The 56,031-nt window shown below is 66.7% G+C and carries 39 protein-coding genes; 17 read left to right on the top strand and 22 right to left on the bottom strand.

Annotated elements, in window-relative coordinates; translation table 11 throughout:
- The 5 genes from FHW79_RS17100 to FHW79_RS17080 form a co-directional block, all read right to left on the bottom strand.
- Positions 1-3,451 (bottom strand): FG-GAP-like repeat-containing protein (locus FHW79_RS17100; RefSeq protein WP_183180065.1); only part of this gene is annotated, 3,451 nt, incomplete at its 3' end.
- 615 nt (positions 3,452-4,066) lie between these two features.
- On the bottom strand, positions 4,067-5,281 hold the full coding sequence (locus tag FHW79_RS17095; RefSeq protein ID WP_183180064.1) for a PepSY-associated TM helix domain-containing protein: 1,215 nt from the start codon (positions 5,279-5,281) through the stop codon (positions 4,067-4,069).
- 10 nt (positions 5,282-5,291) lie between these two features.
- Entirely contained in the window at positions 5,292-7,748 is a 2,457-nt protein-coding gene (locus FHW79_RS17090; RefSeq protein ID WP_183180063.1) for a TonB-dependent receptor, read from the bottom strand.
- A 178-nt stretch (positions 7,749-7,926) separates the two neighbouring features.
- A complete protein-coding gene (locus tag FHW79_RS17085; protein ID WP_183180062.1) occupies positions 7,927-8,919 on the bottom strand; it encodes a FecR family protein in 993 nt (330 codons plus the stop codon).
- 134 nt (positions 8,920-9,053) lie between these two features.
- Entirely contained in the window at positions 9,054-9,572 is a 519-nt protein-coding gene (locus tag FHW79_RS17080) for a sigma-70 family RNA polymerase sigma factor (protein WP_183180061.1), read from the bottom strand.
- Between the two features lie 193 nt (positions 9,573-9,765).
- On the opposite strand from FHW79_RS17080, the gene FHW79_RS17075 reads away from it, so the two are divergent.
- The 3 genes from FHW79_RS17075 to FHW79_RS17065 all read left to right on the top strand — a co-directional run bounded on the left by FHW79_RS17075 (position 9,766) and on the right by FHW79_RS17065 (position 15,030).
- Positions 9,766-10,338, top strand: a complete 573-nt coding sequence (locus FHW79_RS17075; RefSeq protein WP_183180060.1) for a sugar O-acetyltransferase — start codon at positions 9,766-9,768, stop codon at positions 10,336-10,338.
- Positions 10,339-10,552: 214 nt separating this feature from the next.
- Entirely contained in the window at positions 10,553-13,858 is a 3,306-nt protein-coding gene (locus tag FHW79_RS17070) for a DEAD/DEAH box helicase (RefSeq protein ID WP_183180059.1), read from the top strand.
- Between the two features lie 89 nt (positions 13,859-13,947).
- Positions 13,948-15,030, top strand: coding sequence for a potassium channel family protein (locus FHW79_RS17065; RefSeq protein ID WP_183180058.1), 1,083 nt, complete (start codon positions 13,948-13,950; stop codon positions 15,028-15,030).
- A 99-nt stretch (positions 15,031-15,129) separates the two neighbouring features.
- Here FHW79_RS17065 and FHW79_RS17060 read toward each other — a convergent pair whose 3' ends face one another.
- From FHW79_RS17060 to FHW79_RS17040, 5 genes are read right to left on the bottom strand one after another with little or no spacing between them, the layout of a single operon-like run.
- Positions 15,130-16,896 (bottom strand): hypothetical protein, encoded by a 1,767-nt coding sequence (locus tag FHW79_RS17060; protein ID WP_183180057.1) that lies wholly within the window; start codon positions 16,894-16,896, stop codon positions 15,130-15,132.
- Positions 16,897-16,940: 44 nt separating this feature from the next.
- Positions 16,941-17,867, bottom strand: a complete 927-nt coding sequence (locus FHW79_RS17055) for a beta-xylosidase (protein WP_183180056.1) — start codon at positions 17,865-17,867, stop codon at positions 16,941-16,943.
- Entirely contained in the window at positions 17,864-18,679 is an 816-nt protein-coding gene (locus FHW79_RS17050) for a TIGR04290 family methyltransferase (RefSeq protein WP_183180055.1), read from the bottom strand. The genes FHW79_RS17055 and FHW79_RS17050 overlap by 4 nt, the downstream gene beginning before the upstream one ends.
- On the bottom strand, positions 18,676-19,272 hold the full coding sequence (locus tag FHW79_RS17045; RefSeq protein WP_348984187.1) for a histidine phosphatase family protein: 597 nt from the start codon (positions 19,270-19,272) through the stop codon (positions 18,676-18,678). Before FHW79_RS17045 ends, FHW79_RS17050 begins: the two co-directional genes overlap by 4 nt.
- A gap of 8 nt (positions 19,273-19,280) precedes the next feature.
- Positions 19,281-20,267: a myo-inositol-1-phosphate synthase gene (locus FHW79_RS17040; protein WP_247884472.1), complete on the bottom strand. Its 987-nt coding sequence runs from the start codon at positions 20,265-20,267 to the stop codon at positions 19,281-19,283.
- Between the two features lie 432 nt (positions 20,268-20,699).
- Here FHW79_RS17040 and FHW79_RS17035 point away from each other — a divergent pair, with 432 nt between their 5' ends.
- From FHW79_RS17035 to FHW79_RS17010, 6 genes are read left to right on the top strand one after another with little or no spacing between them, the layout of a single operon-like run.
- A complete protein-coding gene (locus tag FHW79_RS17035; protein ID WP_183180052.1) occupies positions 20,700-21,812 on the top strand; it encodes an NAD-dependent epimerase/dehydratase family protein in 1,113 nt (370 codons plus the stop codon).
- A gap of 34 nt (positions 21,813-21,846) precedes the next feature.
- Positions 21,847-23,157, top strand: coding sequence for a TIGR04295 family B12-binding domain-containing radical SAM protein (locus tag FHW79_RS17030; RefSeq protein WP_247884449.1), 1,311 nt, complete (start codon positions 21,847-21,849; stop codon positions 23,155-23,157).
- 44 nt (positions 23,158-23,201) lie between these two features.
- Positions 23,202-24,296: a glycosyltransferase family 4 protein gene (locus tag FHW79_RS17025; RefSeq protein ID WP_247884448.1), complete on the top strand. Its 1,095-nt coding sequence runs from the start codon at positions 23,202-23,204 to the stop codon at positions 24,294-24,296.
- Entirely contained in the window at positions 24,293-25,417 is a 1,125-nt protein-coding gene (locus tag FHW79_RS17020; RefSeq protein WP_183180050.1) for a glycosyltransferase, read from the top strand. The genes FHW79_RS17025 and FHW79_RS17020 overlap by 4 nt, the downstream gene beginning before the upstream one ends.
- A complete protein-coding gene (locus tag FHW79_RS17015) occupies positions 25,414-26,508 on the top strand; it encodes a glycosyltransferase (protein WP_183180049.1) in 1,095 nt (364 codons plus the stop codon). The genes FHW79_RS17020 and FHW79_RS17015 overlap by 4 nt, the downstream gene beginning before the upstream one ends.
- Positions 26,505-27,602 carry a glycosyltransferase gene (locus FHW79_RS17010; RefSeq protein WP_183180048.1) on the top strand — a complete coding sequence of 366 codons (1,098 nt, stop codon included), beginning with the start codon at positions 26,505-26,507 and terminating at the stop codon, positions 27,600-27,602. Before FHW79_RS17015 ends, FHW79_RS17010 begins: the two co-directional genes overlap by 4 nt.
- Positions 27,603-27,620: 18 nt before the next feature.
- Here FHW79_RS17010 and FHW79_RS17005 read toward each other — a convergent pair whose 3' ends face one another.
- Positions 27,621-28,223 (bottom strand): DUF1003 domain-containing protein, encoded by a 603-nt coding sequence (locus FHW79_RS17005; RefSeq protein WP_247884447.1) that lies wholly within the window; start codon positions 28,221-28,223, stop codon positions 27,621-27,623.
- Positions 28,224-29,001: 778 nt separating this feature from the next.
- On the opposite strand from FHW79_RS17005, the gene FHW79_RS17000 reads away from it, so the two are divergent.
- The gene (locus tag FHW79_RS17000; RefSeq protein WP_183180047.1) at positions 29,002-29,199 is read left to right on the top strand and encodes a type II toxin-antitoxin system ParD family antitoxin; all 198 of its coding nucleotides are present in this window, start codon (positions 29,002-29,004) and stop codon (positions 29,197-29,199) included.
- Positions 29,189-31,951 (top strand): PAS domain S-box protein, encoded by a 2,763-nt coding sequence (locus FHW79_RS16995; RefSeq protein WP_247884446.1) that lies wholly within the window; start codon positions 29,189-29,191, stop codon positions 31,949-31,951. Before FHW79_RS17000 ends, FHW79_RS16995 begins: the two co-directional genes overlap by 11 nt.
- A gap of 344 nt (positions 31,952-32,295) precedes the next feature.
- On the opposite strand, the gene FHW79_RS16990 is transcribed toward FHW79_RS16995, so the two are convergent.
- The 11 genes from FHW79_RS16990 to FHW79_RS16940 form a co-directional block, all read right to left on the bottom strand.
- Positions 32,296-34,335, bottom strand: coding sequence for an FAD-dependent oxidoreductase (locus FHW79_RS16990; RefSeq protein WP_183180046.1), 2,040 nt, complete (start codon positions 34,333-34,335; stop codon positions 32,296-32,298).
- A 102-nt stretch (positions 34,336-34,437) separates the two neighbouring features.
- On the bottom strand, positions 34,438-36,003 hold the full coding sequence (locus FHW79_RS16985; protein ID WP_183180045.1) for an FAD-dependent oxidoreductase: 1,566 nt from the start codon (positions 36,001-36,003) through the stop codon (positions 34,438-34,440).
- A 107-nt stretch (positions 36,004-36,110) separates the two neighbouring features.
- Entirely contained in the window at positions 36,111-37,019 is a 909-nt protein-coding gene (locus FHW79_RS16980; protein ID WP_183180044.1) for a LysR substrate-binding domain-containing protein, read from the bottom strand.
- A 97-nt stretch (positions 37,020-37,116) separates the two neighbouring features.
- On the bottom strand, positions 37,117-38,076 hold the full coding sequence (locus tag FHW79_RS16975) for a LysR substrate-binding domain-containing protein (RefSeq protein ID WP_183180043.1): 960 nt from the start codon (positions 38,074-38,076) through the stop codon (positions 37,117-37,119).
- A gap of 25 nt (positions 38,077-38,101) precedes the next feature.
- Positions 38,102-38,917 carry an SDR family oxidoreductase gene (locus tag FHW79_RS16970; RefSeq protein ID WP_183180042.1) on the bottom strand — a complete coding sequence of 272 codons (816 nt, stop codon included), beginning with the start codon at positions 38,915-38,917 and terminating at the stop codon, positions 38,102-38,104.
- Positions 38,918-38,949: 32 nt separating this feature from the next.
- Complete coding sequence (locus FHW79_RS16965) at positions 38,950-39,900, bottom strand: oligopeptide/dipeptide ABC transporter ATP-binding protein (protein ID WP_247884445.1); 951 nt, start codon at positions 39,898-39,900, stop codon at positions 38,950-38,952.
- The gene (locus FHW79_RS16960; protein WP_183180041.1) at positions 39,890-40,870 is read right to left on the bottom strand and encodes an ABC transporter ATP-binding protein; all 981 of its coding nucleotides are present in this window, start codon (positions 40,868-40,870) and stop codon (positions 39,890-39,892) included. The genes FHW79_RS16965 and FHW79_RS16960 overlap by 11 nt, the downstream gene beginning before the upstream one ends.
- Positions 40,870-41,709, bottom strand: a complete 840-nt coding sequence (locus FHW79_RS16955) for an ABC transporter permease (protein ID WP_183180040.1) — start codon at positions 41,707-41,709, stop codon at positions 40,870-40,872. Before FHW79_RS16955 ends, FHW79_RS16960 begins: the two co-directional genes overlap by 1 nt.
- Complete coding sequence (locus FHW79_RS16950; protein ID WP_183180039.1) at positions 41,706-42,662, bottom strand: ABC transporter permease; 957 nt, start codon at positions 42,660-42,662, stop codon at positions 41,706-41,708. Before FHW79_RS16950 ends, FHW79_RS16955 begins: the two co-directional genes overlap by 4 nt.
- Positions 42,663-42,669: 7 nt before the next feature.
- Positions 42,670-44,229, bottom strand: coding sequence for an ABC transporter substrate-binding protein (locus FHW79_RS16945; protein WP_183180038.1), 1,560 nt, complete (start codon positions 44,227-44,229; stop codon positions 42,670-42,672).
- A gap of 218 nt (positions 44,230-44,447) precedes the next feature.
- Positions 44,448-45,893, bottom strand: coding sequence for an MmgE/PrpD family protein (locus tag FHW79_RS16940; protein WP_183180037.1), 1,446 nt, complete (start codon positions 45,891-45,893; stop codon positions 44,448-44,450).
- Positions 45,894-46,591: 698 nt separating this feature from the next.
- Here FHW79_RS16940 and FHW79_RS16935 point away from each other — a divergent pair.
- Genes FHW79_RS16935 through FHW79_RS16910 form a run of 6 tightly spaced genes read left to right on the top strand, consistent with a single transcriptional unit; the run spans position 46,592 to position 55,700 of the window.
- A complete protein-coding gene (locus FHW79_RS16935; RefSeq protein WP_183180036.1) occupies positions 46,592-48,091 on the top strand; it encodes an alpha/beta hydrolase in 1,500 nt (499 codons plus the stop codon).
- A 23-nt stretch (positions 48,092-48,114) separates the two neighbouring features.
- Positions 48,115-49,398, top strand: a complete 1,284-nt coding sequence (locus FHW79_RS16930) for a patatin-like phospholipase family protein (protein ID WP_183180035.1) — start codon at positions 48,115-48,117, stop codon at positions 49,396-49,398.
- A gap of 24 nt (positions 49,399-49,422) precedes the next feature.
- Entirely contained in the window at positions 49,423-50,898 is a 1,476-nt protein-coding gene (locus FHW79_RS16925) for a GntP family permease (protein WP_183180034.1), read from the top strand.
- Positions 50,899-50,947: 49 nt separating this feature from the next.
- The gene (locus FHW79_RS16920) at positions 50,948-52,048 is read left to right on the top strand and encodes an efflux RND transporter periplasmic adaptor subunit (RefSeq protein WP_348984186.1); all 1,101 of its coding nucleotides are present in this window, start codon (positions 50,948-50,950) and stop codon (positions 52,046-52,048) included.
- Positions 52,045-55,140, top strand: a complete 3,096-nt coding sequence (locus FHW79_RS16915) for an efflux RND transporter permease subunit (protein ID WP_183180032.1) — start codon at positions 52,045-52,047, stop codon at positions 55,138-55,140. Before FHW79_RS16920 ends, FHW79_RS16915 begins: the two co-directional genes overlap by 4 nt.
- A gap of 14 nt (positions 55,141-55,154) precedes the next feature.
- On the top strand, positions 55,155-55,700 hold the full coding sequence (locus tag FHW79_RS16910; protein ID WP_247884443.1) for a hypothetical protein: 546 nt from the start codon (positions 55,155-55,157) through the stop codon (positions 55,698-55,700).
- Positions 55,701-56,031: the final 331 nt, after the last annotated feature.

Raw genomic sequence — 56,031 nt, 5'->3', positions numbered from 1 at the left:
CGCTGCCCGTGATCACCGGGGCCGTCACGCTGGTCAGCGTGTCCGCCGTCGACCCGCTGTTTGATACGGCCGCCAGCGCAAGACTGGTCGGCGACGGTGCGGTGGTATCGATCGTTAGCAGCAAAGGCCCTGACACTCCGCTCTCGACGCCGGAGACAATCACCTTGGCCGTCAGTGTCCAATCGCCATCGGCGAGCGTCGTACCAGGAACCATCGACCAGTCGCCGGATCCGTTGGCGGTTTCGGTCCCGATCTCGACGCCGTTGCCGTAAAGATGCACGACGCTGCCAGCGTTGGCGGTTCCGGTCAGCGTGGGCTGCGACGCGTTGGTCAACGAGTCCCCGGCCGCTCCGCTGTCCGACGTCGGGCTGAGCACCGGCGTGGACGGGCTGGACGGCAGGACGATCAGCGTGTCAACACCGTTGAGCGTCAACGTCTGGAACGGCGTGTAGACGGTCTCGATGCCGGAAACGAAGAGGGTTCCCTGGTTGCCCACCGGGGCGAATGTCAGCGCGTCGGTGCCGACGCCGCCGATGAGCGTCTCCACATCAGCCAACGCGAGCGTGTTGTCGGCGCTGCCCAGCGTCACCACGTCGGTGCCGGCGCCGCCGGTCAATGTCTCGACGCCGGTCACCAGCACGGTGTTGTCGCTGCTTCCCAGCGTCACCACGTCGGCCCCGATGCCGCCGGTCAGCGTCTCGATGCCGCTCACCAGCAGCGTGTTTCCGGTGCTGCCCAGTTCCACAAGGTCGGTGCCGATGCCGCCGACCACCCTCTCGACACCGTCCACCAGCAGCGTGACGCCGGCATTGCCCAGCGTCACCACGTCGGTGCCGTTGTTGCCGATCAGTGTCTCGATCCGCCACACCGTGAGCGTGTTGCCCACGCTGTTGCCCAGCGTCACGATGTCGAGACCGGAGCCGCCATTGATCGTTTCGACGCCGCTCACCGTCATCACGTTGCTGCCGGTGGCAAGCGTCACCACGTCGGTGCCGGAACCGCCGGTCAGCGTCTCCAGCAGCCGGACCAGCAGCGTGTTCCCGCCGCTGCCCAGCGTCACCACATCGGTGCCGGAACCGCCGAACAGCGTCTCGAGGCGCGACACCTCGATGGTGTTGCCGCCGGTGCCCAGCGTCACGATGTCGAGGCCGGAACCGCCAAACAGCGTCTCGACGAGGTTCACCTGCAGGGTGTTGCCCCACGTCGTGCCGAAGGTCACCACGTCGGTGCCGGCTCCGCCGGTGATGATCTCGAGCCGCGACACCTGAATGGTGTTGCCGCCGCTGGCCAGCGTCACGATCTCCTGGCCGCTGTTGCCGTTCAGCGTCTCGATGCCGCTGACCAGCGCAGTCAGGCCGCTGGCGGAGACCGTCACCACGTCGATACCGGAACTGCCGGTCAGCGTTTCCAGGCGGGCCAACAACAGCGTGTTGCCGGCGCCGCCGAGCGTCACCACGTCGGTGCCGGTGCCGCCGAGCAGAGTCTCGACGACGCTCACCTGGATCGTGCCGCCGGTGTCGAGCATGGTCACGACGTCAGTCCCGGACTCGCCGGTCAGCGTCTCGATGCCACTCACCCTCAGGGTGTTTCCGCCGGTGCCAAGCATCACGACGTCGGTGCCGGAACCACCGGTCAGCGTCTCCAGCAGCCGGACCAGCAGCGTGTTCCCGCCGCTGCCCAGCGTCACCACATCGGTGCCGGAACCGCCGAACAGCGTATCGAGGCGCGACACCTCGATGGTGTTGCCGCCGCTGCCCAGCGTCACGATGTCGAGGCCGGAACCGCCAAACAGCGTCTCCACAAGCCGGGTCGTCAGCGTGTTGCCGTTGCTGTCCAGCGTCACGGTGTCGGACCCGGAACCGCCCAGCAGCGTTTCGACACCGATCACCCACACCGTGTTGCCGCCGGTGCCCAGCGTCACGGTGTCGGACCCGGAGCCGCCGACGACGCTCTCCAGGAAGCGGACCGTCAGGGAGTTGCCGCCGGTGCCCAGCGTCACGATGTCGGCGCCGGACCCGCCGATGAGGCTCTCCAGCAATCGGACCGTCAGCGTGCTGCCCGCGCTGTTGCCCAGCGTCACCGAATCGACGCCGGTGGCGCCGGTCAGCGTTTCGATGCCCTCCGCCAGCAGTGTGTTGCCGCCATTGGCGAACGTCACCACGTCGGTGCCGATCCCGCCGGTCAGCGTCTCCAGCCGGAACACCGTCAGCGTGTTGCCCGCGCTGTTGCCCAACCTCACCACGTCGGCGCCCATGCCGCCGATCAGCGATTCGATGCCGTTCACCAGCATCGTGTTCCCGAGGGAGTTCAGCGTCACAACGTCGATGCCGGTGCCGCCGGTCAGCGTCTCGACGCCGCCCACCAGCATCGTGTTCCCGAAGGATCCCAGCGCCACCGCATCGGTGCCCGAACCGCCGGTCAGCGTCTCGACCCGGCTCACCAGAAGCGTGTTGCCGGCGCTGCCCAGAATCACGACGTCGGTGGCCGTGCTGCCGGTCAGCGTCTCGACCCCGGTGACGATGAAGGTCGCCCCGATGGCGACCAGCGAAACCATGTCGATGCCGGTGCCGCCGGTCAGCGTGTTGATCTGCGACAGCGCGATCGTGTTTCCGCCGTTGCCCAGCGTCACGGACACCGGGGCGACGTTGCGGAAATACTCCAGATCGCCGCCGTCGACGCCGATCACCAGATCGCGGTCGCCATCGCCGTCCAGATCGCCCAGGGCCGGCCGCGGATACGCTCCGGGGCCAAGAGCCCCATACGGATTCGTGGCAAGCAGCGAGAAGGTCGGCGCCGCCGCTGTGCCGACATTGACGTAGACGGTGCTCTTGGTGATGAGGTCGACGAGGCCGTCCCCATTGATGTCCGCCAGAGCGGGCGACGCGTAACCCTCGATGTCGCGGGGAAGGCCGAAGGGATTGGTCCCCGCCAGCGAGAAGGTCGGCGCTTGCCTCGAGCCGTTGTTGCGGTAAAGGGAAATGTTCCCGTCGGCGCTTCCGATCAGCAGGTCGAGATCGCTGTTGCCGTCCAGATCGGCGAAGCTCGGCGCCCCGTAACTGCCGGCGCTCTGGATGCCGAACAGGCCGGTGCCTTCCAGCGAGAAGGCTGGTGCCTGCGCCGCCCCGTTGTTGCGGAAGAACAGGGTGGTGCCGGCATGGTTGCCGACGAACAGGTCGAGATCGCCGTCACCGTCGATGTCCACGAAAGCGGGAAGCGCGCCGCCCGCGCTGACGTTGGTGATCCCGAACGGATTGGTGCTGTCCAGCGTGAAGGTCGGCGACAGCGTCGATCCGGTGTTTCGGAAGTAGAGCGTGTTGCCGTCTGCGTTGCCGACGAACAGGTCGAGATCGCCGTCGCCGTCGAGGTCGGCCAGCACCGGAGCTGCCTCGCTTCCGATGTCGGAGAGGCCGAAGCTGTTGGTGCCGATCATAGTGAAGGTCGGATTCGCCACGATCTGTCAGCCCCACGTCATGCGGCCGGCACACGCACCGGTCCCATATGGATCAATGCATGACCAAGAGCTAATTATTGGTATATAGGAGCTTCCGTAACGCGTTGTTGGCCGGGAACGCTGAATAGTACTCGCAAAAAACCCTTCTTCTTCAACCGTTTCTTGCTATTCGCGAGAAAGCGCATACATCGATCGGAGAGGATCACTCCACACGGAAGAATGTCGCGGCACGATTGAATTAGAAACCAAAGGTTTTCAAAATACAGGATTATCCCTTCAGATAGAACGTAGAGGGAACATATCTGACCGGTTGCCTGTCGTACAGTCGGTCTCATCGGCAGACCAAGCCCAACTCCGTGTCGGTTTTCTTGAACCGCAACCATTTGCGAATGTGCGAACGGACACCGTCCCACAGGCGCAAAGGCGGCGACTCGGCCAAAATTCCGGGCGCTCGGCGACCAACCGCAGTTTTTCCGCCTCATACAATCGCCGGCAGGGGGCTAGCCGCCGCCTTGCTGTCGGACTGGCCCCGGCGCTGCGGCACGCCACGTACCGCCGTGATTGACCGCTGTCCAGTGGAGGAACGCGGCGAAGGCTCCGGCCGAGCATGGCGCGCTAGACCCGTGCATTTCCTCCCCTGCCGACCGCGGCTTGCCGGCGCGACCGCAGCTTCCGCCACCAGATCAGGATTCCCGTCACCGACAGTGCCGCCACCATCAACCCGGCGAAAGCGACCGCAACGCGGCCCGCCCAGCCGAACATGCGGCCGGAATGGAGCGGGAACTGCCAGAGCAGAAAGCGGTCGGCCGTCGTTCCGCTGAGGTAGCCGGCCCGTCCGGCGACGCCCCCGCTGTCGCCCCGCACATAGACCTCTTCCCGCGCGACGCGAAAGGCGCCTTCCCGGAACTCCGGCTCCGCGAAGCCGACGCGATAGACCCCGGGGCCGGGAAGATAGGCCACGTAACGCAGCGGCCAGTCCACGCAACCAGCCGGCAAGGCGGCCCGCGCGGCCATGGCCGCCTCGGTCCAGCCGATCGCCGGCGGTCCGGTCACGCCGCCGCGCTTCGGCATCGCCGCGACGGGGGACGGGCTGACCGTGCCGAAAACGGCGACCATCGGGCGGAAGACCTCGCCGGGCAGGTTCATCGCGACGCTGGTCACCGCCAGCAGGGCGAGGATGGTCCACAGCCACAGCCCCCCGGCACGGTGCAGGTCGAGGGTGAGACGGTGGCCACCGGCAGACCGCTTGATGCCCCAGGCCGGCCGCCATTTGCGCCAGAAGGCGCCGCGCCACGGGGCCTGACTCCGCGGCAGGGTGAGGAACCCCGCGACGACCCCATCGAGCATCCACAGGATGGACACGACACCCAGCAGCCAGCGCCCCCAGTCCCCCGGCAGATGCAGGTTGTGGTGCAGTGTGACCAGGAAGGGAACGGCGTGCGCCCGGTCGAAGCGCGCCGCGCCCGCCTCGCGCCGGCCCAGAACACGGCCATCGGCCGGGTCCAGCCAGACCTCGTTGTAGCCCGGCTGGAAGGGCCGCCCCGTCGCCGGCTCCGGACGCGGCGCGACCGAAGCCCACACCGCCTCGCCGGGCCTTTTCGGCGGGTAGAGGTAAGTGATGCGCACCCGCGGGTCGGCAGCCTCCAGCCGCTCGACCAGCGCCGACAGGGCAAGCGGCTCGGCCATGGCGTCGACCCGCATCGAGGGGTTGAGCCAGCGGTCCAGCTCGTCCCGAAAGACGATGACGCTGCCCGTCAGGCCGGCCACCAGGAGAAAGGCCGCGATCGCCAGCCCGACGACCCGGTGCGCAAGAACCGCCGCGTGGCGCATCCCGTGCGGCTCAGAATCCGACGCTGGCCGACAGGGCGAAGGTCCGCGGCGCCCCGGTGGACAAAGCGCCCAGTTGCGGCGACGCCGAGGCCCAGTAGCTCTTGTCGAACAGATTGGTGACTCGGGCCCGCAGTTCGATCGGGGTGTCCTTGGCCTCGACGAGATAGGAGGCGCCGACGTCGAAGCGCGTCCAGCTCGGGATTCGCTGGGTGTTGGCGGCGTTCACATACTGGCCGCTGGTGTAGACGGCGCCGCCGGACAAGGTCAGCCCGTCCAGGAAGGGCGTGTCCCATTCCAGCCCGAGATTGAGCTGCACGTCCGGCGAAGCGACCGCGTCCTTGCCGTTGTTGACCCCGCCGGCCGTCTTGGTCTGGACCGCATCCAGTACCATCACGCCGCCCAGCAGCCGCAGCCCCTCGGTGAGTTCGCCGTAGCCGTAGAGTTCGATGCCGCGGTTGCGCTGCTCGCCATCGACGCCGAAGACCGGCAGTCCGCCGGTTCGGCTCGCCGTTGCCAGGCCGCTGGGCTGGGTGATCTGAAAGGCGCTGAGGGTCGCGCCGAGCCGGCCGAGGTCGAGCTTGACCCCGGCCTCCAGTTGCTTGGACACGAAGGGCGCGAAGACCTGGCCGGCGTTCGCCGTGCCGCTCGGCGCCACTGGCCCCTGGGACAGGCCCTCGATGTAGTTGGCGTAGAGCGAGAGGCGCGGATCGGGCTTCACCACCAGAGCCACGGCGGGCGTCGTGGCGCTCTCGCTGTAGCGGCTGGTCTGCCGGCTCGGCACGGCGCCGTTGTAGCTGTCGGTCGTCACCTGCTGGCGCCGCAGACCCAGCGTCAACTGCACCCGCTCGTCGAGAACGGAGAGCGTGTCGGCGATGGCGAGGCCGGCGAGTCTCTGACGGCTGAGCAGCCGCGGATGGGTGTCGTAGCCTGAGAGGTTCGGCTTCGGGACGACCACCGGGTTGTAGAGGTTGGAGGCGACCGTGTTCAGCGTGTAGGTCACGTTGTAGCGGGTCTGCCAGACGGCGCTGGCGCTCAGATTGACGCGATGGTTCACCGGCCCGGTGTCGAAATCGGTGCGCAGGCCCGTCTCGGCGGTCTGGGAATTCACGTCGTCGAAGAAATAGAGGTTCCGCTCCGTGAAGTTGCCGTTCAGGGCGGTGATCGTCGGCACGCTGACCAGCAGGTCGGTCGGGTTCTGGCGGAAGCCGGCCGAGGCGTAGGCGGTGACGGAGGAGCCGAGATCCACCTCGCCCTTCAGCGCTCCGTGCAGAGACTTCAGTTCCACGAAGCCCCAGGGTTGGGCGAAGTTCGTTCCGGCCTTCGGCGCCCCCGGCACGTCGGTCAGGGTCGGGGACACGCTGGCCGCACGCATCGGCGCGTCGGTCCTCCGCTCCAGATAGCCGAGGTCGCCCGACAGGCGGACGGCGTCGCCCCGGTAATCGACGCCGGCCGTCGCGTGCTTGATCTCGGCCGACTGGTTGTCGATGGCGGTGTCGCCCTTGCCGTAAACGGCGTTGACGCGGACGCCGAACGCGTTGTCCGGCCCGAACCGGCGGCCGATGTCCGCATGGCCCGCCAGATAGCCGTCGGATTCGTAACTGGTGGTGAAACGGGTCAGGGGCTCGTTCCCCGCCCGCTTGGGCACGAGGTTGATGACGCCACCGAGCGAACCGCCGGGCGGCACGCCGCTGACCAGCGCGCTCAATCCGCGCAGCACCTCGACCCGCTCGATCCCTTCCAGCGAGGTGAAGGTGCGGGGCGCGACGCCGAAGAGGCCGCCGAAGGCCACGTCGCCCGCCCCGACGGCCAGCCCGCGCAGTGAAAAGCTGTCGCTGTAGCCGCCGCGCGACGACCAGTCGCTGCGGATGGAGGGCTCGTTCGCCAGCACATCGGCCAGCGACTTCGCCTGCTGGCTCTCGATGGTCCGGGCGGTGTAGCTGGAGGTTGCGAAGGGCGTGTCCATGACATCGCGGTTGCCGAGCAGTCCCACCTGCGTGCCCCGCGCCACCTGCCCGCCGGCATAGTCCGGCGGCAGTCCGCCGATGACGGACGTGCGCGGTGCCCTCGCCGCCGCCTCCACCATCACCGGGTCCAACAGGACGGCACCGTCCTGCGGCGCCGTCTTGGTCAGCAGAACCGTGCGGTCGTCGATGAAGCGGCCGGTGACTCCGGTTCCGGCGAGCAGGCGGCGCAACGCCTCGTCCACCGTGAAGCGGCCGGCGACGGCCTGCCCTTGGACGCCCGTGATCGTAGCGCTGTCCACCGTCACCTGGATACCGCCCTGCCGGCCAAAGGCGTTCAACGCGCTCGCCAGCTGCTGGGCCGGAATGTTGAAGGCGCGCTGTTCGGCGCCCGGCGCGGCCTGGGCCACGCGCTCCTCGGCCAGCACCGGCGCTGCGGCCGACAGAGCGACCATCATGGTCGCCGCCAGCAATCCTGCGCCGCGTCGCCGCTGGCCGCCCAGCATCCGGCCCGCTTGCTCCGCCGGACACCCAGCCTTATTCTTCAGAAAGCCCCCCATCGCCCAGAACCCCTGCATCTCGTCATCGACCGATCATGCGATTGCGTTGCAATCGCACTTCCGATCAAAGACACCGTGGTCGGGCGCGTTTTTCACGATTGCCGAATTTTTTAGGGAGGCTCCGTCACGGCATCGACAGGACGTGCAAGAACGGCGTGAGCGTGCGCAATCGACCGCCATGGGGCTGGACGATCGCCTGCAGGGCACGCTCGGGCTGGCGCAGGTCGTACAGACCGGTGACGCGGCGTTTCGCCAACTGGTCGCTCTCCAGCAGGATCCAACCGGGCTGGTATCGGCGCAGTTCGTCGACCACCTCGGCCACCGTGGCGTTGTCGACGAACAGGTAACCCTCGCGCCATGTGGCGACGTCGCCGGGTGCCAGTTCCCCGCGGACGGTGCGCCCGCCGGCGTGATCGACGGTCAGCCGCTGGCCTGCGCCCAACCGCTCTTCCGCCGGCGGACCACCGTCGTGGCGAACCGTGACCACGCCGGATTTCACACTGACGGTCACCGCCGCCGGGCCCAGGCGCACGTCGAAGGCCGTGCCGACGACCGTGACCGCAAGCCCGTCGGCCGCGACGACGAAGGGACGCGCGGGGTTCGGCTTCACCTCGAAGAAGGCCTCCCCCGCCAGCAGGCGCACGCCGCGTCGGCCGGGACCATCCTCCGTGGCGATGGCGCTCCGCGGGCCGAGATGGACCATCGAGCCGTCGGCCAGCGTCACGCTGCGCAATTCCCCGGCCCCGGTGGTCTGGTCGGCGCGCAGGCGCGCCAGGGTGTCGGCGTTGACCATCAGCATCAGGCTGGCGGCCAAGGCGGCTCCGGCAAGCCCGAGACGAACGGGTCCAAGACCGGCAGGCCAGGGCAGCCGGCGACGTGCCGGCGGCGTTTTCCGAGTTGCAGGGTTGCCCGTGGACACCCAATGGGCCGGTGGCACGGTGCCGATCAGCGCCCAGGTCCGCTCCGCCTGCGCCCAGGCGCGTGCATGGTCGCTGTCGGCCGCCATCCAAGCCGCCAGCCCACGGCGCAGACCGGGATCATCCGGCTCCGCCTGGAGGCGCATCAACCAGTCCATCGCCTCCTCCAGAGGCCGATCCGGTCTTTCGTCGGTCGTCATGGACCCCGTGCTTCTTTCCTTGCCCACCGTCACGGATCGATCATCGTCCCGCCGCGTCGGACCGGCATTGCCCTATCTCACACAACACGGCCGACCACGCATTCTTTTTACCTCCGGACGCCATGCCATTCCCCTCAATCCGACGAAGGGCCAAGCCGGGCCGCAACATGCATCAGAGCCCGGTGCACCAGTCGGTGGGCGGTCGGAACCGATACGCCCAGATGGTCGGCGACCTCCTGAAGAGTGCAGCCGCCGAAGCGGTGCATCTCCAGAGCGATCCGGCCATTCTCCGGCAGTTCGGCCATGGCCGCCGCCACGCGCTCCATGTCCCGGCTGTGCATGGCGTCCTGTTCGGGAGTGCGGGGCACGGCGGGCACCATCCAATGGGTCCGTTCGTCCTGTTCCTGGCGCTGTTCACCGCCCTCGCGACGGCGCCCGTTGAGCGCCAGATTTCGCACGATCCGGTAGAGATAGGCGACCGGATGGTCGATGACCCGGTTCACGGGATCGGGGGAGGAGGGCATGAAGCGCAGGAACGCCTCCTGCACCACATCCTCCGCCTGCCCACGGTCGCCGACAATCGGCGTGGCGTAGTCCACCAACGCCGCCCGGTGCGTCAGATACAGCTTCAGTTTCCCATCGTCCCGCTGCACGGCCCGTCGCCATATCCTCGCCGCCGCGCTCGATCCCCTTGGACGGGCGGCCTGGAGCGCATATTAATAAGAATGCAAATCATTATCAATTCCTCTGCGCATCGGCCATTGTCCCAGGCTGCTTGATCGCGACGCCGGTCGCGAGTTTTTGGACGCCCGTCGGTTGGATGGCATCGAGCAAGGAGGTGCGTTGATGCAAGAACAGAATGGGCGTAGCGAAAAGGCCAAGATGTTGGCGGGCGAGCTTTACGATCCTCTGGATCATGAACTGGTCATGGGCCGTGAGCGTGCTCGGGATCTCTGCCAAGCTTTGAACGCCACGCGCGAGGCGGAACAGGACGAACGGCGGCGCATCCTCCGCGACCTGTTTGGTTCAGGCGGCGACACGGTGTGGATGCAGCCGCCCTTCTTCTGTGATTACGGATCGAACATCGAGCTTGGAGAGCGGGTGTTCTTCAACTTCAATTGCGTCGTGCTGGACGTATGCCCGGTGCGCATCGGAAGCTTCACGTTCTTTGGTCCCGGCGTGCAGATCTACACGCCCCTGCACCCGATGAATGCCGAACTGCGTCGGCAACAGGAGTTCGGCAAGCCGGTGGAGATCGGATCGGATGTCTGGGTCGGTGGAGGAGCGCTCATCATGCCCGGCGTGCGGATTGGATCGCGGACGGTGATCGGTGCCGGCAGTGTCGTGACGCGGAGCATTCCGGACGGTGTGCTCGCCGCCGGCAACCCCTGTCGCGTCATCCGTGAAATCACTGAGTAGGCGGGGTGCCCGTCCACAGGTTGGGACAGCCCGGCCATCAAGCCGGAAAGGAAGCGAAGATGCCCCTCATGGGGCTGAGGCGACGGTTGGGCGGAAGAGCACGCGCCGGTCCCTTTTGACGGACCGTCCCTCGAATTTGCCCGCCCCGTTGGGAATGAATGGACGCCGGACTGTTAAGAGCCAACTGTCCCTGTTTCCCCTGACGCAGTGTGCCATGCCTGATTCCGCATCGCTGATGCACTTCGACCGCACCGTTTTCCGCTTGGACCGGTCCGTGACCTGCACCGTCCCGGCTGAAGGCGCACTCGCAATAGAGCTTGCCAGAGGCGCCGCCGGGTCACAGGTGACGCCATTGGTCGTGAGCCGCAGCGACACCCGGGCTGCCCGGCTCGCCAGGGCGATCCGGGACGCCACGCCGGACCTTGAGGTCGTGCTTATCCCCGGTTGGGACGTCCCACCTGGCGAGCGGGACCAGCCATCGCGGGCTGTGCTTGGGCAACGGGCCGCTGCCATCGCCGCCCTGTCCCAACCGGCCACAGGCGCCGGGCGGCTGGTTCTGGTAACCGCCGAGGCGGCGCTGCAACGTCTTCCGCCTCCCGACGCCTGGCCTGACGTCGCGTTGGTCATCGCGACGGACACCCTCTATGAGGAGGAGACTTGGCGGAACCTTCTGGTTGCCGGCGGCTACATCCTGGACGAGCGGGTCGACGAACCGGGGGAGGCCGCGTTCCGCGGTTCCGTGGTGGAGATCTTTCCAGGCGACGCCGACCGTCCCGTGCGCTGCGACATCGCCGATGGCCGGGTCGCCCGCATACGGACCTTTGATCCGGCAAGCCAGCGCTCCACGGGCGACTGCGACCGGATCACCGTTCATCCGGTGACCGAAATCCCGGCGGCGCCCGAAATCGTCGCTCGGTTGATCCATGGGCTGGAGGGTCGCGGCGACCCGATGGCCGCAGGGCTCGCGGAGGAGCTTGCCGCCGGACGACGCCCCTCCGCGTTCGAGCGCCTGCTGCCCCTGGCCTACGACCGCTTCCCGAGCATGCTTGAGCTTCTTGCCGACAGCCCCATCGTCATTGACGAGGGGGTTGGCGACCGGCTGGAGGCGCGGTTCGACGACCTGGAGGAAGCCGACGCGTCCGCCATGCACCTCGACCGCAACGCGTGGGAGACAGGGTTGCGGGGGCGCACGGTTCTGATCCTGGAGTCCGACGGGCAAGCCTTGTCCAGCGAGGCGCCGGCGGTCTCCGAACGCACCCTCCCCCGTCTCGCCGGAGAGCGGATTGCCGCGGGCGAGTCCGTGATCATCGCCGCCGCCAACGCCGCCGACGCCGCCAAGCTGGCGGAGCGGGTGGCCACGGCGACCGGCCGGCCGGTGCCGGTGCTCGACCGCTGGCCGGTGGATGGGCCTCCCGCGACCCCGGCCGCCCTAGTGCTTCGGGTCGCGGCGGGCTTCGCGATTGATGGCGTGACGGTGATCGCCCAACGCCCCCGCGCGGAAAACGACGGGCGCGCGGTCACCCCTCTGGCACCGGTCGACCTGTCGGCCGACGATCTCGCGGTCCATCTCGACTACGGGATCGGTGCGGTGCGCGGGCTTGAGACGGTCGAGGCCGGAGGCCAGCCGGAAGACGTCCTGGTGATGGAGTTCGCGCGTGAGAACCGGCTTCTGGTGCCGGCTTCCGATCTCGACCGCGTGTGGCGCTACGGCAGCGGCGACGCCCCGGTGGCGCTCGACGGGCTCAAGGGCGGGAACTGGGTCGCCCGCCGGGCGGAGCTGGAACGCGAGATCGGCCAAACCGCCAAAGGCCTCGTGCGCCAGGCCGCCCGCCGGGCCCGCAAGAAAGCCGCCGTGATCGCGCCGCCCGCCGGACCGATGCGGCGCGTATCCGCCCGCTTCCCCTACGAGGAGACCTCCGGGCAGCGGCGCGCCATCGCCGCCGTGATGGCCGAGCTCGCCAGCGGGCGGCCCATGGACCATCTGGTTTGCGCCGACGTCGGCTACGGCAAGACCGAAGTGGCGTTGCGCGCCGCCGCAGCGGTCGCGTTCACCGGCCGGCAGGTTGCCGTTCTGGCCCCGACCAGTGTGCTCGCCCGCCAGCATTTGGAGGTGTTCCGACGGAGGCTGGCCGGTTTGGGCCTGCGCATTGAGCCGTTGACCGGCGGCATGGCGGCGTCGGCCGCAAAAGCCGTGCGCGAAGGCTTGGCCGACGGATCGGTGGCGATCGCGGTCGGCACCCATGCCCTTTTGTCGAAGACGGTGTGTTTCGCCGACTTGGGGTTGGTCGTCGTCGACGAGGAGCAGCGCTTCGGCACCGTGCAGAAGCGGGCATTGGCCCGGCTTTCGGCCGGCGTCCATTGCTTGGCGCTCAGCGCCACGCCGGTTCCGCGGACGTTGCAGGGAGCATTGTCGGGACTGCGGGGAGTCAGCGTCATCGACACTCCCCCGGTGCGCCGCCGCCCGGTGCGCACGCGGGTCGCCCCCTATGACCCCTCGGTTCTGCGGTCCGCGCTGTTGCGCGAGAAAGCGCGGGGCGGACAGAGCTTCTGCGTGGCGCCGCGGATCGCCGACCTGCCGGCGCTGGAGGACGAGGTGCGCACGCTCGTCCCCGGCCTGTCAGTCGCCGTCGCGCACGGCCGCCTCCCCATTGCCAAACTTGATCAGGTCATGCTCGATGTGGCGGAAGGAACGGTCGACGTGCTGGTTTCGACACCCATCATCGAGACCGGCATCGACATTCCCCGTGCCAACACCATCGTGATCCGCCGTCCCGACCTGTTCGGGCTCGGCCAGCTCCATCAGCTCCGCGGCCGGGTCGGGCGTGGGGGAGCGCAGGCCTACGCCTATCTGCTGACCGACCCGGACACTCCGCTCGGCGAGCGAACCGAGCGGCGGCTGGGCTCGCTTGAGGCGATCGAAAGCTTGGGTGGCGGCTTCGCCCTCAGTTTGCTCGATCTCGACCGGCGTGGGGCGGGCGACCTGCTGGGAACCGATCAGAGCGGCCATCTGCGGTTGGTCGGAACCGAGCTGTACCAGCATCTTCTGGCCCGCGCGCTGGCCGGCGCCGAGATGGACGATTCCCCCGAACTGCGCCTGGGCATCCCCCAGACCATTCCCGCCGCGTATCTTCCGGAGGAGGACTTGCGCATCGGCCTGCACCGCCGCCTCGCGCGTCTGCGCGACGAAGCGGCGGTCGAGCCGTTGCGCGAAGAGATCGAGGACCGCTTCGGGCCGTTGCCGGAGGAGGTCGAGCTGTTGCTGGCGTCCGCCGCGCTCCGCGCGCGCTGCCGGCGGCTGGGCGTCGCCGCCTTGGCCGCCGGACCCTCGGGTGTCTCGCTGACGCTGAACGGCACGCCCTGCCGGGCCGTGCGCGAAGCGGCGCTGGAGCGTCTGTGGACCGGACAGGTGCGTCGGACAGACGACCGCCTCGTCTTTGCGCTGGGCGCCGAGGGCCCGTCGGAGATCCTGGACAATGCGCGCTCCCTGCTCGATCAGCTTCCGCCTATCGGCACGGGCTGAGCGGACGGTCGCTCCACATGGCCACCTTGTGGAGCGACACGCGGCGATCACCGTTATGATGGCCGGGAGTGTCATTCGATGGATGGCCCATGCCGAAGCCTGGTGAGCGCAATGGCAACGAGACGTGGCGGATCAAGTCTGCGCCCCGGCGGGGCCGGGTTCTTCATGTCCGCTCCGGAATGTCGGCGGAACAGACGCTCGCCCTTCGTGTCGGGCTCGTCGTCGTCCTGATTGCCCTGGTCATCGCGGTGTTCTGGTTCGACCGCGATGGCCTGAAGGACCAGATCGACGGCCATGTCAGCTTCCCTGACATCCTCTACTTCGCGATGATCACCGTCACCACCGTCGGCTACGGCGACATCGTTCCGGTCAGCCACACCGCGCGGCTGATTGATGCCTTCGCGGTCACGCCCATCCGCATCTTCATCTGGTTCATCTTCTTGGGCACCGCCTACGAATTCGTTGTGCAGCGGATCATCGAGGATTTCCGAATGAGCCGAATTCAGAAACATCTGCAGGGGCATATCGTGCTGTGCGGCTTCGGGCACAGCGGCCTCATCGCCGCGCAGGAGACGGTCGCCAAGGGGCATCCGGGCGAACGGATCGTCGTGATCGATCAATCGGAGGAACGCATCCGGCTGGCGGCCGAGGCCGGATTCATCGGGTTGCTCGGCGACGCCACCAGCGAAGAAATACTGACGCGGGCCTGCGTGGGAAGCGCCAAGGCGGTGATCGTCAGCTCGGGCCGGGACGACACCACCATCCTGGTCATCCTGACCGTCCGCCATCTGTCTGCCGGCACCAAGATCGTGGGCAACATCAAGCAGGAGGAGAACATCAAACTGGCCAAGCTGAGCGGCGCCGACCTGGTGGTGTCGCCGCCCAGGATCGGTGGCTATCTCATGGCCGATGCCGTGGAAACGAGCCATGCGACTCCCTTCCTGTGCGACCTGATGTCGGTGGGTGGTCAAATGGTGCTGACCGAGCGCCCGGCGGCCCAGGACGAAATCGGCAAGACCATGGCGGAGGCAAGCGCCGGCGTGATCGTGCAGATCCACAGCAATGGCCGCGCCATTCCCTTCACGGAACGTCACCGCCATATCATCCAGCCCGGAGACCTGCTGCTTGTGATCAGCCCGGCGCACGATGGCGAGACGGCAGAAGGCCAATAAACGCTGTCGGTCTTCGAAGGCGTGACCCAGATCGGCTGTGCACGAGTGCCACGGTCGTGAGAAACGCGCCAAGTCCGAAGGAGATGCTTGAAGCAGCGGTTACGGCGTGCCGGCGGGAGGTGGGGAGCGCCCACCACGGTCCGCTTGCCGTTTCCAAGCCTCCCCGTAGAAGCGGCGCATGGACGCCGCTCCCGCATCGGAGGAGGCGAATGACCAATAGCCGATCTGGAAGGCGAGATAGCAGGGAAGATGGAAGGCCACCAGCCGCTTTGAAGCGCCCACTGCGTCGCACAGCCGGTCGGCTTCCGCCTCCGCAAGGCCGAATTCCACGATGGCCCCCGCCACGTCCCAAGCGATGTCCTGGCAGCCGACCACGTCATGCGCATCGGCGTGATCGAGCGAGTCGGCCTTCAGCACCCGGCCGTCGGTGGTGCGCAGCCACTCCCAGATGTGAAGGCGGTTGTCGGTGATGACGCGCCGGACCCCGGCGTCCAACTCCCTCAGGATGTCCGGCGTCCAGCAATCCAAGGAGACGGTCGCGGCGGCGCCAAGCGCTTCGCCGATGTTCACGCGCGCCATCGCCAGCAGATCCGGAAGGCAGGCGCCCGTGTCACGCTCCGCCGGAAAGCGTTGGGCGCGGAACAGAAGATAGTCGGCCAAGCGCTCCAGAGGCATGGTGGAGGGCGGTTGCGCACCGTCCAACCAACGCTCCGCCAGGAAGCCATGACGGAGTGCCATTGGTTTTGTTGTGAAACCCGCCTGATGCAACGCGCGGGCCCGATCCAGCTTGGCCTCGCCCAGGCGTCCGAGGCCGGCGAATTTCAAAAGCCAGGAGCCGGAGGCAGTGCGCAGCAGGAACTTGCGGCGCTCCTGCTGCGCATGGACCGGCGGCCAGTCCGCCGCAACATTCGCCGCCAAATCCCCCGCCAAATCCCCCGATACCATCCGCCATGCGCCGCCCGACAGATCGCGCAACGGTGCGACCGCAGGGCCGAGCGTGTCCTCGAACCAGCACTCCAACGGCGGCACCGGGCCATGCGCAGCGTGCGTCAGTTCATCGAAGCCGATCACCGGACGCACCGCCTCGGCCCAGCGGCGACGGTGCCGGTCGGCTGAGCGCGGCCCCGGATCGCCGCCATGGCTGGGAAGGAACGCGATCCGCCGGGACGGCACGCCCGCCGTCTCCAACCAATCGGCGACGGCGCCGAACGAACTGCCGGACAAACCCGGCCCTTCATCGACGATCACATAGGACGCGCCCGCGTCGGCCAGCAGGGCGGCCCGCAGGCGAGCCGACACGCGGACGGCGCGTTGGAACGGATGACCGATCGGACGCAGAGTGACCGGAGGCGCTGCGTCCAGCGCAACCGCCGCCATCGCCGCCAGTCCGGTTCCGATGCTGCGCAGGCCAATCACGACGAACGGAGTCGGCAAGTCCGGCGGAAGCCGGGCCGCAGCCTCCAGATAGGCTTCCGGATAGAGGCCATAGAAGGCATAGCCTTCGGGTCGGCGTATCCGCACGGCTTCGGGCAAGGGTTGCGCCGACAACGTTTCCAGCTCAGCCGCCAGCGCGCAAGCGTCCGGCTGCGGCTCGCCGCGCCAGGATCGGGCGACGGCGCGGGCCAATCCCATCACGACCGCCATCGCCGCATCGCGGCACGGGGTGCAATCGTCCTCGCCCAGCGCCGCGAATTCCGCATCAGCGAGGCCCTGCGCAAGCTCCGCCGCCTCGATGAACAAGGACACCAGCATGGCATGACGGATCAGCCCGTCAGGCTTGGCGACGGCCGCACGATGGGCGGCGGCGATCCGCCCCATGGCGACGCGCGGGTTCTCGTGACGGTCGCGATCGCCGTAAACCAGCATGGTTCACCCGCTCCGCGCGGCGAAGTGTCTTGGTCTACCGCCTCCTATCCCATCGCCAGCAGGGGGAACGGCGCGGCCGGAGCGGTGCTGGCGTAACGGCGGACCATGGCGGCGCAAAAATCCGCGAACTCCTCGGCGACCTGGGGCGGGCTGGTGTGGTGCGGTTCGATTCCACGATGCTCGGGCGTGAAGCAGAAGGTTATGGTGACATCGAAATCGGCCAGCGCTTCCATCTGACGGTCGAACCAGGCGAGCGCGTTCGGCCGGAAGCTGTCGGCCCAGGACAGGCCGGTGCGCAGGTGCCGGACACCCAACCGCTTCATCCAGGCCACCGCCTCGTCCAGCCGGTGATCCTCGAAGTGGAACCATTGGCAAATCCCCATCTCGGCCGCATAGGGCGCGTAGGCGTCGAGCGCCGGCTTGGGCGTACCATCCGCCCGCAGCAGCCCCATATGGAAATGACGGTAGTAGGAGGAGCCCTCCGCCTCCTTGTGGCGCGTCGTCGCCTCCCAAGCGCTGGGCAGGTCGTAGAGGCTGTACCAGTGAATGCGCGGAACCCGGCCGATCAGCAGCTCCGCGGTGCGGGTGACGCCCCAGGCCTGCACCTCCTCGGCACCAAAGGACGAAACGCCGGCCTCCGTCACCCAGATGGGCTTGCCGGTGACGGCGCGAATCTCCTCGATCTTGTCCGGCCATTCGTGGATCTGCCAGAGATTCCAGTCGAGCGGAAAGCCATGCACCGCAACAACGTCCACATGGTCCAGCGCGCCGCGTTCGTCCAGACGTCGGATGAAGGAGGGATCGATGGGCGAGATGCCGCCCAACACGCGCGTGAGCGCGCCATTCTCCGCCCGGATCGCCTGTCCGGACAGGATCGTCATGCGGGCGAACAGATCCCATTCCGGATCGAGATCGGGATTCCAGTGGGACTTGTTGTTGGGCTCGTTCCAGATCTTGGCGGCTTCGATCATCCCTGGCTTCCCGTCCTGACGTGGTTTGCCGGTGCCCGTCCGGCGGATGGTGCGGCGGTGGGTGGCAGGGCGGGATAGACGGCGCCCGCCTCGGTCGGCCGTGCAGCGCGGCGGCAGACATAGACCTCCTGCTCCGGATGCTCGACGATCCGAAAGCCGGCGCTGCGCAGCATGGCCTCGGCGCAGGCGGCGTTCGGGACCCACCAGTTCGTCCAGTCGCCGGAATACTGGTGTTCGATGAAATGCAGCTTCGGATAGCCGGGCGCGTTGAAGTGGTCCTGCTGGCGGAAGTCGTAATCGGTGCTCAGCGGCTCGACCACCTCGGCACCGCGCTGCATCGATTGGAAGATCATCAGGTCACGGGCGGCATGCTCGTGGATCAGGTCGAGAGCCAGCAACGGGTGGCGCAGATGATAAAGCACCCCCATGAACAAGACGACGTCGAACCGCTCCCCCAGCCGCGCCAGATCGTAAACAGACAGCTTGCGGAATTCGATATCCTGGCCGGTCACTTCGGCGGCGAAGCGCGCCTGTGCGAGATAACGATCGTCAAAGTCGATCCCGACCACCCGCTCGGCGCCGCGCCGCTTCATCTCGATGGAGTAGAAGCCGCCGTTGCAGCCGATGTCGAGCACCGTCAGGCCGCTCAGATCCTGCGGGACCGCATGGGCGAACCGTCGCCACTTCACGTTCGGGTAATCGTGCAGGAAGTGGTCGGGGGCGGTGCTGACGCCGTTCAGATCGATGTTGTGGAACCAGTCCCCCAGCGCGGCGACCCGGGCGCGGATTTGGTCGGTCGTCAGATTCGTCATTCCGCCGCCTCGTTGATGCTGTGGACCTTCAGGCCCCATTCCCCGGCGATCAGCACGCTGCGGGACGCCGGAGCGATCTCGAACCGGGCGTGGAAATCCACCGAAAGCCCCAAGGCGTGGGACAGCGCCGCCTTGATGACGTCGGCGTGGCTGACCAAGGCCACGGTCCGGCCGGCGTACCGGCGGCGCAGCCGCTCGATGCAGCGCGTCATCCGGGCCTGAGCCTCCAGCATTGTTTCGCCCCCAGGCGGGCGGGCATGCGACCGCGCGCTGTTCCACAGGTTCCAAGCCGGATCGCCGCGCAGGTCTTCGAATCGCATGCCGGCCCAGGCGCCGAGATCAAGCTCGTTGAGATCCTCCTCCACCTCCACGGCCCAGGCCTGTGACGCGGCGATGGCCGCCGCCGTTTCTACGGCGCGCTCCAGCGGGCTGGACAGCACGGCGGCGAACCGGTGCCGCGCCAATGTGACGGCCAGCGCGTCGGCCTCGCGCCGGCCGGCCTCGCTGAGCGTCACACCGGGCATGCGTCCGCACAACACGGAGCCCAGCCGGTCGTGCGACGCGTGACGCAGCAGGACCAGGATCGTTTCCACGCCGCCGCTCACGCCCGGAAGCGCGGGCCGTCCGCTGCCTCGCCGGCGATGAAGCGCAGCGTGCGCTCGCGCGCTTCATGGTCGGTGAACTGCTCGGGGGGCGATTTCATGAAGTAGCTCGACGGCCCGATCAATGGCCCGGCCATCTTCCGGTCCAGCGCCAGCTTGGCGCAGCGCACCGCGTCGATCACGATGCCGGCGGAGTTCGGGCTGTCCCAGACCTCCAGCTTCAGCTCCACGCTCAGGGGCACCCCCCCGAAAGCGGTGCCCTCCAGCCGGATGTGCGCCCATTTCCGGTCGGCCAGCCAGGGGACATGATCGCTGGGACCGATATGGACGTCGTCCGCGTCGAGCGGCACGTCCAGTTGGCTGGTGACGGCGCGGGTCTTCGAAATCTTCTTCGATTCCAGGCGTTCGCGTTCCAGCATGTTCTTGAAATCGGTGTTGCCGCCGAAGTTCAGCTGATAGGTGTGGTCGAGCCGGACGCCGCGCTCGCGGAACAGGTTCGCCAGCGTGCGGTGGATGATGGTGGCACCCATCTGGCTCTTGATGTCATCGCCGATGACCGGCAGGCCGTGCCGCTCGAACCGCTTCGCCCAAACTGGATCGGAGGCGATGAAGACCGGGATGCAGTTGACGAAGGCGCAGCCGGCCTCCAGCGCCTGCTCGGCATAGAACTCCGTGGCTCGCTGCGAACCGACCGGCAGATAGGACACCAGGATATCGGTGCCTGAGCGGCGCAGGGTCTCGGCGATGGCAACCGGCGCCTCCTCCGACTCCTCGATGTCACCGGCCAGATAACGGCCGATGCCGTCCAGTGTCGGACCGCGCTCCACTTGTACCCCCGAAGCACGCGGGGTTGCGAAACGGCACGTGTTGTTCGGAGGGGCAAAGATGGCGTCGGACAAATCCCGCCCGACCTTGGCGGCGTTCACATCGAAGGCGGCAGACATTTCAATGTCGCTGACCCGGTAGCCGCCGAGATCGAGAGTCATCAGCCCGGGCGGCGGCTCATTAGCTTGAGCATCGGCATAATAGCTTACACCTTGCACGAAGGATGAAGCGCAATTTCCGACACCGGCAATCGCCACCCGCAGCTTTTTCCCAGTCACGAAATTCTCCTCATTCTGAAAACTTCCTCAATGAACCGGAATGATATTTGTATCTTGGAAAAATAATTGCGGGAAGATCGTCCAATCTGACCACGACTTTTGGATTAGGTGTGGAAAAGGATAAAACGATGTTAATGTTGATACGATCACGTTTCTGCTCACAAAGCGAACCGAACACATGGGAATCTCGTGCCGCATGTGAAAATTTATACTTCTTTATAAGCGACAATGCGGCTTCTGTTTCCAATTTTATGCATAATCAACACAACCGTTAATAGCCGTTGCGAACATCACCGTCCATCAGCGGAGGGACTCGTGGGAGAATCCGTTCTTGTCACCGGTGGCGCCGGTTTCATCGGCCGCCACGTCGCCAGGGCGCTCCTCGCCCGCGGCGACCGGGTTCGGGTTCTCGACAGTCTGATCGCGCAAGTCCATCCCACACGGACGCGGCCCGGCGAACTGGACCCGGACGTCGAGTTGCTGATCGGGGACATACGCGACGAGGCCATGGTCGGTCGGTCGCTGGAGGGAATGGATTCGGTGATCCACCTCGCCGCCGAGGTCGGTGTCGGCCAGAGCATGTACGCGGTGGACCGCTACACCTCGGTGAACGACCATGGGACGGCCGTGCTCTTCCAGCGGTTGATCGAGCGGCCGGTCCGCCGGGTGGTGGTCGCCTCCTCGATGAGCATCTACGGGGAAGGTCTGTACCGGACCGTCGACGGCATGGCGATGGAGGACGTGGTGCGCGGCGGGCGCAATCCGGACGGCTCCTGGGACCCGCTCGACTCCAACGGACGGCCGCTGATCCCCGTCCCCACGCCGGAGAGCAAGCGCCCGGCCCTGAGATCCGTCTACGCCATCGGCAAATACGTGCAGGAGCGGCTGGCCCTGACGCTCACCGCCCAGTACGGGATGGAAGGGGCGGCGTTGCGGCTCTGGAACGTCTACGGCCCCGGGCAAGCCCTGTCGAACCCCTACACCGGGGTGCTGGCGATCTTCGCCTCGCGCATCGCCAACGGTCAGCGGCCGATGATCTTCGAGGATGGCCAACAGCGGCGCGACTTCGTGCATGTCGGCGACGTGGCACGCGCGTTCCTGCTGGCGCTTGACCAGCCAGCCGCCAACGGCGAGGTCTTCAACATCGGGTCCGGCGAGGACCATACCGTGGAGGGGGTGGCGCGGCTCCAGGCCGCCTCGATGGGCCGGCCCGACCTGACGCCGGAGATCACCGGCCAAGCCCGCGCCGGCGACATCCGCCACAACATCCCTGACCTGGGCAAGGCCCGGACGGTCTTGAACTACGAAGCGCGGCAGGGTTTCGCCGGAGGTCTGAGCGAACTCGCCGAATGGGTTGCCCGGCAGGAGGCGCAGGACCGCGTAGCCGAGGCCCGGGGTGAACTCGAAGCGCGGGGGCTGGTGGCATGAACCGCCGGTCCGGACCGGCCTTGGTGGAGGCGACATGATGCGTGTGGCGTTGGTCAACCCGGCCTGGACCTTCGCGCACAGCATCTATTTCGGCTGCCGCGAGCCGCATCTGCCCCTTGAACTTGGCTACTGCAAGGCGCTTCTGGAGCGCGCTGGACATGACGTCCTGCTGCTCGACGGGCCGTTGACGGGGGTGTCGAACGGCGAACTGGCGGATCGGGTGGCCGGCTTCGCGCCCGGCCTCACCGTGGTGACGACCGCACCGACCTACCTGTTCTGGCGTTGCGCCCCGCCGGAGATGCGAATCCCCCGTGATTTCCTACTGACGCTGGATGGACGCGGCGGCCGGACCGTCGCGGTGGGGCCGCATGGATCGACCACCCCCGGTGCGGCCCTGGCCAAGCTGGGCGTGGACGTTGTCGTGCGGGGCGAATGCGAGGAGATCGTGAAACGGCTTGCTGACCGGCTGGATTCCGGCCAGCCCGGGTTGGACGGCGTTCCGGCGCTGGCCTTCCGCAGCGGCGGCGGAACCGTCGTCACCGGCGGCCCGCACACCGGCCGCTTCGTCGATCTGCCGGCGCTGTCCTGGCCCGCCGAATGGCTTGAGCGCCATCACCACCATCACCACCGGTACGGCACCGAACCGCTCGGTGCCGGGGCCGAGGTCGAGGCGTCGCGTGGCTGCCCCTACACCTGTTCCTTCTGCGCCAAGATCGATTTCCGCGACCAGTACCGCCGCCGCGACACCGCCATCGTGTTGGAGGAGATCGACCGGCTGACCGCCGTCGGCGTGCGCTACGTCTATTTCATCGACGAGATCTTCCTGCCCCGCCGCGACCTGTTGGAAGCGCTGGTGGAGCGTCCGGTCGAGTTCGGCATCCAGACCCGCATCGACCTGTGGAAGCCCGACCTGCTGGATCTCCTTGGGGCCGCCGGCTGCGTGTCGATCGAGGCCGGGGTGGAAAGCCTGACCGAGGAAGGCCGCGCGGCGCTCGACAAGAACTGCCGCATGAGCACCGACGCACTGGCCGACCGCCTGATCCACGCCCGGCGCAGCGTCCCCTTCGTCCAGGCCAACCTGATTGCCATGGCCGGCGACGACGCCGGGCTCGTCGCACGATGGCGGGAGAGGCTGCACGGTGCCGGCGTCTGGGCCAACGATCCGGTGCCGCTCTACCCCTACCCCGCCTCGCCCGATTACCGACGCCTGTGGGGCGAACCGGACGACCGGGCGTGGGAAAGGGCGCACGAGCACTATCTGCGCCAATTCGCACGACTGAGCGACATTCAGGAGGAGGAGCCCCTGCCCTTGCATGAGCTGGAGGCCGCATGCGGTTGCCGGTGACGCCCCCGGCAGCCCCCGCGCATCCATTCCCCGCGCATCTGTTGATGACGGCGGACAGCGTGGGCGGAGTGTGGACCTACGCGCTCGACCTCGCCCAGGAACTGGCGGCCGGCGGCCTGCGAGTTACGCTGGCGGTGCTTGGCCCGTCACCGCAGGAGGACCAGACCGCGGCGGCGCGCGCCATCCCCGGCCTGGAATTGATCGACACCGGCCTCCCGCTGGACTGGATGGCGGAGGACCCGGCCGCGATCCGGCGCGGCGCCGAAGCGCTGGGAGCGCTCGCCCGGCGATTGGACGTGGATCTCGTCCATCTCAACAGCCCGGCCCTGGCGGCGGACGCCGGATTCACGGTTCCGGTTGTGGGGGTCTGCCATTCCTGTCTGGCGACGTGGTGGGCCACCCTGCGCGGTAACGCCCTGCCGGGCGACTTTCTCTGGCGGATCGAGGTTCTGGCGCGGGGCTACCGGGCCTGCAACGCGCTGGCGGCGCCGAGCGCCGCCTTTGCGCAGGCCACCGCCGCCGCCTATGGTTTGCCGCCACCGGTCGTGGTGCGCAACGGACGCCGTCCTCCTCCCGGCGGTGGGCCGGGCGGACGGGAGCGTTTCGTCTTCACCGCCGGGCGCTTGTGGGACGACGGAAAGAACATCGCGACGCTGGACGCGGCGACGGCGCTGCTCGCGGCACCGGTGGTCGCCGCCGGCTCGCTGGAGGGGCCGGGCGGGAATCGCCGGACCCTGCGTCACGCCGAGGCGCTCGGGCGCCTGGATGCGGCGTCGGTCGCGGCATGGCTGGCGCGGGCGCCGGTCTTCGCTTCCGCCGCGCTCTACGAGCCGTTCGGCCTGACGGTGCTTGAAGCCGCGCAGGCCGGCTGCGCGCTGGTTTTGTCGGACATCGCGACCTTCCGCGAGTTGTGGGACGGCGTCGCGCTCTTTGTGGAGCCGAGGGACAGCGCAGCCCTGGCCGCCACGCTCCGCCGCCTGCTGGACGATCCGGAGGAGGCCGGGCGCCTCGGCGAGGCGGCGCGGCTCAAGGCTGGGCAATACGGCATGGAGCCGATGGCCTCCGGCATGCGCAGTCTCTACCGCAGCGTCCTGACGCGTCACACACCCACTCCCTCCCGCAAGGAGGCCGTCGCGTGAAGATCGTCTATTTCACCCATTCGCTGGCGTCCTGCTGGAACCACGGCAACGCCCATTTCCTGCGCGGCGTTCTGCGGGAGCTGATCATCCTCGGCCATGAGGTCCGCGTCTTTGAACCCGAGGGCGCGTGGAGCCTGCAGAACCTTCTGGCCGATCATGGCGAAGCGGGGCTGGCGCCCTACCGGACCGCCTATCCGGAGCTGAGCTCGCTGACCTTCACAGCCGGCGCCGACGCGGCGGCGCTGTGCGACGGGGCCGATCTGGTCATCGTCCATGAATGGAACGACCCGGCTCTGGTCGCGGCGGTGGGCCGGGCGCGGGCGCAGGGCGGTCGCTTTCTCCTGCTGTTCCACGACACGCACCATCGCGCGGTCAGTGATCCGGAGGCCATCTCCGCCTTCGATCTCTCCGGCTACGACGGCGTCCTGGCCTTCGGCGAAACTCTGGCCGCCGTGTACCGGCGCTGGGGCTGGGAGGATCGCGTCTTCGTCTGGCACGAAGCCGCCGACGTCCGGCTGTTCCACCCGCTGCCCGGGGCGGAGCGGCGCAGCGGAGCGGTGTGGATCGGCAATTGGGGCGATGGCGAGCGGGCGAAGGAGCTGGGGAGCTTTCTGTTCGCTCCTGCCCGCGCCGCGGGTCTGCCTCTGGACGTCTATGGCGTGCGCTACCCCGCCGAAGCCCTGTCAACGCTGAAGCGGCACGGCATCGCCTACAAGGGTTGGCTGCCCAACGTCCGCGCGCCTGCGATATTCGCCCGCCATCGGGTCACCGTCCATGTGCCGCGCCGTTTCTACGTCGAATCCCTGCCAGGCATCCCGACCATCCGCGTGTTCGAGGCGCTGTCCTGTGGCATCCCGCTGGTCAGCGCGCCGTGGAGCGATTGCGAGGTTCTGTTCCGACCGGGAACGGATTTCCTGGTCGCCCGCGACGGTGCCCATATGACCGCCCATCTGCGCGCCGTTGACGGCGACGCCGACCTCCGCGCGGCGTTGGTCCGCAACGGCCTGGAAACGATCCGCGCCCGCCACACCTGCGCCCACCGCGCCAGTGAGCTGCTCGCCATCGTCGCCGCTCTGGCTGGCACGCCCACCCCCTCTTCGATGCTGGAGCCTGTCCGATGAAGATGGCCTTCTACGGTTCGAGCCTGCTTTCCTCCTACTGGAACGGCGCCGCCACCTACTATCGCGGCATGTTGAGCGAACTCGCCAAGCGGGGTTGGGACGTCACCTTCTACGAACCGGACGCCTTCGACCGCCAGAAGCACCGCGATATCGAGCCGCCCGACTGGGCCGGCGTCGTGGTGTACGAGGCCACCGCCGACGCCTGCCGCACCGTGATCGCCCGCGCCGCCGAGGCCGATGTGGTGGTAAAGGCGAACGGCGTCGGCGTCTTCGACGACGAGTTGCTCGACGGCGTGATGGATTCCGCCGCTCCCCACGCCTTGCGTGTCTATTGGGATGTCGACGCCCCCGCCACCCTGGCCGAGCTACGGCAGGCGCCGGGCCATCCCCTGCGCCGCCGGCTGCCTCAAATCGACGCCGTGCTGACCTACGGCGGCGGCCCGCCGGTGATCGCAGCCTACGAGGCGATGGGCGCCCGCCTGTGCCGCCCCATCTACAACGCGCTGGACCCGGCGACGCACCATCCCGCTCCGACCCAATCGCGATTCGCCGCCGATCTCAGCTTTCTTGGCAACCGCCTGCCCGACCGCGAGCAGCGTGTGAAGCGCTTCTTCCTGGAGCCAGCCGCTCACAACCCCCAGAGGCGCTGCATCATCGGCGGCAGCGGCTGGGAGACGAAGGGGCTGCCGGCCAACGTCACCCACATCGGCCATGTCGGCACCGCCGACCACAACGCCTTCAACAGCTCGGCGCTGGCGGTTCTGAACATCGCCCGCGACAGCATGGCCGAGGTCGGCTTCTCGCCCGCCACGCGGGTGTTCGAGGCTGCCGGAGCGGCGGCCTGCCTGATCACGGACGCTTGGACGGGGGTCGAACTGTTCCTCACCCCGGACGAGGAGATCCTCATCGCCCGCGACGGCCAGGACGTGACCGATCATCTGCGCGCCCTCACCCCGGCCCGTGCCCGTGCCATCGGCGATGCCGCGCGGCGTCGTGCCCTTGCGGAACACACCTACGCCCGGCGCGGCACGGAGGTTGACATGTTGCTGCGCGAAGCCCTGGCGGCCCGGCGGGAAAGGAGCGCGGCGTGAAGCTCGTCGTCCTGGGGCTGAGCTTGTCCTCCTCCTGGGGCAACGGCCACGCCACCACCTTCCGCGCCCTTCTCAAGGCGTTCGCCGCACGCGGCCACGAGATCCTGTTCCTGGAGCGCGACGTTCCCTGGTACGCGCAGAATCGCGATCTCGCCGATCCCGGCTATTGCCGGTTGGCCTTCTACAAGGATCTCGCTGACCTGCGGCGGTGGGCCGGAATGGTCGAGGAGGCCGACGCGGTGCTCGTCGGTTCCTACGTGCCCGATGGTGTCGCCGTCGGCCGTTGGGCGCAGGAAATCGCGCAGGGGATCGTCGCCTTCTACGACATCGACACGCCGGTGACCCTGGCGAAGCTGGAACGCGGCGACGAGGAGTATCTCACCCCTGCCCTCATTCCCGGCTATGACGTGTATTTCTCCTTCACGGGCGGACCGACGCTGGAGCGGCTGGAGTCCCGCTACGGCTCGCCGGCGGCGCGCGCGCTCCATTGCTCCGTGGATGCCGACGCCTACGTGCCCCTGCCGACACCCAAGCGCTGGGATCTGAGCTATCTCGGCACCTACAGCCCCGACCGGCAACCGACGCTGGAGCGGTTGCTGCTGGAGCCGGCCCGGCGTGCGCCGTCGCTGCGCTTCGTCGTTGCCGGTCCGCAATACCCCGACGGGATCGCCTGGCCCGGAAATGTCGAACGTCGGCATCATGTTCCTCCAGCCGAGCATCCCGCCTTCTATGCGGCCAGCCGCTTCACTTTGAACGTGACGCGCGAGGACATGATCCGCGCCGGCCACAGCCCCAGCGTCCGGCTGTTCGAGGCCGCCGCCTGCGCCACTCCGATCATCTCCGACCGTTGGGACGGCCTCGACGCGCTGCTGGAGCCGAACCGGGAGATCATTCTCGCCCACACGTCCGGCGACGTTCTGCACGCCCTTCACCAGTTGGACGACAATGCCCGCCAAGAGATGGGCGCAAGAGCCCGGCGGCGAGTCCTGGAACACCACACCGCCGCGCATCGCGCGGACACGTTGGAACGGGAACTGGAAGGCGCGATGCGAAGGGCCGGCCGCATCACGAGTGCGGCATTGCCCCTTCAATAAAGCGGTGCAAGCAGTCCGTCACGGCTCCCCGGCCGCAGGCTTATTGGATGATTTCTTGGCCTCAATCTGGTCAAGCACCGCTTCGGGGGCGACATCCTGCTTGATGACGTCCAGATCGGAGTCAACGTCCGTCTTCACCCCCATGTGATCGGCCATGGACGACACCAGGGCCGTCAGTTTGGTGATTTCGTGCTCCGCCAACAGGCTGATTTGCAGATCGAGATCAGCCCGCTTGCTGGCAACCTCAGACATCCGATTTTGGCTGATGAGCACGAAGGTGGACAGAAAGATGGCCTCCACGGACGCGATCATTGCCAGGACGACGAAGGAAGGGTCCCAGCGCGAAACACCGGGCACCCACCCCAGGTTGGCGATGATCCAGAAACCAAAGAATGCCAAATGCAGATAAACGAACGTCATGCTGCCGGTGAAGCGGGTGATCGCATCGGCAATCCGCTCCTCCGCGGTCGCCTCGACCTCCTCCCGTTCCCTGCGCTGGTGCAGCGCCTGGATGTTCCGTTCGAGCACGGCGCTCAAGCCGGGGGATGGCGGCGGGTAGGTTGGCGGGTTTGCGGACTTCTCCGCACGATCTCCGCCATGCTGGGGCGGTTGTGCGTTCATGGCTCTGCCTTGCTCAAGTGAACCGTCTTCGCCTCGTTCCTCTTCCAGGACCGGGGTTTCGGTCGCCCCATAAGGCGGCGCTCAATGGCGCTTTCGATGCTGCCCCCGGCGGTTGGAAGTGGAGGCTTTGGCCTGGGACGGTTTCGGAGCCTCTGGGGACAAGGGTCTGTGCAGCGATAGGTTGCTGGTGACCGGCACCGCCGTTCGATGGACTGCGGGAATGGCTTGCAGCCCGGTCGTCCAACCGGTGAACCGGAGCTTGCTCCCCGCAACATCGGGCGGCGGCCGTCCCTTTTCCAGCGTCAACAGCAGGCGAGGCACTTCCCGTCACCCCGACGGCACGTTATTTTGCGCCACCGTGGGCCTGCCCAGTTCCATGGGGTGCCATTAGCAAAAATCCGCATGTCCAGCGTCGCCGCGCCCATGGCGTGCCGATGGGCCAGCCATTTCCCGGCGGCCAAACAACCGGCAAGGCAGCGGTGCCATTCATGCCGCTTCGCAAGTGGGACACAGCCGGATCTTTGATCAGACGTCCGTATCCAGCGCTCTAGAATTGTTTCAATGCCGATCAATGCTCGCGTTCCAATGCCTTTGATCCAAGAACAATCCAGCCCGGCCTGCCGCCCGGCCTCGCCGGTTGCATTGTCTTCTGTATTGCCGCCGCTCCTCTGGCCTTCGGAAAGCCATGGCCGGAGGTACCATGCCCTTCGGGCGACTTCCGGGCTCTATTTCTGTGTCGTACTCTGTGGCACCGTTTCCTTTCCGTTGCGATGGTCCCATGTCCAGGCGCATCAGCCAGAGCGTTTCCCTCACCCCGGAACTCGACCGCTTCGTCCAGACCCTGGTGGCGTCCGGCCGCTACCAGACGGCCAGCGAGGTGGTTCGGGACGGGTTGCGCCTGCTTCAGGAGCGCGTTGCGCTGCCGCCGGCGTCGCTTGCCCAGCCCTCTGCCTCAAGCGGTGGCCATGATCCGTGACGTCATCGCTTCGGAGTTGGATTGGCCCAGTGGCGGCGGGACCATGGGAGCGCTGATCCGAACCCATGATTGGGCTGCGACGCCCCTCGGACCGAAGGCGAACTGGCCACTGTCCTTGCGGGTGGTCGTCGACCTGATCCTCGCCTCCCCGCTTGGCATGATTGTTCTCTGGGGACCCGACCTCATCCAGATCTACAACGATTGCTACGCTGAGATCACCGCTGGCAAGCATCCCCGCGCCCTCGGCCAACCCACCCGCGAGTGTTGGCCCGAAGTTTGGGATTTCAACGGTCCGATCTACGAGGCCGTGTTCCGCGGTGAATCCCGAGGGTTCGACGATCAGAAGCTGATCCTCAAGCGCAACGGCGTCCCGGAGGAAACCTGGTTCGACCTCACCTACAGTCCGGTCCGCAACGATGCCGGGAACATCGCGGGCGTCCTGGTGACGGTGCATGAGGTCACCAAACGCAAGCGGACCGAACTTGCCTTGCGCGACAGCGAGAGCCGCTTCCGCGCCCTGGTGAGCGCGTCCTCCTACGCCATCTACCGCATGAACGTCGACTGGACGGAACTGCGGCAACTCGACGGGCACGGCTTCCTCACCGACACAACGGACGGCAACAAGGCGTGGCTGGAGCAGTACATTCATCCGGACGACCAGCCGCAGCTTCTCGAGGCCGTACGGGAAGCCATCCGGACCAAGAGCGCCTTCGATCTGGAGCATCGGGTCCGGCAGGCCGACGGATCACTGGGATGGACGCATTCGCGCGCGGTGCCGATCCTGGATGCGGATGGCGAGGTCTGCGAGTGGTTTGGGACCGCCAGCAACATCACCTCCCGCCGAAGCACCGACGAGGCGCTGCGGCGCAGCGAGGCGCGGCTGTCCGCTCTCTTCGCGCGCGCGGCGGTCGGCTTGTCGGAACTCACGCTGGATGGCCGCTTCCTCCGCGTGAACGACGAACTCTGCCGCATCCTGGGACGGGCGCGGGAGGAGGTCGTGGGCTTGTCCGTCGCCGACGTCACCCACCCCGATGATCTGGCGGCGAGCCACGCCGCCATCGAACAGGCCTTGCGGACGGGCGAGACCGTGGCGCTCGACAAGCGCTACCGGCGACCCGACGGGACGCATGTCTGGGCGAACAGCGGCATCACGATCGTGCCCGGCAATGGTGACGAGCGCCACCTCCTTGCGGTCACGGCCGATCTGACCGCCCGGCGGGAGACCGAAGCGGCCCTGCGCGAGAGCGAGGCGCGGTTCCGATTGATGGCGGACGCCGTGCCGCAGATCGTCTGGATCACCGACGCCGAGGGGCGGGTCGAGTTCTTCAACCGGCAATGGGCCGACTACACCGGCGTCGCTTACGATCCCCGGGGGGCGCCAACCACGGTGTCGGACGTCATCGCCGACTTCATCCATCCGGACGATGCGGCGCTGACGACCGAGCGCTTCCAAGAGGCGCAGCGCTCGGACAGCCTCTATCTCGTCGAACATCGTCTCCGTTCGAAGACAGGGGAATACCGTTGGTTCCTGGTCCGCGGCCTGCCCTACCGCGACCCGCACAGCGGTGAGATTGCCCGCTGGTTCGGCACCTCGACCGACATCCACGACCGCAAGCACGCCGAAGCCCTGCTGCAGCAGGCGCGCGACACGGCCGAGGCGGCGAGCCGGGAGAAGTCGAACTTCCTCGCTTCGGTCAGCCATGATCTGCGCCAGCCGGTGCAGGCGGCCAACCTCTTTCTCGAGCTTCTGCGGCGGCAGCCGCTCGACCTGAAGGCGCGCGACCTGTTGAAGCCGCTGTCAGACAGCATGACCAGCCTGACGGGCATGCTGAGCGGGCTGCTGGAGGTGGCGCGGCTCGACGCCGGCCTGCTCACGGTGCAGGCGCGGGTCTTCGACCTCGACGAGTTGCTGAAGCGTCTCTACGGCGAATTCCAGGGACCGGCGCGCGAGGCGAAGCTGTGGTTGCACATGCCGCCAGTTGCCCGATCGGTCCGGTCCGACCCGCTGCTGGTGGAACTGGTGCTGCGCAATCTGATCTCCAACGCCGTCAAATACACCGAACAGGGCGGGGTCACGGTGGGGACCCGGGTCGAGGGGGACCGGCTGGCGATCGACGTGACCGACACTGGGCGGGGCATCGCCCCGGAGGAGATGGAGCGTATCTTCGATCCCTACTACCAGATCGGCAATGCGACCGGTGAGCATGCGCGCGGCTTCGGCATCGGCCTCGCCACCGTGCAGCGGGTCGCCGATCTGCTGGCGACCCGGGTGACGGTCCGCTCCAAACCCGGTATCGGGTCGACCTTCAGCCTGACGCTTCCGCTGGCGGACGAGGAGGCGCAGGTCCCAACCGCTGGGGAGGGGGCGCTCGGCGGGACGTTGCGGGGCCGGACGGCCCTGGTGGTGGACGACGAACCAATGGTCCTGAAAGCGTTGGAGGTCACTCTGGGGAGCTGGGGCGTGTCCGTGCACACTGCCCGCACGCTTGCGCAGGCCCGGACCATGCTGAAGGAGTTCGGGGCTCCACCCGACATCCTGATCGCCGATCACTCCCTGGGTGCGGGAGAGACCGGCGTGGCCATCATCAGCGAAGCCCGCCGAGGCGGCACACCGGTCACAGTTCTGGTGACCGGCGACACCTCGGCTGAACGGCTGGCCGAGGCTGGGCGGACCGGCATTCGCATGCTGCACAAGCCAATCGATCCCGCCAAGCTGGAAGCACTGCTCGCGGATGGGCTGCGGGGGCGATGACAACGCTTTTTGTGATCGTGCCGGTTCGGCCAAACCCCTTCCCATCGTGATCTCGTCGCGTTGCCGGACACGCGGTGCACGACACCGGCTGCGGCACGCTGCTGATCGACGACCATGGCAGACCTGTCGCCCATCCGGTCTGAGTCCTGCTGGTTGAAGCGCTGCGTCACACCGGCGCTCACCGGTTCCGCTTGGCGCACGACGAGGTGCGCAACGTCCTGAGGCCAGCCACCAAGCGAAAACAGTGCGTCCCCGCAGCGCGCCGACGCGCGATCCATGTCCAGAGAGTTGCCGCCCTGCGCGACATGCGCGCCGTCTCGCAAACGCCGCCTGCCACAGGGCGCTCAGCACACATGAGCCAGCCGCAGGGCGTCGAGCACGGCAGCATGAACATTCCGACTTCCGGCGGCATCCCCGATGCGATGCAGCTCGAACCCTTCGTTGCGCATGGGTTGCGGCTTGTTTGCCAGCAGGGCTGGAATGTCGGTGACGCCGCGGTTGCCGGCATGGGTCCGCAACCCTTCGAACAGGTCGTCCATCGGCACCGTCCCCATCTCGACGATGACTTGGTCGACCTGGATCTCACGCAGGTCGTGCGTCAGTTCATCCAGCACCGTCGCCGCGAAACGATTGCCGGCGCGCGCCACCTTCACCAGGCGATGCTCCAGGTTGGGGGTGATCCCCATGCGGATGAATTCCTGCTTCCACCGGGTCCGCTCGGCGTAGGTGAGTTCCTGCGCCAGGAACCCGTCGATGCTGAAGTAATGGATCTTCGACCCGGACGCATGCGCCCGTTCGGCGGCAAGCGGAGCCGGATGGCGACCGGTTCCGTCGAAAATCAGAACTTCCGCCGCCGGCGGAATCTGGCGCCCGATGATGTCCCAGGAGGGGACCACCAGATCCGCCCCTTCGCCGAACTCCGTCTGCGGCAGTCCGCCCGTCGCCACGATGACGAGATCCGGTTCAAGCGCGAGCACGTCGGCGGCTTCCATGTAGGCGTTGTAGGACACGGTCACGCCCAGGCGCTCCAGTTCCGCCACCCGCCAGTCGACCAGCCCGATGATGTCGCGGCGCCACTTCCCTTCGGCAGCGATGCGCACCTGTCCGCCCGCCTCGGCAGCGGCTTCGTGCACCGACACGTCATGGCCGCGCTCCGCCAGCACGCGCGCCGCCTCCAGCCCCGCGGGGCCGGCGCCGACGATGACCGCGCGCCGGCGTGGCCCGGTGGTGGGGCGGACGACGTGCGGCAGGGCAAGCTCGCGTCCGGTCGCGGCGTTGTGCAGGCACCGGGGGCGGTAGGGCGATTGGCAGTGCGTCGCCCCGACGCAGGGTCGGATCAGATGCTCCTCGCCGCGCGCCAGCTTCGTCACCAGATAGGGGTCGGCGATCTGCGCACGCGTCATTCCGGCCATGTCCACCATCCCCTCACTGACGGCATAGCGGGCGGTGGCGATGTCGGAAATGCGGGCGGCGTGGAACACCGGAAGTCCGATCTCGCGCCGGAAGGCGCCGACGGCGGTCACCCATGGAGCGATGCGTGTGCCCATGCCGGGCATGTTCTCCTCGGTCAGGGCCCGCGCCGTGTCCATCGAACCGTAGATGGCGTTGAAGAAATCCACCGCCCCTTCCCGCTTGAGGATCTCGGCGGCGGCGATGCAGTCGTTCGCCTTCAGGGCGCCGTCTATGCCTTCGTCGACGACGAAACGCATGCCGACCAGGAAGTCGTCGCCGACCGCCTTGCGGATCGCTTCATGGACCATGAGGCCGAAGCGGATGCGGTTTTCCAGGCTGCCGCCGAAGCGGTCGGTGCGTTGGTTGGTCTTGGGCGAGAGGAACTGGCCGATCATGTGACCGGCCGCGAGCGTCTCGATTCCGTCGAGGCCACCCTCCCAGCAGCGGCGGGCGGCGGCGGCGTAGGCTTTCACCACGCGCTCGATGTCGTAATCGTCCATTTCGCGCGGGATAGCGCGGTGCAGGGTCTCGCGCAGGGCGGACGGTCCGATGGCCGGCAGCCAGTCCTGGGCGTAGGGGTCGGCGCGCCGTCCAAGGTGGGTGATCTGGCACATGAGCGCGGCCCCCTCGGCATGCATGGCCTCGGAGAAGCGCTGCAGGTGGGGGATGATCGCGTCGGAACCGGCATCGAGTTGGCGGAAGATGTTGGGGCTGTCGCGGTCGACGTTGGACGACCCGCCGAACATGGACAGCGCGATGCCGCCGCGGGCCTTCTCCACATGATAGGCGCGGTAGGCCTCCTTGGGCATCCCGTCCTCTTCCAGGCCGCAGGCGTGGCTGGTGCTCATGATGCGGTTGCGGAAGACCGTCTTCTTGATGGTCAGCGTTTCGAGCAGAGGGTCGTGCGTCGTCGTGATGGCCTGGTCGAGCATGTCTCGTGACACTCAGTGTGGGCGCAGGGGGCTTCGGTTCCGAAGCCTTGACTCCGGATACCGCCGCTCTGCGCGCGAATGTTGATCGGTGGTTTCCCCGGCTTATGGCCGCGATGCCGTTTCTGCCGGCGGGGCGAAGCGCCGCGCCTGGAGCGCCAGGAAGGCATCGACCTCCCGCGCCTTGTCGTCGTCCGACCAGCCGAGCGGACCGGCGATCACGTCGGCCACCGCGGCCGCATCCTCGCGGCTGAGCAGCCCCCGCCAGACTAGGCCGGTGCGTTGCACGAGCACGCCGTAGAGGTCGCGGGCGTGTTCACGCGTCACGGCATCCAGAAGCGCCTGCCTCGGCACGGCTCCGCGGCCGGGCAGGATGGAGTCCGCGCCGACCGCCGAAGGCTTGGCCGGGGACTGCGCATTCACCGGCTCGCGGCTGCCGAGCCGCCCGCGAACCTTGTCCAGGATCTCGCGGCCGGCGCTGCGGTGGCTCATGACGGGGCCGGCGGTCATGGCGAGGACGTTCGGCATGCCACGGCCTTCCAGGTCGTGAAGGATGCGCTCGCGGGCGCCCATCGGGCGCTGCGGGTCCCAGGTCAGCGGCCGTACGCCCGCCCAGGTCTGGTGCACGTCGGCGCGCGTCAATCCCAGGCCCGGCAGCAGATGGTTGGCTTCGGCCAGCAGGAAGTCGATGTCCTCCTGATCGGCGGCGACGTCGGTCGCATCGCCCTCGAAGGGGGTTTCGGTCGGCCCGAAGTAGAAGAACTCGTCGCCGAGCGGCAGGCAGTAGAAGGGATGGCCGCCGCGATGCATGGTCGCGATGCCGTGGTCGCGGTAGCGCTCCGGCAGACGGACGACAATGTGGGCGCCTTTGGTCCCCCGCACCAGACGGCCGGGGATGTCGCCCGCCGACTCCATCCAGGTGCCCGCCATGTTGATCACGGTGCGCGCCCGGACATGGCGCTGCCCCTGCGGCGCATCCAGCGCGACCCGCCACGTGCCGTCCGGCTGCCGGTCGGCGATCCGCGCCGTTGTGAAAAGCTCCATCGTCGCGCCGTGGGCTTCCGCATCCAGGGCCGCGTCGAGGCACAGGCGCTCCGGATGGACGAACAGGTATTCGCGGAAGGCCGCCATGGCCTGCAGGCGATCGAGATCGCGCAGGTCCTGCGCCAAGGGATGCCGGCGCGCCTCGGCCGCGCCGAGGATGCGGGCATCGAGGGGCGGACCCTTGGTGTGCAGCGCCTGCAGGAGCCGCAGGCCCGCCGAGAGGTGCCAGCGCTGGACGGGGCTGTCGGGCCAGATGGGAAAGCAGAGGGTGATCGGCCGTGTCGCCACGCGGTCGTCCTGCGCGAGGTCCGCGCGAGCTTCCATGGCCGCCCGTGCCATGGACAGCGCCGAGACGAAGCGCCGTGGATGCATGGCGAAATCGCGCACCGGGCTGGGCGTTTCGAAGTAGCGCAGGCCGCAGTGCAGCATCCGGGAGGACCGCCCGCTCGCACCGCCGGCAAAGTCGCCCTTCTCGCACAACAGCACGGAGTATCCCGCTCGGCTCAATTCCAGGGCCGCCGCCGTGCCGTTGATGCCGCCGCCGATGATCACGGAGTCGTACAGTGGCTCATCGCATGGCAGCTCCTGCTGCCTGATCCGTGTGCCGGCCACTGTGGTTTGTGCCATCGCCTCTGACCTTCGTCGGTAACGGGGAGCGTCGGAGACCATTAGGCGGCAGCGGTGGGTTTGCGCAAAATGAGAAGAACTCCCTTCGTTATGCGTGATCCGCATAGTCATGTTTTGTCGAAAAGCCCCCCCAGCAGGAGGTCGCGCTCTTCCTTTGCGTATCGGATGAGCGCGCTCGCGAGCGGCGTCGGCGGGCGCGTATCGGGCAGCAGCAGGGCGACACGGCAAGGGATGTCCGGCACGAAGGGCAGCACGCACAGGCCGTTGCCCTTCTGCGCCGCGGCGGTGAAAGGGTCCACGATTCCAACGCCGAGCCCACGCCTGACCATACCGCAGATGGACGAGGAGAAGGTGGTGGTGCAGATGGGCCGCGGCCGCACCCCTGCGCTCTGCATCACGTCCTCCAGCATCCGGCTCACGGTGGCGAAGGGAGACCATGACAGCAGGGGAAACTCCGCCAGATCGCGCGCGCGGACCTCGCCGCGCTTCGCCAGCGGATGATCGGCGTGGACGGCGGCGACGTAGGGAACTTCGCTGAACAGCTCCGTGCGGAAACCGGACCGTTTGAAGGGCGTCTCCGCCAGGCCGAAATCCACCTGCTGGGTCGCCGCCCAATCCTCGACATTGACCGACATGCGGACGTTCAGGGTGACGCGCGTGCGCGGATGGCTGGCGTGGAAGCGGCTGATGACCTGCGGCATGAAGTCGATGCCGAGCGCCGGCATGACGGAGCAGGCCACCTCGCTCTCTTCGCCTTCCTGCAGGCGGCGGGCGAAGTCCTGCAGGGAGGACAGCGAGACGAAGGCACGCTCCACCTCGTCCAGCAGATGATGCGCCGCGGCGGTCGGCGATACCCGGCCTTTACGGCGGACGAACAGGGTCAGGCCGATTTCATACTCCAGGCGGTCCATCATACGGCTCACCGCCGGCTGGCTGCGCCCGAGAATTTCCGCCGCGCCGCTTACGGTTCCTGTCTGCATGACCGCGCGAAAGGCTTCGAAGTGACTGAGATTCATGGATTTTCCTAGCGCTCCGCCACTCGTCGCGGCTGCGCGGCGCGGACGCACGCGCTCGCGGATGCGGTGGGTGGAACGGCATCCGAGGGAGGCCGCCTTACTTGACCCCCCATTCCTTCCGGATCGCCTGAAGCATTCCGAGGAATTCGCGGCCGACCCGGGAAAGCGGACGATGGGCGGGGTGGAGGACGCCGACGCGGAAGGGGATGTTCGGTTCGAACGGCCGCACGTCGATCCCGCGGCCCTGGAAATCCCGCGCCGTAAAGGGATCGATCAGCCCGACGCCGAGCCCTTGGGCGATCATGCCCGCGATGACCCCGGAGTTCTGGGCGTCGTAATATTGCTCGCGGGGCACGTTGGCCATCAGGAATTGCTGGTCGATGGCGTGCCGGGCCGCCGTGTTGCTGCTGAGCGAGATGAACGGCACGCCCGCCAGATCCGTCACCGACACCGTCGGCAGGGCTGCCAACGGGTGCCCGGCCGGCATGGCGAGGATGTAGGGCGTGCAGCAGAACTCCGCGGCGTCGATGCCGCTGCGGACGAAGGGAAACTCGCCCAGGCCGAAATCGACGTGATGGGCCGAGACCAACTCCTCGATCTTCGTGGACGGGAAAACCAGCACCGAAATGCGCGCCCGGGGGTGCTGCGCGGCGAAGCGCGCGATGACCGTCGGCAGAAACGCGTGCGCCAGAGCCGGCATGGCTGCGACGGTGAGGCTGCCCATGCGGGCCGCCTGGATATCGCGCGCGATCTCCGAGATCTTGTCGACGGAAACGAACGTCCGCTCGACCTCTTCGAAGAAGATGTCCGCCTCGGGCGTCGGGACGAGGCGGCCGTTCTTGCGGTCGAACAGCTCGAAGCGCAGCGAACGCTCGAGCTGTTCGATCAATCGCGAAATCGCCGGCTGGGAAATGCCGAGGATCGCGGCCGCGCCGTTCGTGGTGCGGGCGAGCATGAAGGCCCGAAACGCCTCAAGCTGGCGAACGCTCAACCGCACCTGGCCATAGCCGATGTCGCGGGCACTGCCCTTCGGCGTCTTCTCGGCATCCGTCACCATACTGGCCCCCCGCCAACGCGGCCGTTTATCCGTTTCGACGCCAGGCATCGGCCAGCGAGAACTTGGTCGCCGCCCCGCCGTCCACGATCAAGGTCTGGCCGTTAAAGCCGCTGGACCGTTCGCTGGCAAGGAAACTTATCGCCTCGGCGACCTCTTCCGGCCGGACCATCCGTCCCATGGGATGGGCCTTGAGCACGTTCGCCAGAACCTCCGGTGTTTGCGCGCTGCCGTGAACCATTTCGATGGACCGCCGGAGAAACTCCGTGTCGACATAGCCTGGCGCGACCGCGTTGGCACGAATTCCCTGGCCACCGTGATCGACCGCCAGCCCGCGGACAAGCGCCGTCAATCCGGACTTCGCCGTCAGATAGGCCAAGCGGTCGCACGGCGTCGTGAAGGCCCAGATCGTCGAGACGAACACCAGAGAGCCTCCGCCGCCGGAGATCATCACCGGCAAGGCCCTTTTCGCCGCGAGGAACGGCGCGCGCAGGTTGAGGCGGAAACAGGAATCCCAGTCCTCGCTCGTGAGTTCGAGCGCATTGCCGGGGTAGGCCCGGCCTGCGGCGAAAACGAGCGTGTCGATGCGGCCATGCCTTTGGGCGGCCGCATCGATGAAGCCGTTCAGGGCCGCTTCGTCCGCGACGTCACAGACGGCCCCGTCGATCCGCAGATCCGCTTGGCGCCCCTCCTCACACAGGGCATCGACGTCCTTCAGGTCCCGACTGCAGGCGAAGACAGCGAAACCGTCCTGAGCCAGAGCCAGCGACGCGGCCCGTCCCATTCCTTTCGTTCCGCCGACCACCACGGCAACGGACGGCTTTGCACGATCAGTGGTTCTCATCGGATGTCCTCTTTTGCCGCTGGAGCAGGCCGCTAGACGGGATTGAAGCACCGGAATTCGTGGTCGTCGCCGAACGCGGTCACCTCGGGCCGGACGTCGTGACATTTGCCAAGCGCGCGCGGGCAGCGGTTCGCGAAATTGCAGCCCTTCGCACTCCGCTTGGCTTCCTCCGCCACCGGGGCCTGTCCCTTGCGCGCGTTCATCAGCATCGCCGTGTACGGATGGCGCGGGCTGTCCATGACCTGGTCGACGGGGCCGAGTTCGACGATCCGGCCGAAATACATCACCGCAACGCGGTCGGCGAGAAACTGCGCGACACCGAGATCGTGCGTGATGAAGACGAACGCGATCTTCTCCGAACGGTTCAGCGACTTGATCAGGTTGAGGATCTGGGCGCGCACGGAGACGTCGAGCTTCGACACCGCCTCGTCGGCGACGATCAGGCGCGGCGACAGCGCCAGCGCGCGCGCAATGGCGGCGCGCTGCAATTGACCACCGGACATCTCATGCGGGTAGCGATGAGCGAAGCCCGCGTTGAGGCCAACCCGGCCCAAAAGCTCGGCGAGCCGTTCGACAATGGCTTCCTCGGACAGCTTCAGATGCAAGCGCAGCGGCAACGCGATCGACGAACCGACGGTGAAGCGCGGGTTGAACGAGGACAGAGGATCCTGGAACACCATCTGCAGATCGTGCGCGTCCTGACGGCGCGGCGCCGCGGCCTTCGGGGGGGCGACCTTGATGCTCCCGGAGGTCAGCGGGTGGAGACCGAGCATCGCCTTGCCGAGCGTGGTCTTGCCCGAGCCGGATTCTCCGAGAAGAGCGATGATTTCCCCTTCGTTCACGTCGAGCGAAATCTCGTCGAGGACACGGAGGTCTCGCTTGGCACCCCAGGCCTTGCCGATCTTGAATTCGAGAACGGCGTCGCGAATGCGGATGAGCGGAGAGGCGCCGACCGGCATCGCGTTGATCGCGTTATGCAGCATGATTGAAACACCTTACGCTGTGGCCAGCCTCCACCGTGCGCTCGGTCGGCTCCGCGGCCGTGCAACGGTCGGTCACCTGGGGGCAGCGCGCCGAAAAGGCGCAGCGCTTCGCCCAGCTCGTGGCGCCCGGCTCGCCCTTGATCTCATAGAGGGCCGCGTCGCGCTTCTCCAGGGAGCGCGCCGTCGCCAGCAGGCCCGCCGTGTAGGGGTGCGCCGGCCGTTCGAGGATGCGCTCCGTCGGGCCGATCTCGACGATGCGGCCGCTGTACATGACCGCAACCCGGTCGCACAGATGCCGCGCGACGGTCAGGTCGTGCGTGACGAACAGGACGCCCGTGTCGTGTTGCCGCTGCTGGCTCCGGATGAGTTCCAGGATCTGGCGTTCCACGAGATTGTCGAGATTGGTCGTGGGCTCGTCGGCGATCACCAGTTTCGGATTCAGTCCGAACACCATCGCGATCAGCACGCGCTGCAGCATCCCGCCGGACAGCTGGTGCGGATAGGACGCCATGGTGCGTTCCGGCTCCCGGATGTTGACCTGCTTCAGAAGCTCGGCGGCCACCGCCTTCAAGTCGCCGGGCTTCAGATCCCCAGATGGCCCGACGGAATGCCGGCCCAGCGCCTTCACGATGTGCCAGCCGATGGTCTTCGCGGGATTGAACGAGCCCACGGGGTCCTGGAAGATCATCGCCAGATCGGCGCCGCGAAGGCGTTGCATGTCCTTGGCGCCGACCTCGGCCAGCGACCGGCCGTTGTAGGTCAGTTCCGCCGCCTCCACATGGGCGTTGTCGGGCAGAAGCTGGAGAACGCTCAGTCCCGTCACCGTTTTCCCCGATCCGGACTCGCCGATGAGGCCCAACACCTCGCCTTTGTTCAGATCGAAGGAGACGCCTTTGACGACCTCGGATCTCCGATCGCCCGAGCCGAAGGAGGTTCTCAGGTCACGCACGCGCAGAAGGGGAGTCGGCATCACGACAGGCGCTCCTTCAGTTTCGGATCGGTCAGGTCCCTCAGGCCGTCGCCGAGGAGATTGAGGCCGAGAAGGGCGATGGAAATGGCCAGGCCCGTCATGGTGAGCACCCAGGGCGCGGTGTTGAAGTATTCGCGCCCATCCGACATCACGAGCCCGAGGGACGGGGCCGGCGGCTGGACGCCCAGGCCGAGAAAGCTGACCCCCGCTTCGATGACGATGCCGAAGGCAACGCCGATCGTCGCTTGCACCAAAAGCGGGGAAACGGCGTTGGGCAACAGCTCCCGCAGCAGGATCGAATGGGTGGGCTGACCGAACAGTTTCGCCGCCTGCACCCACGGCTCCATCACGATGAGCTGCGCGAGATTGCGCGCAAGCCTCACGAAGATCGGCAGGTAGATCAACGCGATCGCAAGCGCGACGTTGAAGACGCCATAGCCCAGGACCACCATCAGGAACAGCGCCAGGACGAAGCTGGGAAACGAGAACAGCAGGTCGGACGCCTTCATCAGCACGTTGCTGACGAAACCCGGCCGGTACGCGATGAACAGGCCGATCATCGACCCCAGAACGGCGGCGATGCCGACGCCCGAGATGGAAATCAGAAGGGACAGCCTAGCTCCGTAAAGGACCCGCGTCAGGACGTCCCGTCCCATCGTGTCGGTGCCGAACGGGTGGGCGAGGCTCGGCGGCGCCAGCATGGCCATGACGTCCATGGCGTCCCCGTCATAGGGAGAGATCATCGGCCCGAAGATGACGGCGAACGCGACCAGAACTGAAATGATTGCCCCGGTCAATGCAGTCTTGTTTGCGGCAAGCCGCTTCAGCACAGGGATCATCGCATCCTCGGGTTCAGCATGGTGCAGATCAGGTCGACGACGATGTTCACGAGCAGGACGATCAGCAGGAACGTGAGGGCGCAGGCCTGAATGATCGGATAGTCCCGCCCGAAGGCGGCGTCGATCATCAGGGATCCCACGCCGTTGATGCCGAAGATGCGCTCGATGACCACGGTGCCGCCAAGCAGGTAGCGGACCTGGAGGCCGATGACGGTGACGAAGGGAATCAGCGCGTTGCGCAGGACATGGTGCAGGAAGATGAAGCTTGGGCCGTGCCCCAGCGATCGGGCGACACGCACGTGATCGCGGTGTGCGTTGTCGATCAGCGCGGAGCGCAGGATGCGCGTGAAGGAGGCCGCCATCGGCGCCGCGATGGCAAGCGCCGGCAGAAATCCGCTGAGAAGTGAGCCCCCCAAGGATTCCACCGGCGAGATGAAGCCATAGGCCGGAAACCAGCCCAGGCCGAGCGCGAAGGCGTAAATGAGCACATAGCCGATCCAGAAATCCGGCATGGAGATGCCGGCCGCCGCGATCGACGTTGCGACGGTGTCGATGATCCCTCCCCGATTGAGCGCCGCCGCGGTGCCGGCGACCAGAGAAATCAGCACCGCCAGGATGATGGCATAGACGCCGATGAAAAGCGTGTTGGGCAGTCGATCGGCGAGCAGCGTGTACACGTCCGTTCCGGAAGCGATCGACAGCGACTGTCCGAAATCTCCACGCAGGGCGTTTGCGACCCACAGCCCGAACTGAACGATCAGAGGCTCATCGAGATTCCACCGCGCCCGAAAGGCCGCGATGGTTTCCGTGGAGGCGCCTTCGCCAAGGGCGGTCAAGGCCGGATCCCCGGGGGCGGCGCGCATGGCGAAAAAAACCACCGCCGCCCCCATCAGGGCCAGAATCATCACCCCGGCGCTTCGCATCACGGCATGGCGTAGGAGTGCGAAAGCCATGTCAACCTCAGCCGAGTTGCAGCTTGGCGAACTGGTCGCCGTAGTTCGAATAGGGCAGCTGTGTGAATCCCTTCAGGGCCGGGATCGACAGGTTGTGCACATTGGAATTGAAACAGGGAATCAGCGGCATGTCCTCCAGCATCAGGAGTTCCGCTTCATGGTACACATCGCGCCGGACCACCGGGTCGACCTCGCTGCGGCCCTTCTCAAGCAGGGCCTCGAACGTCGGGTTGTTGTACCCGTGGAAATTGCGCGACCCGTCCTTCCCGAGCAGATCGCCCAGATATTCGTCGGCATCGATGAAGCCGAGCCAACCCCAGACCGCCGCCTGGTAGTCGCCCGAACGCAGTCGACTGAAGACGGCGTTGCTTTCTCCCGCCTCGATCTGGATCTTCGTGCCGAGAACCTGATTGACCTGGATGACGAAGAATTCGCCGATCTTCCGCCACCATGTCGGACCCCAGATCAGGAGCTTGATCTCGGTGTCGGCCGGGTACTTCGCTTTGGCAAGCTCGGCCTTCGCCGCGGCCGGGTTGAAGGTCAGCGACGGCGGCACCGGCTGGCCGGGCTTGGCGATGGCCGGCGGAAGCAGGCCGGTGGCCGGGCTGCCCTCGCCGAAGACAACGGAGCGGACCATGGCTTGGCGATCAAACGCCATGGCGAGGGCGCGGCGGAAATGCGGATCGTCGAATGGCGCCTTGCGGCCGTTCAAGCCGATGTAGCGGACGTTCAGGCCGGTCTGCTTGTAGACCTTGATCTTCGGGTCCTTGACGAGGTTCGGAATGGAAGCGAACGGCGCCGTCGAGGTCAGATCGATCTGCCCCCCTTGCAGGGCCGTCAGCCCGCTGGATTCCTCACCGATCAAGGGCATCGACACGGTCTGGAATGCCGGCGCGCCGTCGAAGTAGTCCGGGAACGCCTCCAGCTTGACGCCGCTGCCGGTCTTCCACTCCTTGAGCACATAGGCGCCGGTGCCGACCGGATGGAAATCGAACTTGTCGCCCAGCCTCTCGACGGCCTTCCGCGGCACGATCTGCGTTCCCGTGCGCGTGTTGGCCAGATAGGTCAGGAGCGGCGCAAATGGCGCATGGGTGATGATCCGAACCGTGTGGGCGTCCGGCGTTTCAATCGTCTTGATCGACGACAGCTTGGCGCGGTTCGGCGAAGCCGTCTTTTCATCCAACACGCGCTCAAGCGAGAACTTCACGTCGTCGGACGTCAGTTCGCTTCCGTCGTGGAATTTCACGCCTTTCCGAAGTTTGAACTCAAGCGTGGTGGGATCGATAAAAGAATAACTTTCGGCGAGATCGGGAACGATCTCCATCTTCTGGTTGAACTTGACAAGCGCATTGAACACGGCCCAGACGACGTAGCTTTCGGGCAGCTGTGTGACCTTGGCGGGATCGAACGTGTTGATGACCGTGTAGCCGGTGATCGCCGCTCGCAGCAGAGACGCCGACGACTGTGATGTCGTTGATTGTGCCTGCGCGCGGAAGCTCATCGGCAGAGTGGCAGCCGCAGCGACCAAGGACAGCGCCTGCCGGCGATTGAAAGTAATCGGGTTCATTCTACGCCTCTCTGTTCTGCATGTTATTGATCGTTGGGCCACCGAACCGATGCGGTCAATGACGTCCCAGGCCGGCTGGAGCGGCTCGATGAACCCGGGACGAAATCCACCCGTCCAGCGGGACACCATGTCCTCACGCGGCCGTATGCTGGGTTGCCACCGTACCGATGATGCCGCCGCCGTTGATCGCTGCATCGATCAAGCGACCGTTCAACGCATCAGGCGGCGTTCGCACGGGTGCTCTCAAGACACTCATTCAGCCGCCGCATCAGCGCGTGTGCCGAAGGTTCGCGCTCGACGTTGAGGATCCGGTCAACGAGATCGGCCGCACCGTTCCCCGACATGCCGAGAAACTTCTCCGTGAGATCGGCATCGCTCAGTCGGGAATGGTCCGTCCACGGATCACCAAGGGCGAATTCGTCCTCGTCGCGGAATTCACCCTTCACCGTCCGGACGAGCACACCACCCGGCATGGTGCGGATCTGGTTGGCCTCCATCGTCCGGGCGAAGTCGTTGCCTCGTTCATGCGCGACGACACGGACCTTTTCCGCGATGCTCAGGGTGTCCGGGTCCGTGACGCTCTCGGCATCCAGCCATTTCGGCCCCGCCGCAACATCACGAACGAGCATGGCGACCATATGGGGGTAGCTGAAACTGCGGCTGGCGAAGGTGCGCGGCAGAGGCTTGGTGAACCGGGGCGACGCCGCCATCGGGCCGGTCTCGATCACGACCTCCTCGATCTCGCTCGGGGCGATGTTCTCGCGCCGGAGAATGCGGGCGAGCGACGTCAGGGGATAGTGGGTGAAGCGGCACGTCGGCCAGGGCTTGTACGTGACGTTGGAAATCAGCCAGCTCGTCCCAAGTCCGGTCGTCAGATTCCCTTCGTCGAAGGTCTGCACCCCGCACATTCGGGCAAGGCCGTAGGGGCCATCGAGAGCGTCGGTGAAACCCGTCGAACCGGATTCGACGGAAAGCACCGCAAAGACCCCCGCGACGGCACACCAACCAGCGTCACAATATTTGCAGTTGGGCAGATCGACCGCGTTGGACCACAGCGCCCCCGCGGGCAGGGGGCTGTTCGAGACGGCCAGTCCGATGGCCTGGGCAAACTGGCTCTCGTCCAGTCGCGCGACCGCGGCGGCGGCCCCCATGGCGGCAAGCACGACCGGCGCCGCCACGCCCCAGACCTTCGAGAAGCCTCTCACCTGGCCGTCGACCACCTCGGTCATCGGGCCGATGTAGGTCGCGATCCGCGCCCCCAGTTCATAGCCCACGATGACGGCGCGCAGAACATCGTCGCCCGAGGCGCCACGCTCCTCGGCCATCGCCAGAGCGGCCGCCACCGCGGCGACGCCGAAGTGAACGCCGACCGGAAAGGTTTCGTCGAAATCAAGCGCGTTGGCGATGCGTGCGTTGCCGTAGACCGCGGAAATCAACGTGGTGTTGCCCTGTCCGATGAGCGTGCTGCCCCCGGACGCCAGACGCTGCCCAAGCAGGAGCGCCAGTTTGTCGGACGTCGGCGCGATCTCGCAGGCCCGCCCACCGACAAGACAACCCAACGTATCGAGAAGGATCCGCTTGGCCTCGTGACGCACGTCGGTTGGCGCGTCCTTGAGTTGGAACTCCGAGAAGAAGCGTGAGACCGCTGCGGTTGTGGTCGACATCGTTCGTTCCCTGGGAAATGGATGTGAACGATATTCAGGGATGCGCATAAAATCAAATGCGCTGCTGTCGATCCCGTATGCGATTATGTTATATAGTGCACCCGCGCTGTGTGATCGGCGGAACAGCGAGTTGGCATCGTTACATGAAGCCGTCGCAGACCCACGCAAAGCTCTGAAGACTGGCCAACCATTCGCGACGCCGAGCGTCTCGGCGAGGCCGGCATCGAGCCCTCCGTCGGTAGTGTTGGCGATGGACCATGGCGGGTTCTGTCAGGCTTCACGCCAGGACTGGCGTTCTCGTCGTGCTCCCGGCAGAACCGGCAAGCCATCCAGGAACAGGCTGATGGCAACAGTGCAGACGGTTGGCATCACCAACGCGACGTCAGCGCCACTGTGCATGAAGCCAAAACCCATAATGAATGTCTGGATTAGTCAATATGGAAGTCTTTCATCAGGAAAGCCATTCACATAGTATGGGCATGCCCAATCACAGAACAGCATGATTTTTGCCTCAATATTGCCCTGCAGTCGGTCGCAATGACCGGAGTGCCGGTCTGTGTACGGGTGCCGTCAAGTCAGTCATCAGCATGGGCGCGTTCCGCAAACGCCTTGGGCCTCGTGGATCGAGGTGTCTCCGAAATGGTTGCCCTAATTTATGGTGGACAAGCGAATCCTCCAAACTCGAAAGTCATGCTTACATGAAACTATGGGCTTGGAAAACTGCGAAGGCAATTCTCACGCTAATCATCGTGAGCGCGACGGTTCTTCTCTTCGTGCGCGCTTATGATTCGCAACGCGGCCTTCCGCTTGAAAAGTGGCACACATTTGTGCCTCAGGAGCTTAATTATAAGGAATTGGGAAATATCGGCTGGGCAGAATACTTGAATAACGAGGCCGTCATCTTTGAGAGCGTGCGATCAGAGGTGACCCAGAAGCTGCCTGCGGAAGAGCGCATTCCGGTCAACCGGTATTTCGATGGAAGCCCGACCTATCCCGGGCAGTTCACAAGGGACTGGAATCGTTCCTATGTGCTTGAGCCCGACGGTCCTGTCAAAGGAGCGGTGCTGTTCCTTCACGGTTTGACCGACTCACCTTACAGCCTTCGTCACATCGCCCGCCTTTATCAAACCTACGGTTTCGTCGCCATCGCCATTCGATTGCCCGGACACGGCACGGTCCCCGCAGGCCTGACGGACATCGAATGGGAGGATTGGTTGGCGGCCACCCGGCTGGCTGCGCGCGAAGCGCAGCGGCGCATCGCTCCGGACCAACCGCTCCATGTGGTCGGGTTCTCGAATGGTGGCGCGCTCGCTCTGATGTATGCGCTCGACGCCCTCGATGATGCCCAGTTGAAGCGGCCTGACCGCATCGTGCTGATTTCGCCGATGATCGGAATCACCGCATTCGCGCGGTTCGCCGGTCTGGCCGGATTGCCCGCGATCTTCCCCGCCTTCGCGAAAGCCGCGTGGCTCAGCGTTGTGCCGGAGTTCAACCCCTTCAAGTACAACTCTTTTCCAGTCAACGGCGCACGGCAGTCGCATCTGCTGACCTCGGCTCTCCAGAGCAGAATCGCACGCCGCGCGGGCGGTGGGCTGGATGGGCTTGCACCAATCCTCACCTTCCAATCGGTGATGGATTTCACCGTCAGCACGCGGGCGATCCTGTCCGGATTGTACGCCCACCTGCCCGCCAACGGCAGCGAACTCGTGCTGTTCGACGTGAACCGCAACACCAAATTCGGCCCGCTTCTGAGTTCGGCGTCGGACACCATGCTGGCGCGCATCCTGCCCGACCCACCCCGCCGGTTCAGGACCACGATCATCACCAACGCCGATGCGGAGCGCACCGACGTGGTCGCGCGAACCATGGAAGCCGGCACGGAGACGGAGCAGGTGCAGGAATTGGGGCTGGTCTATCCCTTCGACGTCTATTCCCTCTCGCACGTCGCCCTTCCGTTCCCGACGACCGATTCCCTTTACGGTCTGCACCCCGACCCCAACGAGGATTTCGGCATCCATCTGGGCGCGGTGGCCGCGCGGGGGGAGCGTGGAGCGCTGATCGTCAGCATGGATGCCCTGCTCCGCATGTCGTCCAACCCCTTCTTCCCCTACCTGCTTGGGCGGATCGAGGAAACCCTGACGGGGGAAGAGGCCGGGAACAAGTCGAGCCACCTGTCGCCCAGCGACCGGTCTCCCTAGACGCATGGGAAGGCGGTGAAGACATGCCCACCAAGAGGATTGCAATCGCTTGCCAAGGGGGAGGAACGCACGCGGCGTTCACCTGGGGCGTCCTGAGGACCATCCTGATGACGAAGCAGAGCTGGGACGAGAACCCGCGGGACGGCGACACCTTCGACATCGTCGCGATCAGCGGCACGTCGGCGGGCGCGCTGTGCGCGCTGGCGGCGTGGTACGGCCTCGCCCCGAACTCCGCCGACACGGCGTGCGGCACGATCGGAAAGGCGATCGAGCGTTTGGACTTCCTGTGGACGACCTTCGCCGCGACCACCCCGGTCGAGACCGCCCACAACCGTCTGGTCGCCGCCTTGCTGGAATGGAAATCGCAGGGATTGCCGCTGCCGACGTCCAACCCCTATTCCAGCGCCGGCAAATTCGGGATGGCCGGCCTCAACATGATGGGAGCGCGCTGGCAGTATCTTGGATTTACGGAGTTGCTGAAGGACCTGTGTCCGGATTTCGGGTCGATCGATTGGCCGCGGGTGGCCGAAGCCGACATCCGGATTCTCGCCGGCGCTATCGAAGTGCTCAGCGGCAATTTCGAGGTCTTCGATTCCAACAAGACCCTCGAACAGATGGGCCTGCGGCCGGACGGCCGGGAGATCAACCAGTACGACATCACCCGCTGGCGCATGCGCCGGGCGATCTCGCTGGAAGGCGTGGCGGCGTCGGGGACGCTTCCGGAGGTCCTGCCCGCCCAGGTCATCCCCGGCATGGTCTTCCCGACCTGCGTGCCGGGCCGGACCGTCACCCGCAACGGGTACTATTGGGATGGCCTGTATTCGCGCAATCCGCCGGTGCGCGACCTTCTCGACGCCAGGGTGAAGGACGAGAAGCCGGACGAGGTCTGGATCGTGCGCATCAACCCCCAGGAGTTCCATCCCGCGTCGCCGAACATCGGCCTCGAGGACATCCGGGACCGGGAGAACGATCTGGCCGGCAACCTGTCGCTCAACCAGGAACTGGACGCCATCATGACGATCAACCAATGGATCGAGCGATACGGAAACGGGCGTCCGCCGCTGGACAACCACAAGATCGTCGCGGTCCGGACCATCAAGATGACCCGCGACACCGCCTGGGGGCTCAAGCACACCTCGAAGTTCAACCGCTGCCCGGACTATTTCGCGACGCTTCGCGAGGAAGGACGAACCGTCACCGAACGGTGGCTGGCGGACTGGCGGAAGCTCGGCAAGGACTTTCCACGCTATCCCTACGACGCGCGCTACCCCGAGCCGGCCCAAACTCCATCGCATGGAGCGTCCTGAGAAGGTCCCTACGGAGCCACCGCCATGATCGATCTCGCCTCCGTCCTCGCCGCGCTCGCGCTGCTCATCGTCCTGGCTTACCGAGGCGTGACTCTGCTGATCGCGGCGCCGGCGGCCGCATTGCTCGCGGCTCTGCTGACCGGCGGCCTGCCGATCCTCGGGGCCTACACCCAGATCTTCATGACCAACACCGGCTCCTTCATCGTCTCCTTCTTCCCCCTGTTCATGCTCGGGGCGATCTTCGGCAAGCTGATGGACGACACCGGGTCGGCGCGATCCCTCGCCCGGCTGGTCAGCGCCCGGCTGGGGCCGGAACGCGCGGTCGTTTCGGTGGTGCTGTGCTGCGCCGTGCTGACCTACGGCGGCGTGTCGGCCTTCGTCGTCGCCTTCGCGATCTACCCGGTGGCCGCCGCGCTGTTCCGCGACGCCGACATCCCGAAACGGCTGATACCGGGCACCCTGGCGCTGGGCGCCTTCACCTTCACCATGTCAGCCCTGCCCGGAACGCCGGCGATCCAGAACGCGATCCCGATGCCCTTTCTGGGCACCACGGCCTTCGCCGCGCCGGGTCTCGGGATCGTCACCGGGCTCGTGATGTTCGTTCTGGGTGTCCTGTGGCTGGAGCGCCGTGCCGCCGCCGCGAGGGCCTCCGGCGAGGGGTACGGCGACCATGTCGACGGCACTCCGGTGCTGGACCGCGCGACGCGCGAACGCGCGCAGTGCGAGGGTTTCGACATCGCCGAACTTTCCGCCGAACCCACCTCGCAAAAACGCAGCGACACGGAAATCTTGCCTTCCGCGGCGCTGGCGGTGCTGCCGGTCGTCGTGGTCATCGCCAGCAACTTCCTGTTCATCCAGGTCATCGCCCCCCGGATGGACACCGCCTTCCTCGCCGACCCACGGTTCGGAGCCACGACCATCGAGGCCGTGCGTGGTGTTTGGGCGGTCATCGTGGCGCTGTTCCTCGCCATCCTTCTGCTCATCGCCAGCAACTGGAACCGCCTGGATGATCTGCGCACGAGCCTGGACAAGGGTGCCGATGCTTCGGTCCTGCCGATCTTCAGCACGGCGAGCCTTGTCGGATTCGGCGCGGTGGTTGCGGCCCTGCCGGTCTTCGAGGCGATCAGCCAAGCCATCCTGGCCATCGGCGGGGGCAACCCCCTGGTGTCGGTCGCGGCATCCGTAACGGTTCTTTCCGCGATCACCGGATCGGCGTCCGGCGGCATGAGCATCGCGCTCGACACGCTTGGCCCGACCTTCGTTGGCATGGCGCAGGCGTCCGGCTTTTCGCTCGACGTGATGCATCGGGTGACGGCGGTCGCTTCGGGCGCGCTCGACGCGCTGCCGCACAACGGTGCCGTCATCACGCTGCTCGCCGTCTGCAGGCTCAACCACCGTGACTCCTACGGCGACGTCTTCGTGGTCGCCACCGCCATTCCAATGCTCGCGCTGGTCGTCCTGATCGTTCTGGCCAGCCTGTTCAAACGCCTCGGAATCTAGGGCGAACGTCATCTCGGGATCGCCGGACGCCGCAAAAATGGGGGGCCCCGTGAACCACAATCGAACCGAACGCGCACGCCGCCGATGGGCGCTGCTCGCCGTCGCACCGTCGATCCTGCTCGCGGCATGCGGTTCCGACGAGGAACCCGCCGCGGAGCCGATCCGCCCCGTGCGGGTGGTGACGGTCGCAAAGCACGAGGGCGGCGAAACCCTGTCGTTGTCGGGCCAGATCCAGGCGCAGGACGAGGTCAGCCTCTCGTTCCGCATCGACGGGCGGATGATCGAACGCTTGGTCAATGTCGGCGATCCGGTCGAAGCGGGACAGGTGATCGCGCGTCTGGACCCGGAACCCGCCCGCAACGCCCTGAGAACGGCGCAAGCGAACCTGAGCGCCGCCATGGGGCAGCAGACACTGGCACGCAACGATTACGAACGGCAGGAAACCCTTCTGGGCCAGGGCTGGACCACCCGCGCGCGCTACGATGCGGCGGCGCAGGCCCTGAAGGCCGCCGCGGCGCAGGTCGATTCGGCACAGGCGCAGTTCGACACCGCGCAGGACCGTCTGGGCTACACGGAGCTTCTGGCCGATGGCCCCGGCATGGTTACCGCCCGCGGCGCCGAACCGGGCGAGGTGGTGGCGACTGGCCGCATGATCGTGCATCTGGCCCGCCGGGACGGGCGTGATGCCGTTTTCGACGTGCCGGCATCGGTGATCCGCACCGCGCCCGCCAGCCCCGTCGTCACGGTCTCGCTGACCTCCGACCCCGCCGTGCAGGCCATCGGTCGCGTGCGCGAGGTGGCCCCGCAGGCGGACCCGGTGACCCGCACCTTCACGGTTCGGGTCGGCCTCCAGAACCCGCCCGACGCGATGCGCCTCGGCTCGACGGTCAACGGGTCGATGCAGGTCGGCGGCGTGGGCGGCGTCGAGATCCCCGCAACGGCCCTGACACAGGCGAACCGGCAACCCGCGGTCTGGATCGTCGATCAGGCGACGAACACCGTCGCGTTGCGCAACATCGACCTCGAACGCTACGACCTTGCCCGGGTCGTCGTCGCGCGCGGCCTCGAAGCCGACGAGATCGTGGTCACCGCGGGCGTGCAGGCGCTGCGGCCGGGGCAGAAGGTCCGCCTGCTCGGGGCCGGACCATGAGCGGCTTCAATCTCTCCGCCTGGGCGATCCGCAACCGCTCGCTGGTCCTCTTCCTGATGGTCGGGGTCGTCCTGGCTGGAACCGTGGCGTTCCTGAAGCTCGGTCGGGCGGAAGACCCGGCCTTCACCATCCGCACCATGGTGGTGCAGGCGCAGTGGCCGGGCGCCACCCTGGACGAAACGCTCCAGCAGGTGACCGAGCGGCTCGAACGGACGTTGCAGGAGGTGCCGAACCTCGACACGCTGCGCAGCTACACGGTTCCCGGCACCACCGTGATCTTCGTCGATTTGGTGGGAAGCGCCCATGGCCGCACGGTGAGCGACACCTGGTACGAGGTGCGCAAGACGGTCGGCGACATGCGGCACACGCTTCCGCCGGGCGTCCTCGGTCCCGGATTCAACGATGACTTCGGCGACACCTTCGGCATCATCTACGGTTTCACCGCCGACGGATTCACGCATCGCGAACTGCGCGACACCGTGGAGGACATCCGCTCGCGCCTACTCCTCGTCCCCGACGTTTCGAAGATTGAGCTTCTGGGCGAACAGGACGAGCGCGTCTACGTGGATTTCTCGCTGGAGACGCTGGCAGGCCTGGGGGTCGAGCCCGGCTCCCTCGTCGCCGCGCTCCAGGCGCAGAACGCGGTGCGCCCGGCCGGCGTGCTGCGCACCGGCAAGGAGGCGCTGTCCCTGCAGGTTTCGGGTGCCTTCGCGTCGGAGCAGGACATCCTCGACGTCAATTTCGTGGCCGGGGGGCGCATGCTGCGCCTGCGCGATCTGGCCGAGGTGCGCCGCGACCTCGCCGATCCGCCCCAGCCGCTGTTCCGGGTGAACGGCAAGCCGGCCATCGGGCTCGCCATCGCGATGCGTCCGGGCGGCGACATCCTCGCCCTCGGCCGGAACGTGTCGGCGGCGATGGCGCGCATCGGCGCCGGCCTGCCGATGGGGATCGAGGCGCATCTGGTGGCCGATCAGGCGCACACCGTGGACGAGGCGATTTCCGACTTCATCACGTCGCTGTGGCAGGCCGTCGTGATCGTGCTGATCGTCAGCTTCGTCGCGCTGGGCCTGCGCGCCGGCACCGTCGTCGCGATCACGATTCCCCTGACGCTGGCCATCGTCTTCGCCGTGATGGATCTGTTCGGCATCGATCTTCAGCGCATCTCGCTGGGCGCGCTGATCATCGCGCTCGCGCTTCTGGTCGACGATGCCATGACCACCGTCGACGCGATGACCCGGAGGCTTGCCGCCGGCGATCGGAAGGAGGTCGCCGCCGTCTACGCCTACAAGGCCTTGGCCATGGCGATGCTGTCCGGCACGCTGGTGACCATTTCCGGCTTCGTGCCCATCGGATTCGCGCAGAGTTCCGCCGGTGAATACACCTTCTCCATCTTCGCCGTCGTGGGCATCGCCCTGATCGCGTCGTGGCTCGTCGCGACCGTCTTCGCGCCCGTCCTGGGCATGATGCTGCTGCGGCCGCCCAAGCCGGGGCAAGGCGGGGAACCCGGCGCCGTGCTGCGGCTGTACCGCCGCGTGCTGGGCGAGGCGATCCGGTTCCGCAAGCTGACGATCGCGACGACGCTCGTCCTGTTCGCCGCGGCGATCCTGGCGTTGGGGCTGGTTCCGCGGCAATTCTTTCCGCCGTCGGACCGCGTCGAGCTTCTGGTCGATCTTCGCCTGCCGCAGAACGCGTCGATTCACGCCACGCGTGAGGCGGTCGAGCGGTTCGACGCGCTGCTGGCCAAGGAACCGGGGGTTGCGCGCTGGAGCAGCTATGCCGGGCGTGGAGCGATCCGCTTCTACCTGCCGCTGAACGTCCAGCTTGCCAACCCCTTCATCGGCCAGACGGTGGTGGTGACCACGGACATCGCGGCGCGCGAACGGCTGCAATCCCGCCTGGAAACCCTGCTGGCCGAAGACTTCCCGGACGCCGTCGCGCGCGTGTACCCGCTGGAACTCGGGCCGCCCGTGGGGTGGCCGCTGCAGTATCGCGTCGTCGGGCCGGACCCAAGCGAGGTGCGCGAAATCGCTCTGAAGCTCGCGCAGGTCGTTGCGACCTTTCCCGAGACGCGGCGGATCAACTTCGACTGGATGGAGACCGCCCGCAAATTGCGGGTGCGGATTGACCAGGACGAGGCACGGCGCCTGGGCCTGAGTTCGGCGGCCGTCGCCGGGATGCTGAACGCCGCCGTCTCGGGGAGCGCCGTCACGCCCATCCGCGACGGGATCTACCTGATCGACGTTCTGGCGCGGGACTCCCGTGGGCAGACTCTGTCGGTGGAAACGCTGCGCAGCCTGCCGGTGTCCCTGCCGAACGGACGAAGCGTTCCGCTGAACCAGTTGGCGTCCTTCGGCTACGCCCAGGATCTTCCGCTGGTCTGGCGGCGCGGGCGGCAGCCCACCCTGACGCTGCAGGCGGACGTGGCGCCAGGAACCCTGCCGGAGTCCGCCATCGAAGCTCTGGCGCCCCGGATCGCCGACCTGTCGGCCACCCTACCGTCGGATTACCGCATCGAGGTCGGCGGAATCGCGGAGGAAAGCGCCAAGAGCCGCGCGTCGGTTTTCGCCGTCATTCCGTTGATGCTGCTCCTCGTGCTGACCGTGCTGATGGTCCAGCTCCGCAGCTTCCAGCGCCTGGCGATCGTGCTGAGCGTGGTGCCGCTCGGTCTGATCGGCGTCGTGCTGGCGTTGCTGGCGTCCGGCCAGCCGCTCGGCTTCGTCGCCATCCTCGGGGTCCTCGCGCTCGTTGGCATGATTGCGAAGAACGCGGTGATTCTGATCGAGCAGATCGAGACGGAGCGGATCGCCGGACGAGCCATCACGGACGCCGTGATCGAAGCCTGCGGTTCCCGGTTCCGCCCCATCATGCTGACCGCCGCCTCCACCGTGCTCGGTCTCATTCCCATTGCCTTCACCGTGTTCTGGGGTGCAATGGCCTTCGCGATCATGGGGGGTCTACTCATCGCGTCGCTGCTGACGCTCGTCTTCCTTCCGACGCTTTACGTGGCCTGGTTCGGCCGCCGTGAAACGATGCGCAGGCCAGTTCCGGCTCCGCCCTCGGCGATGCGGCACCCCCGGGACGCTCGGTCTTGAACGCGGAGATGACGATGCAGGTCGAAAAGACGAGCGATGTCATCGACGTCAAGCTCAGCCACCTGTCGCAACTTTTCGAAAGCGTCGATCCGTCGCCGTTCCGCGAAGGCTGTCTGACGGCGGGCGCCGAGGAGTATTTCCTGAGGCGCGTGAAGGCACAGCCCAGAAACCGACCGGTTCGCATCGTCATTCGTCTTCCGGCCAAGGAAATGATGCAGTCTCCGTCCTTCGACGTCGCCGCCGCACTGACTGGTCATTTCGCCGCCAGTGCTGCGGGTGAGTCGAAAAGGATTCACGAGTCGATCCGGACGTGGCGTCAAGCGGCCTTGATCGGTTTCGTGGTGCTGTCAATCTGCCTTTTCCTTGCTTGGCAAATTTCCAACAATCTTCCGGCTCGCCCTATGACCCGGATTTTGCAGGAGAGTTTTGTCATTCTTGGTTGGGTCTCAGTTTGGAAGCCCATCGAGACCTTCCTTTACGAGCTTTTACCGCCGGAAAAGCGCTGCCGCCAGCACCTGTTGCTTCGTCTCTCATCTGCCGAAGTTATTGTGTACAATTGAACACCTCGATAAACCGGCCTTTCTCACCGCTTAAGGCCGCGGAACAGGGATGAGCCGGTGAGAAGCTGGCCGATTTTGGGAGCTGAATCCCGACATTTTGCCAAAAAAGGCGAAAATATGCGGCGGTTTTGGCGCTGTCCGGGCGCCGTTCACCCCTTGAGCCAGATCAGGCGTCGACCGTGGATCAGACCCAAACCGAGTTGGCGTGGGTCGAGCGGTGCATGGGCAATCTGGTTGACGCCATCGCGGAGGGGGTTCCGGCCTGGTCGGCGAAGGACGAGCTTGTCCGGCGGGAAGCCCGGCAGGAGGAACTCCGCCTGGCTCGTGCCAA

This window comes from Azospirillum sp. OGB3, from assembly GCF_014192915.1.
In the GTDB taxonomy this organism is placed as follows: Bacteria; Pseudomonadota; Alphaproteobacteria; order Azospirillales; family Azospirillaceae; genus Azospirillum.
The sequence above is the reverse complement of the archived record's forward strand: the minus strand, read 5'-3'. Positions and strand labels throughout refer to the sequence as shown.

Excerpts from the sequence above, each read along its gene's own strand:
- FHW79_RS17095 (WP_183180064.1), bottom strand. The coding sequence starts at position 5,281 with ATGCGCCACGCGGCGGTTCTTGCGCACCGGGTCGTCGGGCTGGCGATC.
- FHW79_RS17090 (WP_183180063.1), bottom strand. The coding sequence starts at position 7,748 with ATGCTGGGCGGCCAGCGGCGACGCGGCGCAGGATTGCTGGCGGCGACC.
- FHW79_RS17085 (WP_183180062.1), bottom strand. The coding sequence starts at position 8,919 with ATGACGACCGACGAAAGACCGGATCGGCCTCTGGAGGAGGCGATGGAC.
- FHW79_RS17075 (WP_183180060.1), top strand. The coding sequence starts at position 9,766 with ATGCAAGAACAGAATGGGCGTAGCGAAAAGGCCAAGATGTTGGCGGGC.
- FHW79_RS17070 (WP_183180059.1), top strand. The coding sequence starts at position 10,553 with ATGCCTGATTCCGCATCGCTGATGCACTTCGACCGCACCGTTTTCCGC.
- FHW79_RS17065 (WP_183180058.1), top strand. The coding sequence starts at position 13,948 with ATGCCGAAGCCTGGTGAGCGCAATGGCAACGAGACGTGGCGGATCAAG.
- FHW79_RS17060 (WP_183180057.1), bottom strand. The coding sequence starts at position 16,896 with ATGCTGGTTTACGGCGATCGCGACCGTCACGAGAACCCGCGCGTCGCC.
- FHW79_RS17055 (WP_183180056.1), bottom strand. The coding sequence starts at position 17,867 with ATGATCGAAGCCGCCAAGATCTGGAACGAGCCCAACAACAAGTCCCAC.
- FHW79_RS17050 (WP_183180055.1), bottom strand. The coding sequence starts at position 18,679 with ATGACGAATCTGACGACCGACCAAATCCGCGCCCGGGTCGCCGCGCTG.
- FHW79_RS17040 (WP_247884472.1), bottom strand. The coding sequence starts at position 20,267 with ATGACTCTCGATCTCGGCGGCTACCGGGTCAGCGACATTGAAATGTCT.
- FHW79_RS17030 (WP_247884449.1), top strand. The coding sequence starts at position 21,847 with ATGATGCGTGTGGCGTTGGTCAACCCGGCCTGGACCTTCGCGCACAGC.
- FHW79_RS17025 (WP_247884448.1), top strand. The coding sequence starts at position 23,202 with ATGACGGCGGACAGCGTGGGCGGAGTGTGGACCTACGCGCTCGACCTC.
- FHW79_RS17015 (WP_183180049.1), top strand. The coding sequence starts at position 25,414 with ATGAAGATGGCCTTCTACGGTTCGAGCCTGCTTTCCTCCTACTGGAAC.
- FHW79_RS17005 (WP_247884447.1), bottom strand. The coding sequence starts at position 28,223 with ATGAACGCACAACCGCCCCAGCATGGCGGAGATCGTGCGGAGAAGTCC.
- FHW79_RS17000 (WP_183180047.1), top strand. The coding sequence starts at position 29,002 with ATGTCCAGGCGCATCAGCCAGAGCGTTTCCCTCACCCCGGAACTCGAC.
- FHW79_RS16995 (WP_247884446.1), top strand. The coding sequence starts at position 29,189 with ATGATCCGTGACGTCATCGCTTCGGAGTTGGATTGGCCCAGTGGCGGC.
- FHW79_RS16990 (WP_183180046.1), bottom strand. The coding sequence starts at position 34,335 with ATGCTCGACCAGGCCATCACGACGACGCACGACCCTCTGCTCGAAACG.
- FHW79_RS16985 (WP_183180045.1), bottom strand. The coding sequence starts at position 36,003 with ATGGCACAAACCACAGTGGCCGGCACACGGATCAGGCAGCAGGAGCTG.
- FHW79_RS16980 (WP_183180044.1), bottom strand. The coding sequence starts at position 37,019 with ATGAATCTCAGTCACTTCGAAGCCTTTCGCGCGGTCATGCAGACAGGA.
- FHW79_RS16975 (WP_183180043.1), bottom strand. The coding sequence starts at position 38,076 with ATGGTGACGGATGCCGAGAAGACGCCGAAGGGCAGTGCCCGCGACATC.
- FHW79_RS16970 (WP_183180042.1), bottom strand. The coding sequence starts at position 38,917 with ATGAGAACCACTGATCGTGCAAAGCCGTCCGTTGCCGTGGTGGTCGGC.
- FHW79_RS16965 (WP_247884445.1), bottom strand. The coding sequence starts at position 39,900 with ATGCTGCATAACGCGATCAACGCGATGCCGGTCGGCGCCTCTCCGCTC.
- FHW79_RS16960 (WP_183180041.1), bottom strand. The coding sequence starts at position 40,870 with ATGCCGACTCCCCTTCTGCGCGTGCGTGACCTGAGAACCTCCTTCGGC.
- FHW79_RS16955 (WP_183180040.1), bottom strand. The coding sequence starts at position 41,709 with ATGATCCCTGTGCTGAAGCGGCTTGCCGCAAACAAGACTGCATTGACC.
- FHW79_RS16950 (WP_183180039.1), bottom strand. The coding sequence starts at position 42,662 with ATGGCTTTCGCACTCCTACGCCATGCCGTGATGCGAAGCGCCGGGGTG.
- FHW79_RS16945 (WP_183180038.1), bottom strand. The coding sequence starts at position 44,229 with ATGAACCCGATTACTTTCAATCGCCGGCAGGCGCTGTCCTTGGTCGCT.
- FHW79_RS16940 (WP_183180037.1), bottom strand. The coding sequence starts at position 45,893 with ATGTCGACCACAACCGCAGCGGTCTCACGCTTCTTCTCGGAGTTCCAA.
- FHW79_RS16935 (WP_183180036.1), top strand. The coding sequence starts at position 46,592 with ATGAAACTATGGGCTTGGAAAACTGCGAAGGCAATTCTCACGCTAATC.
- FHW79_RS16930 (WP_183180035.1), top strand. The coding sequence starts at position 48,115 with ATGCCCACCAAGAGGATTGCAATCGCTTGCCAAGGGGGAGGAACGCAC.
- FHW79_RS16925 (WP_183180034.1), top strand. The coding sequence starts at position 49,423 with ATGATCGATCTCGCCTCCGTCCTCGCCGCGCTCGCGCTGCTCATCGTC.
- FHW79_RS16915 (WP_183180032.1), top strand. The coding sequence starts at position 52,045 with ATGAGCGGCTTCAATCTCTCCGCCTGGGCGATCCGCAACCGCTCGCTG.
- FHW79_RS16910 (WP_247884443.1), top strand. The coding sequence starts at position 55,155 with ATGCAGGTCGAAAAGACGAGCGATGTCATCGACGTCAAGCTCAGCCAC.